Source organism: Streptomyces sp. NRRL S-1813, from assembly GCF_000719605.1.
Lineage (GTDB): Bacteria > Actinomycetota > Actinomycetes > Streptomycetales > Streptomycetaceae > Streptomyces > Streptomyces decoyicus.
Genome location: NZ_JOHB01000001.1, coordinates 680737 through 738156, shown reverse-complemented (window position 1 = coordinate 738156; position 57420 = coordinate 680737). Strand labels below are relative to the sequence as shown.

Below are 57420 nucleotides of genomic sequence, written 5' to 3'. Positions count from 1 at the left end.
TGGTGCTGACCACCTTCGACCTGGACGAATATGTCTTCGGGGCGCTACGGGCGGGGGCGGCCGGCTTTCTCCTCAAGGACAGCGACGCGGCCGCGCTGCTGACCGCGGTGCGCACCGTGGCGGCCGGCGAGGGGCTGATCGCTCCGGCGGTGACCCGGCGGCTGATCGCGGAGTTCGCGAGCCCCCGCACGCCGGTGCGGCGTTCTGCCCGGGAGGGCGAGGCGCCGGATCCGGCGGTCCTGGACGCGCTGACGCCACGCGAGCGGGAGGTACTGGGGTGTCTGGGGCGGGGGCTGTCGAACGCCGATATCGCGCTCCGCCTGGCCATGGCGGAGGCCACCGTGAAAACACACGTCAGCAGGCTGCTGGCGAAGCTGGACCTGCGCAGCCGGGTGCAAGCGGCCGTGCTGGCACAGGAGTTGGGGGTGGACGGGCCTTAGGGGCAGGGGCGAGGGCGGAGGCCGTAGTCCCTGTACCGCCCGCAGGACGTGGACGGCCCGTAGGGCGTCGTCGAACACGTCCCGTAGGGGGTGGACAGCCCCCCTGCGGGGCCAGAACGCAACAAGCTCGGGGGTTGTTCCCCCGGGCCGCGCGATCAGGCCACGTTCACCCGCTGTCCGGGCGGAGCCGCCTCCAGCCAGGCGAGGAAGCCGGTGAGCGCGTCCTCGCTCATCGCCAGTTCCAGGTGGGTGCCACGGTGCCGGCAGGCCAGCACGATGGAGTCGGAGAGCAGCGCCAGCTCCTCCTCGCCCTGAGGGGTGCGGCGCTCCAGGACCTCGATGGCGGAGCGCTCCAGGAGACGGCGTGGCCGGGGCGCGTACGAGAACACCCGGAACCATTCGATCCGGTCGCCGTTGTAGCGCGCCACACCGTAGATCCAGCCCTTGCCGCCGGTCTCGTTCTCCGGCACGTTCCAGCGCAGGCTGCAATCGAAGGTGCCACCGGACCGCTGGATGAGCCGCCGCCTCAGTCCGAAGACGAACAGCCCCAGCAGCACCAGTACCACGACCGCGCCGCTCACAAGCAGAGCGAGGACCATCTCGACCGACCTCCTCGCCTCGGTGGGGGTGCCCCCGCGTCGTTCCGGCGTGGGGGAGGGAAACGCACCTGCATTGCCTCAGCCGCGGGCCGCTCCGGACAACTCCGGGCAGCCCGCGGCTGAGGATCGATCTCGTCGGTGACGGGGCTCAGTGAACGCCCGTCACCGCACGCAGCCGGACATCGGCGCGACGCTCGGCGGCCGCGTCAGCGTCCGACTTCGCTCGCTCCAGGGCCCGCTCCGCGCGCTGGACATCGATCTCGTCCGACAGTTCGGCCACCTCTGCGAGCAGAGACAGCTTGTTGTCGGCGAAAGAGATGAAGCCGCCGTGCACTGCGGCGACGACGGTGCCGTCCCCGCTCTCGCCGGTCGTACGAATCGTCACCGGGCCCGACTGCAGCACGCCGAGCAGCGGCTGGTGTCCGGGCATGACTCCGATGTCGCCCGACGAGGTGCGCGCGACGACCAGGCTGGCCTCGCCGGACCAGACCTGACGGTCCGCGGCGACCAACTCGACGTGCAGCTCAGCCACGATGGCTCCTCGGGTCTCCACCTGCCTGGCTCGGCAGATGTTGGGTCAAATACTAGTGGTCGTACGGACCGGGGGCGGCCAGGGCCGCCCCCGGAACCGGTACCGGGGTCAGGAGACGCCCAGCTCCTTGGCATTGGCCTTCAGGTCCTCGATGCCACCGCACATGAAGAACGCCTGCTCGGGGAAGTGGTCGTAGTCGCCGTCCGCGATCGCGTTGAACGCGGTGATCGACTCGTCGAGCGGGACGTCCGAGCCGTCGACACCGGTGAACTGCTTCGCCACGTGGGTGTTCTGCGACAGGAACCGCTCGATACGACGGGCGCGGTGGACGGTGAGCTTGTCCTCCTCGCCGAGCTCGTCGATACCCAGAATCGCGATGATGTCCTGGAGGTCCTTGTACTTCTGCAGGATCGTCTTGACGCGCGAGGCGCAGTCGTAGTGCTCCTGCGTGATGTAGCGGGGGTCCAGGATCCGGGACGTCGAGTCCAGCGGGTCGACCGCCGGGTAGATGCCCTTCTCCGAGATCGGACGCGACAGAACGGTCGTCGCGTCCAGGTGGGCGAAGGTGGTGGCCGGCGCCGGGTCGGTCAGGTCGTCCGCGGGGACGTAGATCGCCTGCATCGAGGTGATCGAGTGACCACGGGTCGAGGTGATGCGCTCCTGGAGGAGACCCATCTCGTCGGCCAGGTTCGGCTGGTAACCCACCGCGGAGGGCATACGGCCGAGCAGGGTCGACACCTCGGAACCCGCCTGGGTGTACCGGAAGATGTTGTCGATGAAGAAGAGGACGTCCTGCTTCTGCACATCGCGGAAGTACTCCGCCATGGTCAGACCGGCCAGGGCGACGCGCAGACGGGTGCCCGGGGGCTCGTCCATCTGACCGAAGACCAGTGCGGTCTTGTCGATGACGCCGGACTCCGTCATTTCCTCGATGAGGTCGTTGCCCTCACGGGTGCGCTCGCCGACACCGGCGAACACCGACACACCGTCGTGGTTGTTGGCCACGCGGTAGATCATTTCCTGGATCAGAACGGTCTTGCCGACACCGGCACCACCGAACAGACCGATCTTGCCGCCCTTGACGTACGGGGTCAGCAGGTCGATGACCTTGACGCCGGTCTCGAACATCTCGGTCTTGGACTCGAGCTGGTCGAAGGTCGGGGCCTTGCGGTGGATGGGCCAGCGCTCGGTGACCTCGACCGTGGACGGGTCCACGTTCAGGATCTCGCCGAGGGTGTTGAACACCTTGCCCTTGGTGACGTCACCGACGGGGACGGTGATCCCGGCGCCGGTGTCGGTCACCGCGGCCTGGCGGACCAGACCGTCGGTGGGCTGCATGGAGATCGCACGGACCAGGCCGTCGCCCAGGTGCTGGGCGACCTCGAGGGTCAGCTTCTTGAGCTTGCCCTGCTCGGCCGGGTCGGCGACCTCGACGGTCAGCGCGTTGTAGATCTCCGGCATGGCGTCGACGGGGAACTCCACGTCGACGACCGGGCCGATGACCCGGGCGACGCGGCCCGTTGCCGTGGCCGTTTCAACAGTGGTGGTCATAGTGGTCAGTCACTCCCCGCGGTCGCGTCGGCCAGAGCACTGGCACCACCGACGATCTCGCTGATTTCCTGGGTGATTTCGGCCTGTCGGGCCGCGTTGGCAAGCCGCGAGAGCGACTTGATGAGGTCTTCCGCATTGTCGGTCGCCGACTTCATCGCACGACGCGTGGCGGCGTGCTTGGAGGCGGCGGCCTGCAGAAGCGCGTTGTAGATCCGCGACTCGACATACCGCGGAAGCAGGGCGTCGAGGACGTCCTCGGCCGACGGCTCGAACTCGAAGAGCGGAAGGATCTCGCCCTTGGACGACTCCTCCGACTCCTCCGCCTTGCCGAGGCTGAGCGGCAGCAGCCGGTCGTCGATCGCCGTCTGCGTCATCATCGAGATGAACTCGGTGGTGACGATGTGGAGTTCGTCCACCCCGCCCTCGGCCGTGTCCCGCTGGACGGCCTCGATCAGCGGTGCGGAGATCGCCTTGGCGTCCGCGTACGTCGGGCTGTCGGTGAAACCGGTCCACGACTCCACGACCTTGCGCTCGCGGAAGCTGTAGTACGACACACCCTTGCGCCCGACGATGTAGGCGTCGACCTCCTTGCCCTCGGCCTTGAGCCGCTCGGTGAGCTGCTCCGCGGCCTTGATGACATTGGAGGAGTAGCCGCCGGCCAGACCGCGGTCGCTCGTGATGAGCAGCAGCGCGGCCCGGGTGGGCTGCTCCACCTCGGTCGTCAGCGGGTGCGGGGTGTTCGAGCCCGTGGCAACCGCTGTCACCGCGCGGGTCAGTTCACTCGCGTACGGCGTCGACGCCGCCACCTGGCGCTGCGCCTTGACGACGCGCGAGGCGGCGATCATCTCCATCGCCTTGGTGATCTTCTTGGTCGCGGTGACGGAGCGGATGCGACGCTTGTAGACCCGGAGCTTGGCTCCCATGGATCAGGTCCCTTCCGTCGTCACTTGCTGGTGCCGGCCGGGGCGTCCTCGCCGAGCAGCTTGCCGTCCGAGGTCTCGAACTGCCGCTTGAAGCCGTCGACGGCCTCGGCGATCGCGCCGATGGTGTCGTCGGACATCTTGGCGCCCTCGCGGATGCTGGTCAGCAGGTCCTTCTTCTCCCGGTGCAGGTGGTCCAGGAGCTCCCGCTCGAAGCGGCGGACGTCCTCGACCGGGACGTCATCCATCTTGCCGTTGGTGCCGGCCCAGATGGAGATGACCTGGTCCTCGGTGGCGTACGGGGCGTACTGACCCTGCTTGAGCAGCTCGGTCATGCGCTTACCGCGCTCCAGCTGCGCCTTGGAGGCCGCGTCCAGGTCGGAACCGAAGGCGGCGAACGCCTCCAGCTCGCGGTACTGGGCGAGGTCCACACGCAGTCGGCCGGAGACCTGCCGCATGGCCTTGTGCTGGGCGGAGCCACCGACACGGGAGACGGAGATACCGACGTTCAGCGCCGGGCGCTGGCCCGCGTTGAACAGGTCGGACTCCAGGAAGCACTGGCCGTCGGTGATGGAGATGACGTTGGTCGGAATGAACGCCGACACGTCGTTCGCCTTGGTCTCGACGATCGGCAGACCGGTCATCGAGCCGGCACCCATCTCGTCGGAGAGCTTGGCGCAGCGCTCCAGCAGACGCGAGTGCAGGTAGAAGACGTCGCCCGGGTAGGCCTCACGGCCCGGCGGACGGCGCAGCAGCAGGGACACGGCGCGGTAGGCGTCGGCCTGCTTCGAGAGGTCGTCGAAGATGATCAGGACGTGCTTGCCCTGGTACATCCAGTGCTGGCCGATGGCCGAGCCGGTGTAGGGCGCCAGGTACTTGAAGCCCGCCGGGTCGGACGCCGGGGCGGCGACGATGGTGGTGTACTCCAGGGCGCCGGCCTCCTCCAGCGCGCCGCGCACGGACGCGATGGTGGAGCCCTTCTGGCCGATGGCGACGTAGATGCAGCGGACCTGCTTCTTCGGGTCGCCGGTGCGCCAGTTGTCGCGCTGGTTGATGATCGTGTCGACGGCCAGGGCGGTCTTGCCGGTCTGGCGGTCACCAATGATCAGCTGACGCTGGCCACGGCCGATCGGCACCATGGAGTCGACGGCCTTGTAGCCGGTCTCCATGGGCTCGTGGACCGACTTACGGACCATGACGCCCGGAGCCTGAAGCTCCAGGGCGCGGCGGTCCTCGGACTCGATCTCGCCGAGGCCGTCGATCGGGTTGCCCAGCGGGTCGACGACGCGGCCGAGGTAGCCCTCGCCCACGGCGACCGAGAGCACCTCACCGGTGCGCTGCACCGGCTGGCCCTCCTCGATGCCGCTGAACTCGCCGAGGACGACCGCACCGATCTCGCGCTCTTCCAGGTTCAGCGCAAGACCGAGGGTGCCGTCCTCGAACTTCAGCAGTTCGTTCGCCATCGCCGAGGGAAGGCCCTCGACATGCGCGATGCCGTCTCCGGCATCGCTGACCGTGCCGACCTCCTCGCGCGAGGCCGCGTCCGGCTTGTACGCCTGGACGAAGTTCTCCAGCGCGTCCCGGATCTCCTCCGGCCGGATCGTGAGCTCCGCCATCTGGGTTCCCTGCTCTCCTTGTTGGGCCCGAAGTTACTTGCGGGTGTCTGGGGGGCTGTCCCCCAGGGGGTTTCCGCTTACGGCCCAACTCGGGCCGCCGTCGTGCTTGTGCTGGTCCCCGGGGCCTCTTCCGGACCGCAGCCGGACCTCTCGGTCCGGCCGGCTGGTCCGGCGCCTGACCGCCGGTTGTGCAGCTCTTGAGTTGGTGGCTGGGTCAGCCGGCCATCCGCCGGGCCGCCTCGTCGAGGCGCTCCGCGATGGTCCCGTTGATGACCTCGTCGCCGATCCGGACCTGCACTCCGCCGAGGACCTCGGGGTCCACGTCGAGGTTCAGGTGGATCTGCCGTCCGTACAGCTGCGCCAGGGAAGCGCCCAGGCGCTGCCGCTGCCCTTCGCTGAGGGGCACCGAGGAGGTGACCACCGCGACCATCCGGTCCCGGCGGCTCGCCGCCAGCTTGGAGAGGGCATCGAGCCCCGCCTCCAGGCTACGACCCCGCGGCTGTACGACAAGGCGGATCACGACGCGCTCGGTGACCGGGTTCGCCCGGCCGCCCAGCAGCGTGTGCAACAGCTCCGTCTTCGCCGCGACCGTCGCGTTCCGGTCGGTCAGCGCACGCCGCAGCTCGCCGTTGGAGCTGACGATCCGGCCGAACCGGAACAGCTCGTCCTCGACGTCGTCGAGCTGGCCGGCCCGCTGCGCGGCGACGAGGTCGGCGCTGTAGGCCAGCTCCTCGAGCGCGTCCGTGAGGTCGCGCGAGCGCGACCAGCGGGACCGGACCATGCCGCGCACCAGGTCGACGGCCGGGCCGCCGACCTGGCTGCCCAGCAGCCGCCCGGCCAGTTCGGCCCGCGCCTCGCCGGGCTGCGCCGGGTCGGTCAGAACCCGACGCAGCGACACCTCGCGGTCGAGCAGAGCGGTGACGGCAGCCAGCTCCTCGGCGAGCTTCGCCGCGTCGACGGAGGTGTCGTCCGTCAGCGCGTCGAAACGCTCGCGTGTGGAGGCGAGTGCCTCGCGGCTCGCTCCGTTCATCGGCCGGCCTCAGCCTTCGTCGAGCCCGCGGCCGCCTTGCCCTCGACCTCGTCGAGGAAGCGGTCGATGGTCCGGCTCTGCCGGGCGTGCTCCTCGAGGGACTCGCCGACGATCTTGCCGGCCAGGTCGACGGCGAGCGTGCCGACGTCCCGGCGCAGCGCCTGAGCGGCCTGCTTACGGTCCGCCTCGATCTGGGCGTGACCGGCAGCGATGATCTCCTCGCGCTGCCGCTGACCCTCGGCGCGCATCTCAGCAATGAGAGTCGCGCCCTGCTCCTGCGCCTCCTGGCGCAGTCGCGCGGCCTCGTGGCGGGCGTCGGCCAGCTGCGCGCGGTAGTCCGCGAGCACCTGCTGGGCCTCGGCCTGAGTCGCCTCGGCGTCCTCCATCCGGCCTTCGATCAGCTTCCGACGCTCGTCCAGAACCTTGTTGATGTTCGGGAGGAGCTTCTTGGCCAGGAAACCGAAAACGATGAAGAAAGCGATCAGGCCGATGACCAGCTCTGGAATCGGCGGGATCAGGGGGTTCTCAGGAACCTCCGCCGCCATGTTGAAGCCCAGGGCGTTCACATCAATGCCTTCCGTCTGTCGGTGATTGCAGCAGTCCGTCAGGCCTTGAAGAGGAAGCCCATGACGATGCCGATCAGGGCGAGCGCCTCACAGAAGGCGAAGCCCATGATCTGGTTGGTGCGGATCAGGCCGGCAGCCTCGGGCTGACGGGCGAGGGCCTGGGTGCCGTTACCGAAGATGATGCCGACGCCGACGCCGGGGCCGATCGCGGCGAGGCCGTAACCGATCGAGCCGAGGTTGCCGGTGACGCCGGCGGCGAGGTTGACAGTCTCGAGAGCAGCGGACATGCCGTTACTTCCTTCTCTTTCACGGACCGGTGGGGGTTGGCCACCGGGCGTCTATAGGGGCTGGGGAAACAGGGGCTCAGTGGTGCTCGGCGAGCGCGCCCTGGAGGTAGTTCGCGGTCAGGAGCACGAAGACGTACGCCTGCACGGCCTGGATGAACAGCTCGAACGCGGTCAGCAGGATGGTCATGATGAACGAGGCGCCGGCGTAGACCACGCCGAATCCGTTCAGCAGGTACCAGGTGGCGATCGTGAACATCAGCAGCAGGAGGTGACCGGCGAACATGTTCGCGAAGAGCCGGACCGCGTGGGTGAAGGGCCGGATGATCAGGTTCGAGAGGAGCTCGATGACGATCAGCATCGGCAGGACCGCGCCGAGCGACTTGTCGTAGCCGCTGAAGTTCTTCAGCGCGCCGACGAAGCCGTGCCTCTTGAAGGTCAGGGTGACCCACGTGATGTAGACGATCGCGGCGAGACCGGCGGGGAACGCGATGATCGAGGTCACCGGGAACTGGGCGATCGGCACGATCGACCACAGATTCATGATCCAGACGAAGAAGAACAGCGAGACCATGAAGGGGACGTACTTCTCGCCCTCCTTCTTGCCGAGCGCGTCGTAGACAATCCCGCGGCGCACGAAGTCATAACCCGCTTCGCCGATCATCTGCAGCTTGCCCGGGACCACCTTGGCCTTGCCGAACGCCGCCCAGAAGAACCACACGACCACGACGGTGCTGAGCAGCGCCAGCAGCATGACCTTGTTGAACTCGAAGCCGTTGATGGTGAACAGCGGCTGGAAGACGAACGAATGAAGCCCGGGAGCAGGGAAGCCGCACCCGGAAAAGATGTGGCAGTCGGTCTCGAAGGCGAGCATCGTTTCAGCACTCACCGCGAGCTCCTTCAGCGTGGCGCATGGGTACGGCAACCTCGTTGTGTCGGCGCGGCGTTGAGCCACGGAGCGGCACTGGACTGGTCTTACGGATTAGGGGGCGGCTGGCGGGCACTGGGCCCGGCCACATCACAGGCATCGGCCGCGAGAACCGCCCGTTCCATCGAGTGGAACCGGGGAGTTCAGCCGCCTGCGCCAACTGTGCCGCAGTTGGCACCGGACGATAGCAGGCCCGCAAGAGGGCATTTATCCCGGCCCTACGTGTCACGTCGGCGACCCCGCCGTCTCCGCCTTCTTCGTCTCGGCGGAGTCGGGGTCCACGTACAGAATCTTCGCCTTCATATGACCGCGGGTCTGTGCCGCGATCCATACGAGGGTGGCGCCGAGCAAGGTGAACGCAAATGCCTTGGTGTCGAAAAACGTTGTGTCCTTGAACGCGATCAGGAAGACCGCCACGAAGAGGATCTGCACCGTGTACAGCAGCAGTCCCATCATCTGGAACAGCTGCGGGTGGTTCTTCGCGGTCTTCTGCAGGACCACCAGACCTGCACCCATGACGAGCAGCACCAGCACGGTGCCGACGACAGCGCCGATCGCTCCTGTCGCGCCGGCGACCACAGCGCTCACGGCAACGGCGATGGCGCCGATGGCGAGCGTGGGCACAATGGCGTGCAGAAGTAGTCGGGCGTCATTCGACTGCATGGCGGCGCTCCGGCAAAAGGTGGGGGTTATGTCGTCAGGGACGAGCGTAGACCCGGCCTGAGGCGGAACCTGAGGCAGAAGAAGCGTCGCACTACGCTCCCTCGGCTCTGTCGCCGGGTTTCGTGAACGGTATCACAAACTATTTGATGAGGTCTTTACCTGGTTCGTGTGGACCCTGTCACACCTGAGCGTGAACGTGCGCGTTGGTGCACTGACGGCCAGCTTTTTGTCTGGTATGGGGTCAACCGACCCGATTCGTGTCCCGCGTTCGGGCGATCGAGACGGCGGATCAGCGGTGACTGCCCGCCCTCCGGTGTTCCACGAAGCGTGAGCGGTCGCCGATCGCGGTGGCCCCGTTGATGCCCGCCGGGACCGGTTCGCGCTCCTCCTCCGGCTCGGCAGGGCTCTCGCCGTCCGTCTCCGCGGCCGGTGCCGTCGCATGGGCGACCCGGCGGTAGCGCGGCGGCACCATCCACTCCGCCCAGCGCGGCGTGCGCGGCGTGAAGCGCGGCATCAGGAGCAGCACCAGCCCCACCGCGCTCAGCAGCACGATGCCCAGCACGATCCACATGCTGGCGTTGTTCACCGAGTACGCGACCGCGCCGAACGCGATCAGGGCCGACCAGAAGTACATGATCAGCACGGCCCGGCTGTGCGAGTGCCCGATCTCCAGCAGCCGGTGGTGCAGATGCCCGCGGTCGGCCGCGAACGGCGACTGGCCCTGCCACGTACGCCGCACGATCGCCAGGACCAGGTCGGCGACCGGCACCGCGATGACCGTCAGCGGCAGCAGCAGCGGGATGTAGACGGGCACCATCGCGTGGGTCGCCTCACGCAGACCGCCCGCCTTCACGTTGAGCAGGTCCGGGTCCACCTGGCCGGTCACCGAGACCGCGCCCGCGGCCATCACCAGACCGATCAGCATCGAGCCCGAGTCGCCCATGAAGATCCGCGCCGGGTGCATGTTGTGCGGCAGGAAGCCCAGGCACATGCCCATCAGAACGACCGAGAACAGCGTGGCCGGCGCGGCCGCTTCGATGCCGTAGCCGAACCACATCCGGTACGCGTACATGAAGAACGCCGCGGCGGCGATGCACACCATGCCGGAGGCGAGGCCGTCCAGGCCGTCGACGAAGTTCACCGCGTTGATGGTGATCACGACGAGGGCGACGGTCAGCAGGGTGCCCTGCATGGGGGTCAGCGAGACCGTGCCGACGCCGGGGATCGGGATCCAGAGGATCGTCAGGCCCTGAAGGACCATCACGCCCGCGGCGATCATCTGGCCGCCGAGCTTGACCAGCGCGTCCACGCCCCACTTGTCGTCCAGGACGCCGAGGATCCAGATCAGGGCGGCACCGGACAGCAGCGCCCTGGGCTCGTTGGAGTTCTCGAAGACGCTCTTGAGGTTGGTCAGATGCGAGGCGACCAGCAGACCGGCGCACAGCCCGCCGAACATCGCGATACCGCCGAGCCGTGGCGTCGGCTCGCGGTGCACATCACGCGCGCGGATCTCCGGCATCGCACCGGCCGCGATGGCGAACTTCCGCACCGGGCCGGTCAGCAGGTAGGTCACCGCGGCCGTGACGCACAGCGTCAGCAGGTATTCACGCACGGGCTGCCCCATTGGTATAGCTGGCCATCACAGCCCCACACCCTATGCGTGTCTGCCCCCTGGCCGTGAATACAGGAGTAGACGCCTCGTGTCAGCGGGTGGTTCCCGCCATCATCCGTGATCGGGATAAGGCGGAAAGCCGCGGACCAAAGCGACGGCCCGGGAGCGGGTCGTGCTGTCCTCCTCCAGCGCCGCCACGATCAGCTCGGCGACCGCCTTCATCTCGGCCTCGCCCATCCCCTGCGTCGTCACCGCGGCGGTGCCCAGCCGGACGCCGGTCCGGCGGGCCGCGAGGTCGTCGGGGGTCTCGGCGCACGGCAGTGCGCAGGTGTCCAGCACGATCCCGGCGGCGGCCAGCCGGCCCCGCGCAGTGCGTGCGTCCAGGCCGAGCGGGGCGGTATCTGCGGTGATCAGATGGGTGTCGGTGCCGCCGGTGGTGATCGTCAGTCCGTGTCCGGCCAGTGCCCCGGCGAGCGTGCGGGCATTGGCGACGACCTGGTGCGCGTACGCGCCGAAGGCGGGCGTGGCGGCCTCCCCGAAGGCGACGGCCTTGGCCGCGACGGCGTTCATCTGGGCACCGCCCTGGGTGAAGGGGAACACCGCCCGGTCGATGCGCTCGGCCAGCTTCGCGCCGCACAGGATCAGCCCGCCGCGCGGCCCGCGCAGCACCTTGTGTGTGGTTCCGCACACCACATGGGCGTACGGGACGGGGCTGGGCGCCGCTCCCCCGGCGATCAGGCCGAGCGGGTGCGCGACATCCGCGATCAGATAGGCGCCGGTCTCGTCGGCGATGTCGCGGAAGGCGGCGTAGTCGATGTGCCGGGGATAGGAGATCGAGCCACAGACGATGGCCTTGGGCCGGCGAGCGCGGGCCAGCTCGCGGATCGCGTCGTAGTCCAGCAGCCCGGTCTGCTCGTCGACCCCGTAGCCGACGAAGTCGAACCAGCGGCCGGAGAAGTTGGCGGGCGATCCGTGGGTGAGGTGTCCGCCATGCGGGAGGGACATGGCCAGGACGGTGTCACCGGGGCGCAGCAGGGCGGCGTAGGCGGCCAGAACGGCCGAAGACCCGGAGTGTGCCTGGACGTTGGCGTGTTCGGCGCCGAACAGGGCCTTGGCGCGTTCCACCGCGATCCGCTCGGCGAGGTCGACGATCTCGCAGCCGCCGTGGTGCCGGGCGCCCGGATAGCCCTCGGCGTATTTGTTGCCCAGCAGGGAGCCGAGGGCGGCGAGGACGGCCGGTGAGGTGAAGTTCTCCGCGGCGATCAGCTGGAGCCCGTCGCTCTGCCGGGTGCTCTCACCGAACAGCACGCCGGCGATCTCGGGGTCCTGGCGCAGCAGGGCGTCGAAGTCCGGGGCACCGGCCGGCCGGGTGACGGCGTCACGGGCGGCGGCCCGTGCGGGGTCCGCCGCGCTCTCAGCGGGCCCGGCCGGCCCGGCGCCCGGCGCGGGCTCTGCGGCCCGGGAAGGGGCGGCCGGGGTCTCGTTACGGGGTGACGCGGTGGTGGCAGGCATCGCTTGCTCCGGGCCTCGTACGGGGACGTAGTCCCAATGTAGGCGCGGCGGGGCGATCGGGCGCGGTGTGCGGGCCGACAGGGTCCACACCCCCGTACAGAGGCCCTCAGGGGGCCTGCCTCCCCCGGTCTCCGGGAGACAGGCCTCAGGCTCGCGCCGGGACCCCCGTGAGGGCGGTGACGACCGGGTCGAGCGCCTGGTTGATCTCGTCGCCGATGGAGCGGAAGAAGGTGATGGGGGCCCCGTAGGGGTCGTAGACCTCGTCGGACTCCGGGTTGGGCGCCAGCAGCCAGCCGCGCAGCGCGGCGGCGGCGCCGACCAGCGCGCGGGCGCGCTCGACCAGCCCGCCGTCCGGCCGGTCCGGGTCGGGCTCGGGCAGCGTGGCGGGGTCTATGGCCCGCACCAGCCGGTTGAACTCCTTGAGCGTGAACGTGCGCAGCCCCGCGGAGTGGCCCATCGAGATGACCTGGGCGCGGTGGTCACGGGTGGCGGTGAGCACCAGGTCGGCGCGGATGACGTGCTCGTCGAGCAGCTCACGGCCGAGGAAGCCGGCCGGGTCGGCGCCGTAGTCGGTGAGCACCGTCGCGGCGTGGGTCTCCATCGGGGCGCCCTCATGGCCCCAGGTGCCGGCGCTCTCCACGAGCAGCCCGCCGCTGCGGGCCTCGCCCAGGCGCAGTTCCAGGGCATGGCGGTGCAGCCGCTCGGTGATCGGCGAGCGGCAGACGTTGCCGGTGCTGACGTGGAGAATCCGAAAAGGGGGTGAGGGGGGTACAGGGGGGTGGGTGCCTGGTCCCGCTATGCCACGCCCCAGGGGCGCCATCAATTGGCCACCTCGAGCTCGGGTACCACCTTGCGCAGCTCCTCCGCGGTGATCGCGCCTTCGCGCAGCAGCACCGGGGTCCTGCCGGTGACATCGACGATCGAGGAGGGCACGGCGGCGGGCGTGGGGCCGCCGTCGAGGTAGACGGAGACAGAGTCGCCCAGCATTTCCTGTGCGGCGTCGCAGTCCTGCGGGGACGGGTGGCCGGTGAGGTTGGCGCTGGAGACCGCCATCGGGCCGAAGTCGGTGAGCAGCTCGATCGCGACGGGGTGCAGCGGCATCCGCACCGCGACCGTGCCACGGGTCTCGCCCAGGTCCCAGGTCAGCGACGGCTGGTGCTTGGCGACGAGGGTGAGCGCACCGGGCCAGAAGGCGTCGACCAGCTCCCAGGCCTGCTCGGAGAAGTCGGTGACCAGGCCGTGCAGGGTGTTGGGGGACCCGACGAGGACCGGGGAGGGCATACCGCGGCCGCGGCCCTTGGCCTCCAGCAGGTCGCCGACCGCCTCGGCGCTGAAGGCGTCCGCGCCGATGCCGTAGACGGTGTCGGTCGGCAGCACGACCAGCTCACCGCGGCGGACGGCCGAGGCGGCCTCGCGCAGACCGGTGGTGCGGTCGGTCGCGTCGCTGCAGTCGTATCGCCGTGCCATTACGGGACCTCCTCGTGCGAAACGAATACTTCGGATGCATCGGCTGCATCAGGCGCCGAAGCGGGACGCGTCATGGCGTCGCCCGGCGCGCGGTGGCGAAACGGGGCCTGTTGTTGAGGTCCGGGTGGTCGGCCGCATCGGCCCAGCCCCGCTCCTCGGTGAAGATCCACGGCACCTGCCCGCCCTGGGTGTCGGCATGCTCGATGACGACCACACCGCCGGGGCGCAGCAGGCGGTGTGCGGTCCGCTCGATGCCCCGGATCGTGTCCAGGCCGTCCTGACCCGAGAACAGCGCGAGCTCGGGGTCGTGGTCGCGGGCCTCGGGTGCGACGTACTCCCACTCGGTCAGCGGGATGTACGGCGGGTTGGAGACGACCAGGTCGACCTGCCCGTCCAGTTCGGGAAGCGCGGTCAGCGCGTCGCCGTGATGGAGAACGACACGGGACCCCTCGACGTTCTTGCGGGCGTAGTCAAGGGCTTCTTCGGACAGCTCCACGGCGTGCACCCGCGAGCGGGGCACCTCCTGCGCCAGGGCGAGGGCGATGGCCCCCGAGCCGGTGCACAGGTCGACGATCAGCGGCTCGACGACGTCCATGGCCCGTACGGCGTCTATCGCCCAGCCGACCACCGACTCGGTCTCCGGGCGGGGCACGAACACCCCTGGCCCGACGGCGAGTTCGAGGTAGCGGAAGAACGCCCGGCCGGTGATGTGCTGGAGCGGCTCGCGCGCCTCGCGGCGGGCGACGGCCTCCCAGTAGCGGGCGTCGAAGTCCGCGTCCTTGACGTGGTGCAGCTCACCCCGTTTGACGCCGTGCACGAACGAGGCGAGTTCCTCGGCGTCGAAGCGCGGCGAGGGCACACCGGCGTCGGCCAGCCGCTGGGTGGCCTGGGCCACCTCGGCGAGCAGAAGGTTCACGGGGCCTTCCTCCTAGTGCGCTGCGTCTTCATTGGTGCGGGTCCGCCGTCGGTCGGCCGGGGTCCGGGGGCTGTCCCCGGGAAGTGCGGTCCCGGTCCGGTACGTACCGGACCGTGCGGGCTTACTGGGCGGCGGCGAGCTTGGCGGCCGAGTCGGCATCGACACACGCCTGGATGACCGGGTCGAGTTCGCCGTCGAGCACCTGGTCCAAGTTGTACGCCTTGAAGCCGACCCGGTGGTCCGAGATGCGGTTTTCCGGGAAGTTGTACGTACGGATGCGCTCGGAGCGGTCAACCGTGCGAACCTGGCTGCGCCGGGCGTCCGACGCCTCCCGCTCGGCCTCTTCCTGCGCGGCGGCCAGCAGCCGGGAGCGCAGGATGCGCATTGCCTGCTCCTTGTTCTGGAGCTGGCTCTTCTCGTTCTGGCAGGAGACGACGATGCCGGTGGGCAGGTGCGTGATGCGCACCGCGGAGTCGGTGGTGTTGACGGACTGGCCGCCGGGCCCGGAGGAGCGGTAGACGTCGATCCGCAGGTCGTTGGGGCCGATCTCGACCTCGACCTCCTCGGCCTCGGGCGTGACCAGCACGCCGGCCGCGGAGGTGTGGATCCGGCCCTGCGATTCGGTGGCGGGCACGCGCTGTACGCGGTGCACTCCGCCTTCGTACTTCAGCCGCGCCCAGACGCCCTGTCCCGGCTCGGTGGCACCGTTCCCGCCCTTGGTCTTCACGGCGACCTGGACGTCCTTGTAGCCGCCGAGGTCGGACTCGTTGGCCTCCAGGATCTCGGTCTTCCAGCCGGCCCGCTCGGCATAGCGCAGATACATCCGCAGCAGGTCGCCGGCGAACAGCGCGGACTCCTCGCCGCCCTCGCCGGCCTTGACCTCGAGGATGACGTCCTTGTCGTCGCTGGGGTCCCGCGGGACGAGCAGCAGCCGCAGCTTTTCGGTCAGTTCCTCGCGCCGGGCGTCGAACACCTTGACCTCGTCGGCGAAGTCCGGGTCGTCCGCGGCGAATTCGCGCGCGGTCTCCATGTCCTCGCCGGTCTGCTTCCAGTCGCGGTACGTCGCGATGATCGGGGTCAGTTCGGCGTAGCGCTTGTTGAGCCGCATGGCCTCGCGCTGGTCGGCGTGGACCGCGGGGTCGGCCAGCCGCTTCTCGAGATCGGCGTGCTCGCCGATCAGTTCCTCGACCGCCTCGAACATCGTGGGGTTCCTCTACTGGCTGCTGTGGTGACCCGGGTACCGGGGCGCTGGCACATCTGCGGCTGCGCCGCGGGGCCCCGGCCCCGAACGGGAGCCAAGGGCCCGGACGACAAAACGCCGGTCCGGTCACCCCTGGGCAGGGGCAACCGGAGACCGGCGCCTTGCGGGTCGCTACTTCTTGGCGGCGGCAGCGCCCTTGCCGAAGCGGGCCTCGAAGCGGGCCACGCGGCCGCCCGTGTCCATGATCTTCTGCTTGCCGGTGTAGAACGGGTGGCACTCGGAGCAGACGTCGGCGCGGATGTTTCCGCCGGCGACCGTGCTACGGGTGGTGAAGGACGCGCCACAGGTGCAGCTGACCTGGGTCTCGACGTACTCCGGGTGGATGTCGCGCTTCAAGGGATTCTCCTAGGTTCGGGAGTGCACCGGGTCGTGTCGCGGATTGCGTCACGTGAACCGGGGCCGACGGTCCAGTCTGCCAGGACTAGGCGTATCTCCCAAAACCGGGGTGGGGCCGCAACTATTCCCGGCCGGTTCCGGGGCCGCCGGACCCCGGAACCCTGCCGTCCGGCTACTTCACGTATTTGTCCGTGCCGCCCTGGTCACCGGCCGAGCCCTTGATCGCGGACTTGGGGATCTCCTTGTCCTGGCGCAGCGCGTCCCAGACCTGCTCGCTCTTCTTCTCCAGCGGCACCACACGGTCCGGGTTGGCCGGGTCGTACGTCACCGGCAGCGTCACCATGTCGATGTTCTCCGATCCGATGCCGCCCAGGCTCTTGGCCAGGCCGGCCAGCTCGCTGACCGAGTTGAGGTCGGTGTCGGTGGTGATGGCCTTGGTGGCCGTATCGGCGATGTCGTAGAGCTTGGTGGGGTTGGTGAGCACCCCGACGTTCTTGACCTGGTTCATCAGGGCCTTGATGAACGCCTGCTGCAACTGGATGCGGCCCAGGTCGCTGCCGTCGCCGCCGGGCACGCCGTGCCGGGTCCGTACGAGGCCGAGCGACTGCTCGCCGTTGAGGTTGTGCTTGCCGGGCTGGAGATGCAGATGGCTGTGGTCGTCGTCGATCGCCTTGCTGGTGGTGATGTCCACCCCGCCCAGTGCGTCGATGAGCTTCTTGAAGCCGGTGAAGTCGACCTCGAGGAAGTGGTCCATACGGACATCGCTGATCGACTCGACGGTCTTGACCGCGCAGGCAGGCCCGCCGACCTCGAACGCCGTGTTGAACATCGCCCGCTGCGCTCCGGGGACGTCCTTGCCGTCCTTGGTGCAGTCGGGGCGCTTGATCATGGTGTCCCGGGGGACGCTGACCACGCTGGCCTTCTTATGGCCCTTGTACACGTGCACGATCATCGCCGTATCGGACCGCGCAGCGCCCTCGTCCTTGCCGTACTCCCCGTTCTTGCCGGCGCGGGAGTCGGACCCCATCACGAGGATGTTCATCGAGCCGTCGTCGACGTTCTTCGGCCGGTCGTGCCCCAGGGCGGCGTTGATGTCGACGCCCTTCAGATTGCCGTTGAGCTTGAAGTAGACGTAGCCGAGTCCGGCCCCACCCAGCAGTACGACGCTGGTCAGCGTGCACAGGGTGATGGTCAGCGCTCGGCGGCGTCGGGTCGGGCCCTTGCGCCGGCGGCCCGTGGCACGTATGCCGCGGGCACGGCTTTCGGCCGTCTTCGCGGTCCCGTTGCTGTCCGCCATCTGCTCCTCAGTCCTCGTTCGCTCGGCTGCCCCTCGCCGCCGCCGTGCCGTGCTGTGCGCCGCCACGGCCCGTTGCTCCTTGTCAGACGGGAGGCCGACGGGAAGGGTTGCACAGCGAGTCATGAGCGATTTCTTAGAAATCTGCGGCGGCCCGGCCCACCGGCTCGGGACCTTGGTCCTCCCCACCTGGGCTTTCGGCCCTTTTCCCGGCATGGCTGGAACCATGCGGGTTGCACTGATCTGTGCGGAACGTCTCAAGCGCGCCGTGTGTACCGCCCGCGGAGCGCGGGCCGGCTCACACGACGCCGTCCGCGGGCCCCGCCCGTACCGGGCAGCGCAGCGCAGAGCCCCCCTCGCCTACAGCGGCGAGGGGGGCTCTGCGGTACGGCGCCAGGACGCGCCCGACGGGCGTCAGTCGTTGCCGTTGCCCGCGGTCGGCGTCGTCTTCTGGATCTGGAGCAGGAACTCCGCGTTGGACTTCGTCTGCTTCATCTTGTCCAGCAGCAGCTCGATGGCCTGCTGCTGGTCCAGGGCGTGCAGCACCCGGCGCAGCTTCCAGACGACCGCGAGCTCGTCGCTGCCCATCAGGATCTCTTCCTTACGGGTGCTGGACGCGTCCACGTCCACCGCCGGGAAGATGCGCTTGTCCGAGAGCTTGCGGTCGAGCTTGAGCTCCAGGTTGCCGGTGCCCTTGAACTCCTCGAAGATCACCTCGTCCATCCGCGAGCCGGTCTCGACCAGCGCGGTGGCCAGGATGGTCAGCGAGCCGCCGTCCTCGATGTTGCGCGCCGCACCGAAGAAGCGCTTCGGCGGGTAGAGCGCGGTCGAGTCGACACCACCGGACAGGATGCGGCCGGAGGCCGGGGCGGCGAGGTTGTACGCACGTCCCAGACGGGTGATCGAGTCCAGCAGGACGACCACGTCGTGACCCAGCTCGACGAGGCGCTTGGCACGCTCGATGGCCAGCTCGGCGACGGTGGTGTGGTCCTCGGCCGGGCGGTCGAAGGTCGAGGAGATGACCTCGCCCTTGACCGACCGCTGCATGTCGGTGACCTCTTCCGGACGCTCGTCGACCAGGACGACCATCAGGTGGCACTCGGGGTTGTTGCGGGTGATCGAGTTGGCGACCGCCTGCATGATCATGGTCTTACCGGTCTTCGGCGGGGCCACGATCAGGCCACGCTGGCCCTTGCCGATCGGCGTGACCAGGTCGATGATCCGGGTCGTCAGGCCGCCCGACTCACCCTCCAGGCGCAGTCGCTCCTGCGGGTAAAGGGGCGTCAGCTTCCCGAACTCCGGCCGTCCGCGGCCCTGTTCGGGCGCCACGCTGTTGACGGTGTCGAGCCGGACCAGCGCGTTGAACTTCTCGCGGCGCTCGCCGTCCTTGGGCTGGCGGACCGCGCCGGTGACGTGGTCGCCCTTGCGCAGACCGTTCTTACGGACCTGGGCGAGCGAGACGTACACGTCGTTCGGGCCGGGCAGGTAGCCGGAGGTCCGGATGAACGCGTAGTTGTCGAGGATGTCGAGGATGCCCGCGACCGGGATCAGGACGTCGTCCTCGGACACCTGCGGCTCGTTGCCGAAGTCCTCACGGCCCCCGCGACGGCCCCGGCGGTCGCGGTAGCGGCCGCGACGGCCCCGGCGGCCGCCCTCGAAGTCGTCGTCGTCATCGGTACGGCGGTCGCGCTGACGCTGGCCGCCCTGGCCGCCCTGACCACCCTGGCCGCCGCCGTCGCCGGCGTCACCCTTGCGGCGGTCACCACGGTCACCACGGTCACCGCGGTCGCCACGGTCACCGCGGTCGCCACGGTCACGCTGGCGCTGGCCGCGCTCACCGCGGTCGCCCTTCTGCCCGCGGTCCTGGCGGTCGCCGCGGTCCTGGCGCTCGCCGCCCTTGCTGGGCCGGCCCTCGCCGGTCTCCTGCGGGGAGGTCGCGGTGTCGGTCTTGGCATCCGCCTTGACCTCGGTCTTCGCCTCGACCCTGGTCTCGGTCTTGACGTCGCCCGAGGCGCCCTCGGGGCTGCCCGCGGCGGCGGTGGCGCGGCGCCGGCGGCGCTCACCGGCCGGCTGCTCGTCGCTGACCGGCTGGCCGGGGATGTCGATCTGCTGCTGGGCCCCGGACTTGTCCGCGGACTTGTCCGCGGCCTTGTCGCCCTTGTCGGACTTGGCGGCCTTGCCGGCGGCCTGCTCCGCGCTGTCGTCGCCGGTACGGGCCTTGGAGGTCGTACGGCGCTTGGGCTTGGTCTCGGTGTCGGCGGCCGCGTCGGCCTTGGCGGCGGCGCCCGAGCTGCCGGCCTGCTTCTCCTTGATGACCTCGATCAGCTGGCTCTTGCGCATCCGCGCGGTGCCCTTGATACCGAGGCCGGAGGCGACCTGCTGAAGCTCTGCCAGGACCATGCCGTCAAGGCCGGTGCCGGAACGGCGGCGCCGCGTGCTAGCAGGCGCGGCGGGAGCGTCCGTGGCGGGCGCGGTGGCACTGCCATCGGTGCGCGCGCCCATCAGATCGGTGGTGTCGCTCACGAAGGGTCCTTCCCTGGAGCGGGCGTCGGCCTGTCTGGCTCGGCGACCGGTTGTGCTGTCCGGCTTGGGTCCTTGGTCTCATGGACCGGGCCGGGGCGGTGGTCCCGCCGGAAGTGGCGGTGAGAATCAGTTCATGGCTCCGGCGTGAAGAGATGCAGACTGGCCATGTCGTCACGCCGATTCCGGAGCGTGCTCACTTCTGCTCAGGCCATTGCTCCAAGCAGTTTGGGAGGCTCCCGGAAGAAAGTGGTCCCTATGGGGGACACGAAGCACCGCGCCACTCAGGCGTCGAGTACTGACTTGAGGTTAACACTACCGGGTCCAACAAACATTCCCCCTCTCAAAGACCGGCAATCGTCGATCACCCGCGTGATCACCCGGCGAGCGGCAGTACGCAGGTGCCTGCCGCGTCGAGGGTCAGCCGGTTGGCCGCCCACCCCTCTCCCGCCAGTGCTGCGACCTTCTCGGCCGCCGCGTCCTCGACCAGCGCGAGCACCGTCGGGCCCGCACCGGACACAACTGCGGGGACGCCGTCCGCACGCAGTCGGTTCACCAGGGCCACGCTCTCCGGCATCGCGGGGGCGCGGTATTCCTGGTGGAGTCGGTCCTCGGTCGCGGCGAGCAGCAGCTCGGGGCGCCTGGTCAGGGCCTCGACGAGCAGTGCGGCGCGGCCGGCGTTGGCCGCGGCGTCCACATGCGGGACGGTACGCGGCAGCAGTCCACGGGCGGTCTCGGTCAGCACCGGCTTTCCGGGCACGAAGACCACCGGAACGATGGAATCCGCGGGATCCATCCGGATCGCGCGGGCGGTTCCGGTGTCCATCCAGGCGAGGGTGAATCCGCCCAGCAGACACGCAGCGACGTTGTCGGGGTGGCCCTCGATCTCGGTGGCCAGCTCCAGCAGCGCGGTGTCGTCGAGCTTTTGCTCACCGCCTATCGTCACCGCGCGGGCGGCGACGATGCCGGCGCAGATGGCGGCGGAGGAAGACCCCAGGCCGCGGCCGTGCGGAATGCGGTTGGCGCAGACGATTTCCAGGCCGCGCGGCTGTCCGCCGAGCAGCTCGAAGGCGGTGCGCATCGACCGCACGAGCAGATGACTCTCGTCGCGCGGCAGGGAGTCGGCACCCTCACCTGCGATGTCGATGTGCAGTCCGGAGTCGGCGACACGCACCACGACATCGTCGTACAGGCCCAGGGAAAGACCCAGGGCATCGAAGCCGGGACCGAGATTGGCGCTGGTAGCGGGGGTGCGCACCCGGACGGCGGCGGCGCGGAACGCGGGACCGGCCATCGCTCGATGACTCTCCTTGATTGATGCTGCGGTACTGCCCCGGAGCGCCGCGGCACCGAGATGCCCGGCCGGCTCATGGGGTCTGTTCTGACCTGCCCTGCGCGCCACTGCGTTATGCCGTGGGGAGGGGAGTTGGTGCCAGCCTATCGAAGGAAGGTTCTGTCGCGACACAGGGCGCACAGGAGGCGCACGATGCGTGTCGCGCGCCTTCCTGTGCCCCGCCGCTGCCTTCCCTCCGGCTTTGCACCCTTTGCACCCTTTGCTCTGCAAGGGGTGACGGGACATTCACCGTCCCGTCACCGGGCGCCGTACCGGCAGGTCCGCCCGTACGGCTGCGCCCCGCGCGGGGCGCCGGCGGTCCTAGACGAGGCCGAGGCGCTCGGCCGCGGCGTCCGCGTCGATCGGGACCGTGACCGGCTGCGGCGCCCCGGCCACCGCCCAGTCCGGGTCCTTGAGGCCGTTGCCCGTCACCGTGCAGACGATGCGCTGGCCGGGGTCGACCTTGCCCTCCTCGGCGGCCTTGAGCAGACCGGCGACGGACGCGGCCGAGGCGGGCTCCACGAAGACCCCCTCCTGCGCGGCCAACAGGCGGTAGGCGGCGAGGATTTGACGGTCGGTCACGGAGTCGATGGCGCCGCCGGACTCGTCCCGCGCCTGCTCCGCGTACGACCACGAGGCGGGGTTGCCGATGCGGATGGCGGTGGCGATGGTGTGCGGGTCCTTGACGACCTCGCCGCGCACGATCGGCGCACTGCCGGAGGCCTGGAAGCCCCACATGCGCGGAGTGTGCGAGGCGAGCCCGTCGGCCGCGTACTCCTTGTAGCCCCGCCAGTACGCCGTGATGTTGCCGGCGTTGCCGACGGGCAGTACATGGATGTCGGGCGCATCGCCGAGCATGTCGACGATTTCGAAGGCGGCGGTCTTCTGGCCCTCGATGCGCACCGGGTTGACGGAGTTCACAAGTGCGACCGGGTAGTTGTCGGACAGGCTCCGGGCCAGCGTCAGACAGTCGTCGAAATTTCCCTCGACCTGGAGGATCTTCGCGCCGTGGACCAGTGCCTGGCCCATCTTGCCCAGCGCGATCTTGCCCTGCGGGACGAGCACGGCGCAGACCATGCCGGCGCGGACCGCGTAGGCGGCGGCCGAGGCGGAGGTGTTGCCGGTGGAGGCGCAGATGACCGCCTTGGCGCCCTCCTCCTTGGCGCGGGTGATCGCCATCGTCATGCCACGGTCCTTGAAGGAGCCGGTGGGGTTGGCACCCTCGACCTTGAGGTGCACCTCGCAGCCGGTGCGCTCGGAGAGCACCTGGGCCGGTACGAGAGGCGTGCCGCCCTCGCGGAGGGTGACGACCTCGGTCGTGTCGCTGACCGGGAGCCGGTCGCGGTATTCCTCGATGATTCCGCGCCACTGGCTGCTCGCCGTGGTCACAGTGGAATTGGCAGACATGGGTTCCTTTACTCCCCTTCGACCCGCATGATGCTGGCGACACCACGGACGGTGTCGAGCTCGCGCAGAGCCCCGACGGTCGACGACAGGGCCGCGTCCGCCGCTCGGTGGGTGACGATGACGAGGGATGCCTCGCCGTCCTTGCCCGACTGACGGACCGTATCGATCGATACGCCGTGCTCCGCGAAGATCGTGGCGACCTGGGCGAGAACACCGGGCTTGTCGGCCACGTCGAGGCTGATGTGGTACCGCGTGACGACCGCGCCCATGGGGCTGACGGGCAGCCGCGTGTAGGCGGACTCACCCGGTCCGGTGGCGCCGGCGAGCTTGTTGCGGCAGACCGCGACGAGGTCGCCGAGCACCGCGGAGGCGGTCGGCGCGCCACCCGCGCCCGGCCCGTAGAACATCAGCTGACCGGCCGCCTCGGCCTCGACGAAGACCGCGTTGTACGCCTCACGGACGGAGGCGAGCGGATGCGTCAGCGGAATCATCGCGGGGTGCACCCGCGCGGTCACGGACGCACCGTCCGCGGCCCGCTCGCAGATGGCCAGCAGCTTGACCGTGCACCCCATCCGCTTGGCGGAGGCGATATCGGCCGCGGTGACCTCCGTGAGGCCCTCGCGGTGCACATCGTCGATGGTCACGCGGGTGTGAAAGGCGATACCGGCCAGGATCGCGGCCTTGGCGGCGGCATCGAAGCCCTCGACGTCGGCGGTCGGGTCGGCCTCGGCGTAGCCGAGCGCGGTGGCCTCGTCCAGCGCCTCGCTGTAGCCGGCCCCGGTCGAGTCCATCTTGTCGAGGATGAAGTTGGTGGTGCCGTTGACGATGCCGAGCACCCGGTTGACCTTGTCGCCGGCCAGGGACTCGCGCAGCGGCCGTACCAGCGGGATCGCGCCCGCGACGGCGGCCTCGTAATACAGGTCCGCACCATTGGCCTCGGCCGCCGCGTGCAGCGCCGCGCCGTCCGCCGCGACCAGCGCCTTGTTGGCGGACACCACGCTCGCGCCGTGCTCGAAAGCGGTGGTGATGAGCGTGCGGGCCGGCTCGATACCGCCGATGACCTCGATCACGACATCAATATCGCCGCGTTTGACGAGCGCGGTCGCATCGGTGGTGACCAGGTGGGCCGGGACGCCCTCGCGCACCTTGTCGGGGCGGCGGACGGCGATCCCGGCGAGTTCCACGGGCGCACCGATGCGGGCGGCGAGGTCGTCGGCGTGCGTCGTCATGATGCGCGTCACCTCTGAGCCGACAACACCACAGCCCAGGAGCGCCACCTTCAGCGGACGCGTACGCATCATTCGACCTCTGCTTCTCATCGATCAGCGAATTCCAGCTTGCTCATGCACAAGTCTCACGCACCGGACGGCGGTTTCCGTCCATCGTCCAGATGCCGAGACATTTATTTCATCCGGGAGCGGAACCCGGCGATCCGGCCCTACCCGACATCCAACCGCAGGAGATCTTCCTCCGTCTCCCGTCGGACGATCACCCTGGCCGCACCGTCCTTCACCGCCACCACCGGCGGCCGCAGCGAGTGGTTGTAGTTGCTCGCCATGGAACGGCAGTACGCACCGGTGGCCGGCACCGCGAGCAGGTCCCCGGGCGCCACATCGGCCGGCAGGAAGGCATCGCGGACGACGATGTCCCCGCTCTCGCAGTGCTTGCCGACCACGCGCGAGAGCATCGGCGCGGCCTGGGAGGTGCGCGACACCAGCGCCACGCTGTACTCCGCGTCGTAGAGCGCCGTGCGGATGTTGTCCGACATCCCGCCGTCCACGGACACATACGTCCGCAGGCCTTCCAGCTCCTTGACCGTGCCGACCTCGTACAGCGTGAAGGCCGTGGGCCCCACGATCGCCCGTCCCGGCTCGACCGACAGCCGCGGCACACCCAGCCCCGCCGCCGCGCACTCCTTGCTCACGATGTCGCCCAGCGCCGCCGCAATCTCGTGCGGCTCCCGCGGATCGTCATCAGAGGTGTACGCGATGCCGAGCCCGCCGCCCAGGTCGATCTCGGGCAGCTCGATCCCGTGCTCGTCACGCACTTCGGTCAGCAGCTGCACCACGCGGCGCGCGGACACCTCGAATCCCGCCATATCGAAAATCTGCGAGCCGATATGGCTGTGAATGCCGATGAGTTCCAGCCCGTCCAGCTTCAGCGCACGACGCACGGCCTCCGCCGCCTGGCCGTCCGCCAGCGCAATGCCGAACTTCTGGTCCTCGTGTGCGGTCGCAATGAACTCATGCGTATGCGCCTCGACACCGACCGTGACCCGGATCTGCACGCGCTGCCGCTTGCCCAGCCGCTCCGCGATATGCGCGACCCGCACGATTTCCTGGAACGAGTCGAGCACGATCCGTCCGACCCCCGCCTCCACGGCGCGGGTGATTTCCTCGGTGCTCTTGTTGTTGCCGTGCAGGGCGATCCGCTCGGCCGGCATTCCCGCCGCCAGCGCCGTGGCCAGCTCGCCCCCGGAGCAGACGTCGAGATTCAGCCCCTCTTCGTTCAGCCACCGCACGATGGCCCGGGACAGGAATGCCTTCCCGGCGTAGAACACATCGGCCCCCGGACCGAAGGCGTCCTTCCAGGCCCGGCAGCGGGCCCGGAAGTCGTCCTCGTCCAGGAAGTACGCCGGTGTGCCGAACTCCTCGGCGAGCGCGGCGACGTCCAGCCCGCCGACGGTGACCACACCGTCGGCATTGCGCGAGACCGTACGGGACCAGACCCGCGGGTCGAGGGTGTTGAGATCGGCGGGCGGCCCGGCGTAGTGCCCCTCGGGCAGTACGTCAGCGTGCCGGGGCCCGGCGGGATGCGCGGAGCGACTCATGACTGTGGAGTTCCCCTCAAAATCGTTCAGAGGTGTTCGGGAGCGGAGATGCCGAGCAGACGCAGGCCGTTGGCGAGCACCGTCCCGCCGGCCTCGGCAAGGGCCAGCCGGGCGCGATGCACGGCCAAGGGTTTCTGCTCCCCGACGGGCAACGGCGGAAAGAGGTCATGCCACCGGAAGAACGCGTCCGCCGTCGCCTCCAGATGGCGCACCACCCGGTCCGGCGCCCGCAGCCGCGCGGCGACTTCGATGACGGAGGGGAAAGTGGCGAGAAGGGTCTCCAGAGCATGGAGGCTCTGGAGGGAGGGGGCGGGGGGCGTGGGGTGCTGCGGCGGGGGCTGAGCGTCGGGGGCGGACCGATCCCCGGGCGAAGACGAGGAGCCGCCACCCGTCAGCGGATGCCCCACCTCCCCCGGCTCGCTCACAAACCCCAGCTCACCCGCGTTCCGCACCAGCGCCCGCACCCGCGCGTACGCGTACTGCACCCGGAACCGCGGATTGCTCTCCCGCTGCACGGGCCGCTCGGGCACCCGCACCGGATCATGCGCGGCCGGCCGCAACAGGACCCAGCGTGCCTCGTCGGCACCGAGGCGGGCGATGAGTGTGGCGAGGTCGTACGGAACGGGCGCGAGCGCCGGCTGGCATCCGCCCCGGCGCCCACCGGGCCCGGCCGCCGCGTCGATCCGCGCCAGCACCTCGTCGATCACGGCCTCACGGGCGCCGCCCGCCGCGGAACCGTCCACCGGGCCGAAGGCATCAGGGTCTTGCCCCGCCCTCGACCCGCCGTAGCCGTCCCCCTGCGCCAGCACATCCCGTACGAGCGCGATCAGCGCCCCGTCCCCCAGGGTGAAGTTCAAAAAACCCGGCCCGGCGATCTCGACGCGGGCGATCCCGGCGCTCCCGACCAGCCGCTTCCGCAGAATCTCGGCGACCTCCCGGGCCGGCCGCCCTGCCGGCCCCGCGAGTTGCAGCGCGACATTGGAGGCGTAGTCCCCACACCCGGGCCGCGGCGGCGGCTGCACCACGATCCGCGCCGGCACAGGCACGGAGAGCTCCTGCTCCTCCACTGCACCACGCACGGAGCGCAGGACGGTGCGGGAGAGCTCAGCGGGGGTCACAGGACAAGCGTATGGGAGACCAGGGGCATCCACGCGACCCGGTTTCGCCCTGTGGACACTCCGCCCGGGGATCCGGGGTGGGCCCGGGACTCACCTGAGCACGGCATCGGGGCACCGGGCTTCCGGCGTGCCCGCTCACAGCACCGGGGCTCGCCTACTCCCCACCCGCATCCACCATGCCGACCCCACCGGACGTCGCGACCCCACCGGACGGAGCGCCACGCTCCGCCGCGCCCCCGCTCCCGTCGCTCTCCCCGTCCTCTTCCTCGGCCCCACCCGCGGCCCCACGCTGCCGCTGGCGCGCCTCGCGCACCAGCATCCCCACGGTCCGCACCAGCTCCGTCGGCTCGAACGGCTTCGCAAGAAAGGCGTCCACACCCACCGACTCGCCGTTGTCCACCTCACCCTGCGTGCAGGCGCTGATGATGGCGATCGGGATATCCCACGTCCGCGGATCGGACCGCAACCGCGCCGCGGTGTGCAGACCGTTGAGCCGTGGCATCACCACATCGAGGGTCACGACATCAGGTCTCACGTGGTGCACCACGTCCAGACATTCGGCACCATCAGCCGCGGTCACGACCTCGAAGCCCTCCAGCTCGAGATTGACCCTGATCAACTGCCGGATCACCTTGTTGTCGTCGACAACGAGGATCCGACCGGACAAGCCAGGCACACCTTGAGACTAGGACCCCGCCTGTGACTGCGTCCCGGTTTTCCCCACTTCCGCCCCCGTGTGAGGGACCTTTCCTCGACCCCCACCGCCACGCCCCTCACATGCGCTAGAGACCCGGCCACTCCCGCCGCGCCCCCTCCCCCACCTCCCACGAAACCTGTTCATGAACACCCCATCAGAGCTGGTAGGGTTCTACCCGTCGCCACGAGAACACAGGCGGCAACGCCCCCGTAGCTCAGGGGATAGAGCAACGGCCTCCGGAGCCGTGTGCGCAGGTTCGAATCCTGCCGGGGGCACTTCGCAGGAAGTGCCTGAAAGACCCTCTGCACAGTGAAAACTGGGAGAGGGTCTTTTCGCTTTCGTCCTCTGCTTCTGGTGTTCGCACTCCTCCAAGCGCCAAAGGGTCGGCATCGCGTCACTCTCCACCGAGAATCCGCCGGTTTCTGTGCCGCAGACATCGGGCGCCGGACAAGGCAGCTCCACGTGAGCACGTTCGTACCGTCGCCATAGCGCCCGCTCCAGGGGGCCGTACAGCCGCCGCAGCTGTCGTGGCTGCAACCCAGGACCCCGCACGAACCTCATGGGCCGAGGCCCACGTGCGCCCCTATATACGGGAGGCCGGGCAGGCAGGGCGTGAACACCTCACAAGCCGCCCCCAACCTGATTCATCGTGCGTAAGGTGGGCTCCCTGAAAAATGGCAACGGGCAATGGGGGAAGAGGCAGCGTGGACGACCGGCTTCGCAACTTTGCGAAGGGATCACCGAACTTCGGGGCCCTCTACCACCACCAGCCACTGCTCTCGTTGTACGGCGCCTCGGCCGAAGCCACCGTATTCACCAATCCCAATTCGTCGCTGGTCCAGGCCGGGCAGTTCGGCGAAGTCCTGGCGGAGGAGCTGATCGCCCGGATCGGGATGCGGGTCGAGGGGGATCGCCAGATCGACCGGCTGACCGCGCTGACTCGCGCCGGCGTCCTGGTTCCCGAGATCCGCAGCGACTTCGACCAGCTGCGCCACGACCGGAACAAGGCTGCCCACAGCCACCTCTTCGACACCGCGCGGGCCCTGGCCGCCGTACGTACCTGCTACAAGCTGGGCCTCTGGTTCCATGACGCCATCGAGGGCCGGCGGACGGTCGCCGAGTTCGTGCCGCCCACAGACCCCGGCGACTCTGCTCAGGTCACGGACCCGGCCGAGCTGGCCGAGCTGCGCGAAGCCCTCGACGGACACCGCCAGGCGCTCACCCAGGCCCGCACCCGGCTCGCGGAGTCCAGCAGCGCTCTGGAAGCCGAGCGCAAGGCGCGCTCCGAGGCCGAGCACTTGATCGCCAGCGTGAACACCAACACGAGCGAACTGCAAGCGCAGGTCGAGCAGTTGGCTGCTCAGATCGAGGACCTGCGCGGCGCCCAGAAGGCGAAGTACGACGTCGCCCGCAAACAGCCCCGGCACGTGGACGCGGGCAGCCGCGACGCCATCATCCACCGTGCCCAGCGTCCTGCTGCCCTCAACGAGGTCCAGGCCCGCGACGCCATCGACGCGATGCTGCACGCATCCGGCTGGGTGGTCCAGGACCGCGACCAGCTCAACCCGGAGGCCGGGCAGGGAGTCGCCGTCCGCGAGTTCACCCTGGCCACCGGCCGCGCCGACTACGTCCTGTACGTCGACGGCCGGATCGTCGGCGTGATCGAGGCCAAGCGCGAGGGCGACCACCTCTCCAGCGCCGTCGAGCAGAACGACCGGTACGCGGCCGGCGTGCTGAAGGAGAACCGTCTCGCCGTCTGGCGCGAGGCCGAGCCGTTCGCCTTCCGTTACGCCACGACCGGTACCGAGACCTACTTCGTCAACCGGCTCGACCCTGATGCCCGCTCCCGCGAGGTCTTCACATTCCACCGCCCCGAGACGGTCGCCGGATGGGTGCAGCGCGCCGACGAGACCCCTCGCACCCCCACCTTCCGGGCGGCCCTGCGCACACTTCCCGTGCTGGAGCCGAACGGGCTGCGCCTGGCCCAGATCGACGCGATTTCCGGCCTTGAGGAATCTTTGGGAGAGGACCGCGCAAGGGCGTTGATCCAGATGGCGACGGGCGCCGGCAAGACGTACACGGCGGTGGCGCAGACGTACCGGCTGCTCAAGTACGCCAAGGCCCGCCGTGTCCTGTTCCTCGTCGACCGCAACAACCTGGGCAAGCAGGCGCACGACGAGTTCCGGAAGTTCACCACCCCCGACGACGGCCGCAAGCTCTCCGACATCTACAACGTCGACCGACTCGGTGCCTCGGGCCTCCAGGACACTTCGTCCGTCGTGATCTGCACGATCCAGAAGATGTACTCGCTGCTACGGGGCGAGACGCTGACCGACGACGAGCAGGCCGACGCGGCGGCGGACAACGCGGCGTACGAGGACACGTACGAGACCGATCTGCCCATCGACGTGGCCTACAACCCGGCCGTGCCGATCGAGTCGTTCGACCTGATCATCGTGGACGAGTGCCACCGTTCGATCTACGGCCTGTGGCGGGGCGTACTGGAGTACTTCGACGCCCATCTGGTCGGCCTGACCGCCACCCCCAAGCCGCAGACGCTCGGCTTCTTCGGCCGCAACCTGGTCTCCGAGTACACCTATCCGCAGGCCGTCGCGGACGGTGTGAACGTCGACTTCGATGTCGTACGCATGCGCTCCGACCTGCGCGAGAACGGCGTCGCGACGATCGAGTCCGGGACGACGATCAGGGTCAGGGACCGCAAGACGCGACGGCAGCGCTACCAGGAGCTGGACGACGACTTCACGTACACGACCGCGCAGATCGGCCGGTCGGTGGTCACGGTGGATGAGATCCGGGCGGTGCTGACCGCTTACCGGGACAACTGGCAGCGCTGGTTCCCCGACCGCCGCGAGCTCCCGAAGACCCTGATTTTCGCGGTCGGCGAAGATCACGCTGAGGATGTCCTCGCCCAGGTCAAGGAGGTCTTCGGCCGCGGGGACGACTTCGCGAAGAAGATCACGTACAAGAGCCGGCAGGCCGGGGAGGACCCGGACGAGCTGATCCGCGCGCTGCGGACCTCTCCCCGGCTCCGGGTCGCGGTCACGGTCGACATGATCGCGACCGGTACGGACGTGAAGGCCCTGGAGTGCGTCATATTCCTGCGCGAGGTGCGCAGTGCGGTGCTCTTCGAGCAGATGAAGGGGCGCGGCGCCCGGACCATCGACGCGACCGAGCTCCAGGAGGTCACGCCGGAGGCGGGCGCGTCGGTGCGCAAGGACCGCTTCGTGCTCGTGGATGCGGTGGGTGTGACGGACTCACCACTGGTCGACGCGCGGCCGCTGGTGCCGGCGGGCGAGCGGCAGGTGTCACTGGCGAAGCTGCTGGACAAGGCCGGTACGAAGTCGATCAGTACCGGTGAGGCCGAGATCCTGGCCGGGCGGCTCGCGCGGCTCAACCAGCAGCTGACGGAGGACGAGCGCGAGCAGCTGACCGAGGCTGCGGGCGGACGCACCCTGTCCGAGATTGCGGGCGGCATCGTCAAAGCCGTCGACCCGGACCGGCAGGAGCGGGCCCTTGAGGAGGGTGGGCGGGCGGCGGCCCGGAAGCTGGTGGAGGACGCGATCGCGCCGCTGACCACCAGTGATGCCCTCCGTAGCCGCATCATCGAGATCCGGCGGGACAAGGACTACGTCATCGACGAGACCACGGCTGTGTCGATCACTGATGTGGACGAGGTCCCGAGGGAGGTGCGGGCCCAGGAGGAGGTCGGCAAGTGGAGCCGGCTCCTGAAGGAGGAGCGTGACCGCATCGCGGCGGTGTCGCTGGCGCTGAGCAGCCCTCGGGCGATGTCTCCTGCGGAGGCGTACGCGTCGCTGCGGGAACTGGCCACGGAGATCCACCGCCCCCAGTACGCGTGGACGCCGCAGGCACTGTGGACGTATTACGAGGACCTGGGCGCGGCGGTGCACCGGACGGACCGGGAGGCGGGCGTCCCGGACCTGATCTCGCTGATCCGGTACGAGTTGGGTGTGGATGAGGAACTTCGCCCCTACCGCGATACTGTCGAGGAGCGTTTCGCGGCGTGGCTGCTGAAGCAGCGGCAGGCCGGAGCGGACTTCTCGGAGGAGCAGCTGTGGTGGCTGCGGGCCATACGGGATGTCGTGGCGAGTGATGTCGGGATCAGCACACAGGAATTCAACGCCGAGCCCTTCAAGGGGCGGGGTGGCGGGCGCGGGTTCCAGCATGCGTTTCCGGGGCGGGATGTTCGGTCTTTGTTGGGTGAGTTGAATCGGGAATTGGCTTGAGTGACACAGAAACTCCGCCGGGATGGAGCCGGACTCAGCTCCGCGACATCTTGCTGAAGATTGAAGCCGGAAAGTCCTTCACTTGCGAACCTCGCCCTGCCGCCCCCAATGAGTGGGGAATCATCAAAGTCAGCGCCATGACCTGGGGTCAGTTCGACGAGGCCGAGAACAAAGCTCTGCCTGCCGAGCGCGTAGCTAATCCCGCGTACGAGATCCGTCCGGGCGACATCCTTGTCAGTCGCGCCAATACACGGGCATATGTTGGAGCGCCAGTTCTCGTCGGCCAGTGCCGCCCACGGCTTCTACTCTCAGACAAGAGCCTCCGTCTCGTACCCAGCGATCAAGTAGATAAGAAATGGCTGGTCTATCTCCTGGGGTCTCCAGAGGTGAGGCAATTCATCTCTGCAAAGGCAACGGGGACCAAGGACGCCATGCGTAACATTTCGCAGCAGGCTCTGCTGGACATCCCTATCGTGCTTCCCCCTCTCGCGGAGCAGCACCGCATCGTCGAGGCCCTCGAAGACCACCTCTCCCGCCTCGAGGCGGCTAGATCTGGGCTGGAGATGACTCAGGCGAAGTCCAAGCGGCTCAGCTCTCTCCTCTACGGCCGCGCGGTTGCCGGCGCTTTCAGTCGCACCGTACAGGCTCACGAATGCGTTCGGGCTGACTCCGTCAGAAAGGCCAGCAGTTCGAGGGCCACTCGCCGATGGAAAACATCAGCTACGTCGATGATCCCGGGGTATACGCCACCCGACAACTGGACACTGGTGAGCCTGGGAGACCTCTCGTACGCCTCCGGGTACGGCACATCGACCAAGTGCGATTATGAAGGCCCCGGACACCCGGTCCTGCGCATCCCGAACGTCCAAGGCGGATCAATCGACCTCTCGGACATGAAGAATGCCATAGACCCCAGCCTCGAACTGAGCCAATACTTCCTTGAGCCCGGAGATCTACTGTTTGTGCGCACCAACGGCAGCCGAACCCTCATCGGAAGAGTTGGTGTTGTGGAAGAATTTCTGCCGTACGCCTTTGCGTCTTACCTGATCAGATTTCGACTCACTCCCAAAATCGTGGAGCCACGCTGGGTGCAGCTGGTGTTGCAAAGCCCCTTGTGGCGACAAGCGATCGAACGTTATGCGGCGTCTTCTGCTGGACAATACAACCTCAGCGTTGACACACTCTCTAAACTTCCGATGCCGATTCCCCCATTGGAAGTTCAGCGCGACACGCTTGAGGCCGTGGATGCCGCCGTGGCCGGAGCGATGCGTCTGTCCGACGCCGCTGAGCTTGCTCGGACGCGCGCTGATCATCTACGTACCGCATTGTTGCACCGGGCATTTACCGGCCGCCTCGTCCCCCAAGACCCCACCGACGAACCGGCCCCCGTCCTCCTCGACCGCATCCGCACTGAGCGCGAGGCACAGGGCAGCAAGGGCAAGCCCAAGCGCGCCCCACGCCCCCGCAAGGCGGCCGCAGCTGACGCACCACCGCCCCCACCCCCCGCCGCCTCAATCCCTTCCCCCAACAACGCCGTTCAGCAGGAGCTTCCGCTGTGACCCCCGCAATCCCCGCTCAGGCGCACGCGCAGACCAACACCCTGGTCGCCAAGCTCTGGAACTACTGCAACGTCCTCCGGGACAACGGCCTGTCCACCATCGAGTACGTCGAGCAGCTCTCGTACCTGCTCTTCCTGAAGATGGCCGACGAGATCGCGTCCGACCCCTTTACTGAGGAGGAGGCCAAGACCGTCGTACCGGCCGAGTACGACTGGAAAAACCTCGCCTCCAAGAAGGGCCTGGAACTCGAAGCGCACTACCGCGACACCCTCACCGCGCTCGCCAAGAACCCCGGCACCACCCTCGGTACGATCTTCGCCAAGTCCCAGAACCGCATCACCGAGCCCGCGCTCCTCGAAAAGCTGGTCGTCGATCTGATCGGCAAGGAGGACTGGACGATCCAAGGGACGGACCTCAAGGGCGACGCCTACGAGGGCCTGCTCGCCAAGGGCGCCGAGGACACCAAGACCGGTGCCGGCCAGTACTTCACGCCCCGCGCGCTCATCGACGCCATGGTGGACGTGATGCAGCCGCGGCCCGAGGACACCATCACCGACCCCGCCTGCGGCACCGGCGGCTTCCTCATCTCCGCACACAGCTACATCCGCAAGCACCACATGCAGAATCTGTCGCGCGACCAGCGCCTCGCCCTCGGGTCCGGCAAGATCTGGGGCAACGAGCTGGTCACGGGCACGGCTCGGCTCGCCGCCATGAACATGCTGCTTCATGGGATCGGTGACGCCGACGGGCCATCCCTCATCACTGAAGGTGACGCCCTCGCCGAGCAGCCGGGGCGGCACGCCTCTCTCGTGCTAGCCAACCCGCCCTTCGGCAAGAAGTCCGCGATCACCGTCATCGGCACGGATGGAAAAGCCGAGAAGGAAGACATCTCCTACGAGCGGGGCGACTTCCGCGCCACCACCACTAACAAGCAGCTCAACTTCCTCCAGCACATCATGTCGTTGATGGAGATGAACGGGCGTGCCGCCGTCGTCCTCCCGGACAACGTGCTCTTCGAGGGCGGGGCCGGTGAGAAGGTGCGCCGGCGGCTGCTCGAAGACTTCGATCTGCACACGATCCTGCGGCTGCCCACCGGCATCTTCTACGCGGGCGGCGTCAAGGCGAACGTCCTGTTCTTCGAGAAGAAGCCGCCCCGGTCCGGTGGTGCGCACAACACCTCGAAGCTCTGGGTCTACGACTTCCGTACGGCCAAGCACTTCACGCTCAAGCAGCATCCGCTGCGCCGTGCGGATCTGGAGGATTTCGTCCAGGCGTATCTGCCAGGCCAGTCGATCAGCGAGCGCGTGGAGACCGAACGATTCAAGTCGTTCGACTATGACGAGCTCATCGCCCGCGACAAGGTGAATCTCGATATCACCTGGATGAAGGACCCGGCGCTCGACGACGCCGACAGCCTGCTTCCGCCCGAGGTGATCGCACAGGAGATCGTCGAGGATCTCCAGGCCGCACTCAGCGAGTTCGCCGCCATCGCGGAGGCGCTCGGTGGCGAGGTCGCGGCTGACACCGACGCGATCCAGCCAACTGGAACGGATTGATCCGCAACCGGGTTGCTCCTCCCCCGCTCCCACCGGAATCCTGACTCCCGAGGCCCAGCGAGACGGGGGAAGTTCCATGCAAGCCGCACATCCGCAGACGCGCGAGTTCCGGGCGTTCCTGACCAACCTTGAGTATGCCCGGAAGATGATCGTCGCGGGTCAGAGCCTGGCGGCTTTCCAGTCCCCGGTCATCGACATCGGCGACTTCTACCGCGCCGCGTGGGTGCAAGCCGTCAGCGCCATCGACCACTGGTTCCACGAGGAGCTGTACCGGCGAGTGGCGGAGCTGGCCTCCGAGGACGGCGCCGGAATGCCGCTTCAGCTGACGAAGTTCGAACTGCCTTTGGCGATGGTCGAGGAGGTCCGGCGCGGTAAGGCCACGCTCGCCGACGCCGTGTCGGACCACGTGAAGGCGAAGTGGGGCAACGCGGCGCTGCAGAACCCCCGGAAGATCAGCGAGGCGCTCAAGCTGGTCACGGAGCAGGACATCTGGGGCAAGGCCGCCGTGCAGCTCAACGAGTGGAATCACGGCCGTACCTCGATGAACGCGCAGGCCCTGAAGCAGAAATACAACTCGATCACCGACCGCCGCAACCGGATCGCCCACGACGCGGACCTCTTGGACGGGGACCTCAAGCGTCGGCGTCCGATCACGGACGCCGACGTTACTGACGCGATCGACTGGATCGAGCGGATCGCGCTGGCCATTGCCAAGGTGCTGGGCTGAGGCTTCTTCATCTCCGGACAAGCCGTGGGCGCCATCGTTACGTTGTCGATGGCGCTCCCCGCAGAAGGGACACACCCGTCACCCCTGGGCTGCGAAGTCCACGAAGGCGGCCCACTGCGCCCGCTGGAAGGCCAGTTGTGCCTTGGCCGGCTCCTTGGAATCACGTATATGGACCATCGCGCTGCTGTCGATAGCAACCTCGACGCATGCACCTCCCTCGTTGCCGCTGTAGCTGCTCTTGAACCAGGCGAGTCGCGCGGGTTCTCCAGTGCTCATCGTTCTGCCTGCATCCTCTCGATCAGGGCCAGAGACTCTCGTGGAGTGAGCGCCTGGGCCCTGATGCTGCCGTAGCGTGCGGCCAGGATACGGACCTCCTCGGTATCCGTGGCCAGGCGAGTGATGTTCTGGACCTCCACGTACCCGACCTGCGGTTTTCCCTTGGGTGTGAGCAGAATGAACGGGCCGCCCATCCCAGCGTGCTCGGTTCGGTCCATCGGCATCACTTGAAGCTCGACGTTGCGCAGTTGGCCAAGCTGGAGCAATTGCTCCAGCTGCTCCTTGTGAACCTTCCGTCCGCCGATCGGCCGCCGTAACACGGACTCTTCGATGACAGCAGTCACCATGGGCGGAGGCCAGCGAGTCAGGATCTCCTGCCGGGCCAGCCGCGAGACCACCCTTTGCTCAATCGTCTCCTCGTCGAGCAGCGGCTTGCGCATCTCGTACAAGGCCCGGGTCCGCTGCTCGGTCTGGAACAAGCCGGGGATGTCGTGGCTGCTGTAGTCATTGACCTCCACCGCATCCCCCTCCAGCCTTGCGTAGTCCCTGAACCAAGCCGGATGCCGAACCCGCGCCTTCGCCTTCGCCCGCGCCACATCCTCCTTGGCCGCCTTCAACAGGCCGTCGGCGCCCAGCAGTTCGTCGGCCGCGTCCAGGAACTCAGGCTGCGGCGTACGGCGGCCACGCTCCAGTGACGAGATCAAGTCCTCGCCGTAGCCAAGCCGGTCGCCGACGTCCTTCTGGGTCAAGCCGGCCCGCTCCCGCAGCAGCTTGAGCTGCTTGCCGAGCGCGCGGTACAGATCCGCCGCGCCGTCCGCGTCCTCGGGCGGGTCGGGCCGCCGCCCGGCCTCGTTCCGTTGCACCCCGTCCGTCACCACGACCACCGCCTCGCGCATTACGCCCGTCCGGTTACTCCCGCCACCCAGGACAGACAACCATCCGTACTGGTACACACACTCTCCGTACCGACCGCTTCCCTGGTCAGGGTAGGGCCCTCCGGCCACGCTCTGTCACATGAAGTCAGAAACTACCGAGCGGCAACCACTCATCCCCTCGGCACACTTCCGGCAGCAGCTCAGTGCCACCCGGCGCGGGGCCCGGCTCGCGCGGTTGCTCGCCGTGCAGCAGCTGGCCGACTGGGGGTGGGCGCGGGACGGTGAGGCCGTGCAGACCGCTGCCCTGCTCGTCGCCGAGCTGGCTGCCAATGCCGTTGTCCACGGGCGGGTAGCCGGCCGGGATTTCCTGTTGACCCTGGCGGTCAGCCCGACGACCACCACCCTCCCGACCGCGCCCGCCGCACTCCGTATCGCGGTCTCCGACTGCCGTGGCGAGCGCCTTCCCGCGCCGGCGCCCGGGTCTCAGTCGACGGACGAGTACGGACGCGGTCTGCTAATCATCGAGACCCTCGCCACCCGTTGGGGCACCGAACCACGGCCGCCGTCCGGGAAGACGGTGTGGGCCGAGATTGCCCTCGGGGGCGGACCGATGGGTTGACTCGTGCTCCGGTCCCTCGCCCACTCGCCGGCACGCGCCGGGCTCACAGGCCGTGCTCGTCGAGCATCCGCATCAGGTTGCGCTTGCGTTTCTGGTCGGCGCGCAGATCTGCGAGGTAGCGCGTGAACTCGGGCTCCGTGTCCAGGGCTCGATGGCAGGCGCGAACCGAGAGCAGGAGTTCTGTCATGCGTTCGTAGGCGGGATCGCCGGTCTGCTGCTTCAGCGGGGTGAGGGCGCGGAGATAGACGGGCAGGGCCTCGGCGGGATGTTGCTCGCGTACGGCGTCGGCCAGACGCACCCATTGAGCGGGGGCGGTCGGAACGCTCGGTGCCGTCTTCCAGGCGGCTTCGGCGTCGCCGTCGTCGAGCAGTGCCTCGATCAGGACCGGGGCGGTGTGGGGGCGCTGACCGGTGTGTTCCTCAAGGGCGGTGCAGTGCAGGAGATCCAAGGCGCGGGGGCGTTCGGCGGGCCAGCAGTCGGCTGCCCGGCAGGCGGTGCGCAGGCTGCGGTACGTGGCGAGCGTGCCGTGGTGGCGGAAGTCGTCGCGGCGTACGCGTACCAGGTCGGTGAGGCGGCCCGCCTCCTCGTAGCGGTGTGCCAGGAATTCGATGAGGCGCCGGTCGCGTGGCGGGGCCGTTTCGGTCTCGGACAGGCCGCGTTCGGCCCACGCCACGGCTTCGTCGCGGCGGCCCGCCCGGTCCAGTTCGAGGGCGATGGCCAGGTGCGTGGAGCCGTTCGGCTCAAGGTCGGTGGAGAGGGCGGTCACCAGCTCGTCCACTCTGCCGTCGGCCTTGAGCACGGACTCCAGTACGTAGCGCTCGGTCCAGCCCGAGGGATGGCTGCGGTGGGCTTCGTATGTCAGACGCCTCAGCTCCGCCCAGCCGGGCTCGCCGAGAATGTCCCGGTATTCGGCGGGGTCGAGTTCCGGCAGATGGCTCCAGTCGCCGAGGAGGTGGGCGGCGAGCCACTCGGCGGTACGGACCGGATCGGGGCGGAGGCGGCGGCAGGCCTCCAGGTGTGCCTGCGCCATTTCCTCGGCGGCGTGGGAGAGGTCACCGTCCGAGTCGTCGATCCGCTCGGCGGCCTCTCCGATCGCATTGATGGCGGTTTCGGCCAGCATGACCGCCTCGGCGTCCGGCTCGGTCGTAGCGAGGGCACGGATGGCGAGGGCCGCCTCGGTGAGCTGTGCCGCATACCCGGCGGCGTCCCGTCGGTCGACGACGCCGTACTGCTCGAAGGGGCGGGTGTCGAGGAGGCGGAGAATCTGGGCGCGTACGGCGGAGGTGTCGGAGCCGGCCGCGGCGGCGCGCAGTTCCAGGCGGCGGTGGAGGTCCGGGTCCGTGGCCAGTTGTTCCCTCAGCAGGTCGCGCAGTTGGTCACGGTCGAGTGAGTCCAGCCAGTCGTCCAGGGTCTGCGCCCGCCGGGCCGTCTCGGCGCTCAGCTGCTGGAGGTCGTCCCGCTGGGCGAGCGCAGTGAGACCGACGGCCACGCAGTGCTTGCAGAAGTGTCCGTCCTGGCCGTAGGGGCAATCGCAGGAACCGGTGAGGCGGGGACCGGCCAGGAGCAGGAGGACGTGGTAAGGCTCGGTGCCGTACACGGTGGCGGTGATCCGGTCGTCGGTGGCGGAGAGTTCCGCCACGTCGGAAAGGTAGTCCTGGCCGCGGGCGAAGGAGCGTGCTCCGGCCAGGCGGGTGAGGTCCTCTTCGGTGAAGGAAGACACCCTAGGGGCGTGGTGCGCGGGTCGAGTACTCACGGTGATTCCTGAATTCCTGGATTTCCGGCGTGCAAGCAGGGCGTCCCGGCCCACTTCAGGTGCGGGCGGCGTCCCCGTCCGGTGCCCGGTTTGGCCTCGCGAGGACCACCACATGGAGGAACCACTCCAGCACCGCGGAGATCTCGTCCCCGTGGTCAGCGAAGACCTCCACCGGGAAGGACGGGCGCAGGTCGAGCTTCGCCTCGGCCAGGTCGATGCCGTCGATGTCGTTCAGCCGGGCCATCAGCTCGCGGCGCAGCGGCTCATCGTCGAACGGCGGGCGGCGCTTCAGATGCTGGAAGACCACCTCGACGGTGCCGGTCACCGGGTAGATCGCGATCGGCCACAGGGCCGGTGCCCCGGGTGCATTGCCCACGGTGATCAGTGGGGAGCAGCTTGTCTCGCTCGCCCTGCCGTACGCGCGGTGCCCGCCCTGCCGTTCCCAGAACCGAAGGGCGGTCATTACCCCGTCGACGGTCTCCGGGGTCTGGTTGTCCCGCAGCAACGTCTCGAACCGTGTCGCTGACTGCTGCTCGTCGTCCGCCCGGGCCGTCGGTGGTGCCTCTTCCGAGCCGTCCTTTCCCACCAGAGCCGCCAGGTCTGCGGTGGTCAGGCGGTGGGTGCGATCGGCCCGGCGCTTGCCGTCGAAGGGCACGCCCTCCGCCTCCAGCAACGCCTGCGGGGCGCCCGTGTGCTGGTCGTCGACCCATTGGAAGCCCTCGGCGATACGCCCGTCGGCCGTCATGACGCGGTAGGCACAGTGCAGACCGGGCTTGGACGCCACATGACCGGCGACCGAGATGGCGTGGGTGCCGATGAGAGCGGCCAGATCGCCGTACGACGTCCAGGTCCCGCTCGGCATGGCGAGCAGGGCGGCACGCAGCTCGCGCCAGCCCTGCCATTCGTCGTCCGCGTGGACCAGGCCTTCGAGGGGCCCGGGCCACAGCTGCACGGCCTTCTCGGCCAGTTCATCGGCCCGGGTGAGGATCTCCGCCCGGCCCCACCGTTCCTGCGCCGCAATCTGCTGGTTCATGCGCAGGGCGCTGGAGTCGAGGATCTGCTGCTTGCGGCGGAAGGGGTGATTCGAGAGCCTGGCGTTGTCCGCGGAGAGCGTGAGATTGCCCAGCGTGTGCACCAGCAGTCCGTGGAGCTCGTCCGGGCTCTGGCCGTCCTCGGCCTCCTCGGCGAGCAGGTCGAACCACTGCTGCGCCGGTCGCTGTGGCAGGACATGCTCCACCGTGAGCTGCGCCTTGCCGTAGTCCACGGGCTCGCTGGGGCGGTAGCTCTCTTCCAGACGGCGCAGCACCTGGAACCGCTGATTGCTCCGGCCCGCCTTGTAAAAGGGCCGGGTGCGGATCGCTTCACGCATGGCGTCGTCCCCCGGCCAGACCCGGGCCCCTGTCTTGTTCTTGGACAGGAAGCGGCGTACGGCCTCTCCCGGGGAGCCGCCCTTCTCCAGTTCCTTGGGGAGTTCCATGAAGACCCGGTTGCTGCCGGTGGTCGACAACCCTGTGATCAGGCGCCGGACCATGTAGCTCTCCGCGTACGCCAGGGCGTCGGCCGCCTCGTGCGCCGTGATCCGTCCGCTGTCGAGGAGGTCGAGGAGTCCGAGTGCCAGTGGGTAGTGGGTCTGGCCGCCCCAGCGGGACAACCTCTCCAGTGCCTCCCGCAGCTCCGCGTCCGTCTCACGTGACGGTTCGAGGATGCGCATGAGCCGCTCCGCCCGCTGTGCCAGCTGGACGATCTCGGCCTGGAGCACGTCCTCATCAGCGCTTAGCGGCTCCAGGCGCTTCTTCTGGTCACGGTAGATCTCGCTCTGCTTGGCCCTGCTGTTTCCGGCAACGACAAGGTCGAGCCAGACCAACAACTCCAGGTTCTCCGGGCCGAGGAGCTCCTGCATGGGCAGCCAGAGATTCCGGTAGACCGATTCGCCACGCGTCGGCAGGCACATGAAAAGGTAGTTACGCAGCAGATCGCTCTGGCTGAGCCCCACACCGGTGTTGTTGATCGACTCGAAAATCCGGTAGACGTTGTCGCCTTCTGCCGCGGTGATCTCGACGATCGACAGCAGCCCGCCGAGCACCGTCTCCACGGCGTCCGTCCAGGCCTCACCTCCGCTCACCTCTCCTTCGGCCAGGGCTCCGAGGAAGAAGCGGTAGGCGGCGCCCACGTTGCCGGGGCCGCCGGCCTTCGGGGAGGATTCGACGCAGGCGGTGAACGCGTCCCGGTCCGCCTGGGTAGGCAGCAGCCGGTAACGGTCGTCGCCGTCCCCGTACCTGTTGACCAGCAGGAGGTCGTGGATGCGCGCGGCCTTCTTGTCAGCTCCACGCTGCCGGTGCCGGTCGCGCAGCGCGGTGAAGGCGAGCATGAGCGTGGTGAGCCGCTGTTGGCCGTCCACCACGAGCCAGCGCTGTATACCGCCCGCGGTGATCCGGCCCGGCGCAAGAACCACCGATCCCACGAAATGCGCGGCCGGAGGGCTGCGGTCCAGCTGCTCCTCGACCAGTTCCAGCACGTCGTCCCACAGTTGCTTCAGCTCTTCGCGCTGCCAGCTGTATGTGCGCTGATACAGCGGAACCTGGAACTGCTTCTCACCCTGGACAAGTTTGCTGAATGTGGTCTCTTGCGCGTGCACGCGCGTCCCCTCCCGACGTGGTCCCGCTGACCGCCATGATCTCGTACCTGCGTGCTGCGGTCAGGGAAACCTGAGATGCCGGTCGCTGGACCCACGGCCGGGGGCGAATCCGCACGGCAGTCTCACGACATGGAAGGCGCTGCATACGCCTTGTCGTGCGGCCCATGAAAACCACCGCGTACCGCATGCTTCAGCAGTTCTCCTACCAGCGACACCAAAGACCGGACATCCGGCCCATCGGCCAAATGCCCGGTCAGAGGGGGCGTGGAGCAGGGGTTGTGGTCAGTTGTCCAGCCGGACCGGCAGGGATTCGATTCCGTAGACGATCGAGAGTTTGCGGAATTCCAGGTCCTCCGGCTTGGCGGCGAGGCGCATGTTCGGGAAGCGGCGTGCCAGGGCGGGGTAGGCGGCGCGGAGTTCCATGCGGGCGAGTTCCGCGCCTACGCAGCGGTGGATTCCGTAGCCGAAAGCGAGGTGGGAGGGGACGTTGCGGGTGGGGTCGAACTGTTCCATTTCCGGGCCCAGTTTGCCGTCCCGGTCCGCACCGCTCAGTGAGCACAGCACCACATCTCCGGAGGCGATCTGGACGCCGCCGATCTCCAGGTCCTCGCGGGCGAAGCGCGGGAAGGCGACCTGCACGACGGTCAAGTAGCGGAGGAGTTCGTCGACATAGCCGTCGACGGCGTCCTCACCGTCCTGGAGGGCCGCGAAGTGCTTGGGGTCCTGGAGGAGGACCAGGGCGCCGAGGGCCAGCATGCTCGCGGTGGTTTCGAAACCGCCGGTGAGGACGCCGTCGGCGAGGCCCGCCAGTTCTTCGTCGCTGACCGAGTCGCCGTGCTCCTTCACGATCATGCCGAGCAAGCCGTCGCCCGGGTTTTCGCGCTGCCTCTTGACGATGTCCCGGAAATAGGAAAGCGATTCGGATATGGCGCCGAAGGAGGCGTTTGCACCGCTGAAAAGGTCGAAGCGGGCGGCGCTGAGTCGTTCGAAGTCGGCGCGGTCCTCGTAGGGGACGCCGAGGAGTTCGCAGATGACGAGGGACGGGATGGGGAGGGCGAAGGAGTGGACGATGTCGACCGGGTCGCCGTCTTTGCCCGCCTTTTCCATGGCGTCGAGGCGTTCCTCGACGATCTCGTGGATGCGGGGGGTGAGCCGCCCGAGACGCCGCATGGTGAATTCGGGGGTCAGCAGCCGACGGAGGCGGGTGTGCACGGGCGGGTCGGAGAACCCGAGTCCACCGGGGTTCTGTTCGGCACCGGCACCGGCCTTGCCGACGAGGTTGGTGAAGTCCGAACTGAAGGCATTGGCCTTCCCCAGCACCGCCTTGACCTCGTCGTAGCCGGTGACCAGCCAGACGTTGGCGGCTATCGGCACGGGGAGCTTGCTGACGGGCTCCCGCTCCCTGACGGCGGCCAGATCACCCACAGGGTTGAGCCCCTCGCGCCGCAACGGCATCAGGACGGACTCGGGCAAGAAAGACATTCGAGACAGGTCGAAGCCTTTCTTCTGTGTTCTCGCCAGATACATGCGGCCGGCCCAGGCGATGATCCGGGAACGGAGAGTCGTCATGACGCTAATACTGCCTTTCGTCGAGGGGGTCGGTCATCCGCGCTCCACGGCCCAAGTCGGCCGGGACGGCACGGAACCTCCACTCGGCGTGCACGGGTGTGATGTACGCCATAGCCCCTCGCTCACGGTGGTCATGGCACAGGTCCATGCCATCGACCGATGTCTTCGGTCGTCCGCATCAGCGTGACGAGCTCGGCCTCGGCCTTCTTCTTCTATTCGGTCTGGACGAGTTTACAAAGTGCCATTGGGCGCGTTGACAGAACAACCCGGAACGACCCTGAGCGGCCCCTGGGGCGCCCCTGATTTTCCCCTTAGGCATGGCCGCCACCGCGGGCGCCCGTTACCCCGCATCGCCCCGGACCGCCCCGCGACACCCCGCACTTCCCTGTGCGCCGCCCTGCCGTCGCGGAAGGTGCGGACGTGCGGGTCGACGAGCCCGAGGGAGCGATGGGCGCAGCCGGGCGGACGGGCCGATGGGGCGGCGGGGCGACGGGGCGGCGCGTCAATGCCGCTTTGCGAGGGGTGAGTTGGGGCGGGGTGGTTCCGGTGTCCCGTAGCGGCCTCCCCCGGCCCGGACCGCCGGGCCCCGCCCGCCCACCGTCGTCACGGATTGTGCTGAGTTGCGGACTCTCCGGGGCCTCTCTAGCGTGAGAAGGGAGCGAGACGAGCGGCACGGTGCGGCGCCAGAGAGCGGCGCACGGTTGCGGAAGCCGCACTCGCAGCCGGGGAAGGGTGCGACAGGCACCGCACCGGCGGGGCACAGGCCCCGACCCGTCCGTAGGTGACGCCCGGCACCTCACCCCGCAGGGATTCCCCTGAGACTCACCCCTTCGCAGGAGGAAGCACATGTTTCCGCAGTCGAAGTCCGCCAAATTCGGTTCGTTCGCCCTTTGTGTTCTGTCCGGTGTGCTGGCCGGGGCCGTCACGGCCGGCCCCGCTCTGGCCTCCGACGACGGTGAGGGCGAAACCTTCGCCGCACACGAGGCCCGTGTCGTCGCCGAGGAGGGGCTGGTGCTGCGAGCGGGGCCCAGCACCCAGTACCGCGCGATCGGTTCGGAGGAGTACGGGACGGTGGTGGGGATCGTCTGCCGGGTCAAGGGGGAGAGCATCGAGGGCAACCCGGTCTGGTACAAGCTCGGCGATGCCTCGTACGCCTGGTCCTCGGTGCGCGACATCGTGAACGACGGGGAGGAGCCCCGCTGGTGCTGAGGCGGGCCGTACGAGCCCGCGGAGGCTCGCCACGGGGGCTCGTACGCCGCACCTCGGGTCAGCGCCTCGGGTCAGCGCCTCGGGTCAGCGGGCTCGGGTCAGCGGGCTCGGGTCAGCGCGGCCTCAGGTTCATCGGCCCTCAGGTCATCGGAGCCCTCGGGCCCCCGCGCCAAGCCCCCTCGCGCCTCAGCCCGTCGCGAACTTGGCGACGTACTCGTCGAAGGGCTCGATGCCCACCTCCGCCCGCATGTCGTCCCTGCGCGCGGGGTCTTCACAGGGCCACGGGACAGGAGAACCCTCCTTGATGCCGGCGATCTGTGTGCCATAGACCTGCTTGCGGCCCTCGTTGACCAGCGTCCGGTCCCGCAGGAAGGCCAGCTCGCGCGGAGCGGCCGAGCCTGCCGCCACCGCCTGTTCCATGAGCCGGAGGGCACGCCGCTGCACATCGAGCTGCCGGTCGGCGTGCTGCGCGATCAGCCATGCGCCGCGCGCGGCGTCCTCGCCGACGAGCTCCGCCGTCGGCCGGCCGTACTCGTCCATGATCGGTGAAGCCGGTCGCCGTGCTGGGCGGTGAGGCGGCGCCAGGCCAATTGTTCCGCAGGGTTCTCACTGTTCGCACCGGGGGAGGTCTTCTGGTCCGCCTGAGCCATGCGGATGAGTTCCGCCGCTCATGCCGCCGTGCCGTTGTTGTGCGTCACTCTCGCTCCATGGTCTGCGCCGGTTCGGGTCCCTCACACCAGGGGCTCTTGGCACCACGAAGATCATTCCGATGAACGGTGACAGGCGGGGCCGTGAGCGGCGATACCGGATCTACGCCCGAAAAGAATGCCGGGAGAATGCGGCGCGGCGCGGTGACTCGGCCCGCAGCCGCCGGTGGCGTACTCACAGGTCTTTGCAGGTACGGGATACGCACCCCGACGCCCCGAACGTCGTATCCGACATAACGGAAATACCGGCTGCCGCTTGCTACGTTGCCAGGCATGACGGCAATGGCAAGGGCGACGGCCGCCGCGCGCCCGGCGGACACTCCCCCACCCTTGCCGCCACTGCCCAAGCGACGGGGCGTCGAACTGGCCCTCCTCGTAGGTGCCGTCTTCATCAGCGTCTGCGGGTATGTCGTCGTGGGGCTGGCCCGGTGGCATGCCCTGCCGGGTGGTGCGGTCCGCTACGGCGCCGGGCTCGGCGGGCTGGCGCTGCTCGCGCACCTTGCCGTGCGCTTCCGCGCCCCGTACGCCGATCCGCTGCTGCTGCCCACAGCGGTGCTGCTCAACGGGATCGGGCTGGTGCTGATCTTCCGGCTCGACCAGGACACCCCCGCCGACCACGCCGCACCCACTCAGCTGATGTGGTCGACCGTCGGCGTCGCGCTGTTCACCGCGGTGGTGGTGCTGCTGCGCGACCACCGCATGCTCCAGCGGTACGCCTATGTCTGTGCGGCCCTCGCGCTGGTGCTGATGGCTGCGCCGATTCTCTTTCCCGCCATCAACGGGGCGAAGATCTGGATCCGTTTCGCCGGCTTCTCCCTTCAGCCGGGCGAGTTCGCCAAGGTTCTGATCACCGTCTTCTTCGCGGGCTACCTTGCCGCGAACCGCGCCGCGCTGGCGCACACCGGGCGCCGGATGTGGCGGCTACGGCTGCCGACCGGCCGGGTGCTCGGGCCGATCGTCGCGATCTGGCTGATCAGCGTCGCCGTGCTGGTGCTCGAACGGGATCTGGGCACCTCGCTGCTCTTCTTCGGGATCTTCGTCGTCCTGTTGTACGTGGCCACCGGGCGGACCGGCTGGCTCGCGATCGGGCTGGTCCTGGCGGGCATCGGAGCGGCTGCCGTCGGCACCCTGGAGCCGCATGTGCACAGCCGGGTCGAGGACTGGCAGCATCCGTTCGCCGGCATCGCGGCGGGCAAGGGGCCCGGTCAGCTCGCCCAGTCGCTCTTCGCGTTCGCCGCCGGCGGGATGTTCGGCACCGGCCTCGGCCAGGGCCACTCGTATCTGATCGGCTTCGCCATGAAGTCCGACTTCATCCTGGCGACCTACGGCGAGGAGCTGGGGCTGGCCGGGCTGACCGCGCTGTTTCTGCTGTACGCACTGCTGGTGGCCTGTGGCTATCGTGCCGCGGTCGCGTTGCGGGACCCGTTCGGCAGTCTGCTGGCCGTGGGCCTCGCGGCGCTGCCCGCCCTCCAGGTCTTTGTGATCGCGGGCGGGGTGATGGGGCTGATTCCGCTGACGGGGATGGCGATGCCGTTTCTCGCGCAGGGCGGTTCCTCCGTCGTCACGAACTGGATCATCGTCGCGCTGCTGCTGCGGATCAGCAACCGGGCGCGGATGCCACGGCCGGAGGGCAGCAGTACGGCGGGGAACGGTACGGCGGGAAGCGGTACGGCGGGGAGTGCCGGTCCGGGCCACCGGGCACACGGCACCGGAGGCAGTCCGGCGCGCGCGGCCGGGGGCGGTGCCGCCGGCGACGGCAGGAGCAGTGCGGCGGATCTTCCCGCACACGGCACCGGGCTCGGGGCAGGCAGCTGGGTGGTCGGCTTCATGAAGCCGGCCCCGCCCCAGGCCCCCGATACGCAGGGCCGGCCACGGGCGCAGAACGCGCCGGCCCCGGCGCAGACCCGCCCCCCGGGGGCCCCACCGCCGGCCCCCGCCGATGACGCCCCCGCCCCGGAGGCCGGCCGTTGATCCGCTGCATTCGGCTGACCGCCGCCTTCTCCTTCCTTCTCCTGCTGGCGCTGCTGGTCAACGCCGCCCGGGTGCAGGTCTTCGAGGCGGAGGGCTACGGCGCCAGTCCGGCCAACCGCCGGGGGCCGATCGTCCGTTACGCGCAGCCGCGCGGTGCCGTGCTCGTGGCGGGCCAACCGGTCACCGGCTCCCGGGACAGCGGGGGACGGCTGCGCTACGAGCGCACGTACACCGAGGGGCCGCTGTACGCGCCGGTCACCGGCTACTCCTCGCAGACCTACGGGACCTCCCTGCTGGAGAGCGCCGAGGACGGCATCCTCTCCGGCGCCGACGACCGGCTCGCCACCTTCCCCTGGTGGGACCGGCTGACCCGCGCCCACCGGCGGGGCGGCAGCGTCCACACCACCATCAACCCCCGGATGCAGCACGCCGCGTTCGACGGGCTGGGGGACAAGAAGGGCGCGGTGGCCGCGATCGAGCCGCGTACGGGGCGGGTCCTGGCGCTGGTCAGTACACCCTCGTACGACCCGGGTGAGCTGTCCGGCAACGGCGCCGCGGTCGGCGAGGCCTGGCACCGGCTGAACGGCGCCGAGCGGCAGCCGATGCTCAACCGGGCCCTGCGGCAGACCTATCCGCCCGGCTCCACCTTCAAGGTGGTCACCGCGGCGGCCGCGCTGGAGAGCGGCAAGGTCACGGATATCGAGGCCCCCACGGACTCCCCCGACCCCTACCTCCTGCCCGGCACCGACACCCTGCTCGGCAATGCCGCGAAGGGCTGCGAGGACGCGCCGCTCAAGGACGCCTTCCGGGCCTCGTGCAACACCGTCTTCGCGCGGCTGGGGGCCGAGACCGGGCTCGACGGCATGGCCGATACGGCCCGGAGGTTCGGCTTCAACGACCGTCGGCTGCGCATCCCCTCGCCCGTCGCGCCGAGCAACTTCGATACCCGGATGGACGTCTCACAGGTCGCACTGTCCGCCATCGGGCAGTACGACACCGCCGCCACGCCGCTCCAGATGGCGATGGTCGCGGCGGTGGTCGCCAACGAGGGCCGGCTGACCGCGCCGTCGCTCGTGGACAAGGAGACCGATGCCCGGGGTGTCATGGTCGCGGGCGGCCCGCACCGCCCCACGCGCGAGGTGACCGGTCCGGGTACGGCCCAGCGGCTCCAGGAGATGATGGTCGACGTCGTCGAGCACGGCAGCGGGCGGCCCGCCGCGATCAAGGGCGTCACGGTCGGCGGCAAGACGGGCACCGCGCAGCACGGGGTGCACAACGAGGGCACGCCGTATGCCTGGTTCATCTCCTGGGCCAGGGCGAAGGACAGCTATGAGCCGGCCGTGGCGGTGGCCGTGGTGGTCGAGGACGCGGCGGCCGACCGTGCGGACATCAGCGGTGGGGGGAGTGCGGCGCCGATCGCGCGGGCGGTGATGGCGGCGGCGCTGGGCTGAGCTCTTGGCCTTGTGTCCGGGCGTGGGGTCACAATGGCCGTATGGCTGATGCGATCCCGTCCATGGAACCTGCTCCGCCCCCGTTGTTGTCCCTGGCCGAGGTGGAGGCGCTGGCCCGGCGCGCACACTCGGGGCAGACGGACAAGGCGGGCCGCCCGTATGCCGAGCATCTGGCCGCGGTCGCGTCGGGGGTACGCGAGCGCGGCGGCAGCGACGAGCAGATTGCCGCGGCCTGGCTGCACGACGCGGTCGAGGACGGGGCGCTGAGCCGGGAGTGGCTGGCGGGTGCGGCGCTGAGCGAGGCGGCCAAGGCGATGATCCTTGCGGTCACCAAGCGGGCGGATGAACCGGTCGAGGAGTACACGGCGCGCATTCTGGCCACGCCCGGGGCGCTGCTGGTCAAGGAGTCCGATCTCGCGCACAACGCCGATCCGGAGCGGCTGGCCGTACTGGATGTGCCGACGCGGGAGCGGCTGACGGCGAAGTACGCGCGGGTGCGGGCGCTGTTGGGGCTGTCCACGCCGTAACGGCCGCCGGGCCCCGGTCCGTCGGCGCCCCGCCCCCAGGGTCCGCACATCGGACACCTCCGCAGAAAGGTGTCGTACACAGCTACTCTGCGGCGATGAGCCCTACGCAGCCTTCGCCGCCCTGGGAGCCCCCGCCGTCCGCGCCCTCTCCCGCGCGGACCGCACCGCAGCCGGCCCCCGAAGCATCCGGCGTGATCGCCGCCCTGGAGGGCATCGGCATCCGCCGGTACACCACCGGCCAGGTCATCCTCGACGCCGTCGACTGGAGCGTACGGTCCGGTGAGCACTGGGCGCTGCTGGGTGCGAACGGCGCCGGCAAGACCACCGTCCTGCGTCTCATCGGGGCGCTGATGTTCCCCACCGTCGGCACCGTCGAGGTGCTCGGCCACCGGCTGGGGTCGGTGGACGTCCGCGAACTGCGCGCCGTCATCGGTCTGGTCTCCGGCGCGCAGAAGGTGCCGCAGGACGCGACGGGCCACACGGTCGTCCTGACCGGCGCGACCGGCACCGTGCAGCCGCTGTGGCGCAAGTACGACGAGGCGGCCCGTGAGCGGGCCCATGAGCTGCTCGCCGAGCTGGACTGCAAGGAGCTGGCGGAGCGGCCGTTCGGGGTGTGTTCGGGCGGCCAGCGGGCCAGGGTCCTGATCGCCCGCGCGCTGATGGCCGACCCCCGGCTGCTGCTCCTCGACGAGCCGTTCAACGCGCTCGATCTGCCCTCCCGGGAGGACCTGATCGATGCGCTGCACCGGCTTGCCCTGGACCGCCCGGAGTTGGCGACCGTGACGGTCACCCACCATCTGGAGGAGCTGTCCCCGTCCATCGGCCACGCCCTGCTGCTGCGCGACGGCCGGGTGCAGGCGCGCGGACCCGTGGACGAGGTGCTCACCGGAGAGCGGATGACCGCCTGTTTCGGCCGCCCCATCGAGGTGTCCCGGCACGAGGGACGGTGGCTGGCCCGGTCCGGCAGGCGGTAGCTCCCGGGGGCCGGTCCGGCAGGCAGTGGCTCCCGGGGGCCGGTCCGGCAGGCGGTGGCTCCCAGAACCCGGCTTGCTTCTCGGGGCGTCCGCCGCAGAGGTCGCGGCGGGCGCACGCTACGCCTCCCCGACCGCGTCCCGCACTCCGTTCAGGAACCGCCGGACGGCCGCCTGTTCCCCGGCCTCGAAGGTGGCGAGCAGGGCGAGCGTGCGGTCGATCAGCGGGCCGAAGAACGACTGGCCCAGGGCGACCGCACGCGCGTCGACCTCCAGCAGGACACGGCGCCGGTCGCGGGTGTCGCGGACCCGCCGGATCAGGCCGAGCCGCTCCAGACGGTCGATGAGTGCCGTGGTGCCGGCGGAGTTCAGGCCCAGCCGCTCACCGAGCCGGCCGGGGGTCGACTCGTCGCCGGCGCGGGCCGCGTCCAGCAGGCTGATCAGGGCCCGGAGGTCGGTGGGATGCAGGCCGTTGCGGCCCGCGAACTGCGCTCCCGCGACGTCGAGTCGCAAGGTCACCTCACGCAGCAGATGGACCAGGTCCATCCCCTCCGGTTCGCCCGGTTCCTGCCGATCCGCCATGCGTCGTCGCCTCTCTCCGGGACTCTCTGTCCGGGCTCATGCAGTTCTTTCCCGGACACCCGCATTATTACCTCGCCCAGCGAGATACTTGCCGAACGAGCGAGATACCGCGCCTCGCTCACCGCCTGTTCCCGTTCCGGAGGTGCACCATGACAGCAGACTTCTCTCCGCACGCTCCCGGGCCCGGCCCCACCGCCGCCTTTCGTGACGCCTATGAGCAGGCCATGGCGCTGTGGCCGGTTCCGGTGGAACGGCTCGATCTGGCATCGGAGTTCGGCAGCACCCGGGTCACCGTCTGCGGTCCTGCCGGCGCCCCGCCGCTGGTACTGCTGCACGGCGGAGGCACGACCTCGGCCATCTGGTACGCCCATGTTGCCGCGCTCGCCCGTACGCACCGGGTCCATGCCGTGGACCAGATCGGCGCGCCGGGGCTCAGCGTGCACGCCGGGCGTCCGCTGCGGCGGCCGGAGGATCTGTTCGCCTGGCTCGACGGTGTGCTCGGGGGGCTCGGCCTGGAGTCGGCCGCCCTGCTCGGGCACTCGTACGGCGGCTGGCTCGCGCTGAGTTACGCGGTGCATGCCGCCGGTGGAAGCGCCCGCTCCTCCGGACGGCCCCGGGTGCGGGTGGAGCGGCTGGTGCTGCTCGATCCGACCCAGTGTTTCGGCGGGTACCGGCCGTCGTACCTGCTGCGCGCGCTGCCGCTGTTCGTACGGCCCGGCGAGCGGAGCACCCGGCGGTTCCTGGCGTGGGAGACGCGGGGTACGCCGCCCGCACCGGAACTGGTGCGGCTGATGGGCCTGGGCGCCGCCGAGTTCCGCGCCGCGAAAGTGATCACGGGGCCGCGCCCGGACGCCACGGGGACGGCGGGAGCGGCGGTGCCGGCCCTGGTGCTGCTGGCGGAGCACAGCCGGGCGCACGACCTGCGGCGGGTCGCCGCGCGGGCCGCGCGGACGCCGGGCGTACGGACCGGGACCGTGCCGGGCGTCGGCCACCACTCCATGCCGTACAGCCACACCGACGAGCTCGGCCGCCAGGTGCTCGGCTTCCTGTGTCCATGACCGGGGCCCTCCATGCGGCGGCGCCCGGCGGCCCGGTGGTCCGCCCCGGCGCTCAGTCCCCGTCGGCGCCCTCCGCGACGGCGGCCGCGACCTCTGCCGTACGGGCCTCCTCCTCGGCCGCGAAGCGCTCCGCGTCGAGCTGTTCGGCGAGCTCCTCGTCCTGGGCCATCAGCAGATCGAGGTTGGAGTCGCCCATCTCGAAGACACCCATGTCCACATAGGCGCGCTGGAGGCGTTCGCCCCACAGGCCGATGTCCTTCACACAGGGCACGATCCGGCTGAAGAGCAGCTTGCGGAAGAGGTGCAGGAATTCGGAGTTCTCGGTGAATTCGGCGGCTTCGTCATGCGGTATGCCGAAGTTCTCCAGGACTTCCAGGCCGCGCAGCCGGTCGCGCATCAAATAGCAGCCCTCGATGACGAACTCCTCGCGTTCGCGCAGTTCGGCATCGGTGAGCTGCTTGTAGTAGTCGCGCAGGGCCATGCGGCCGAAGGCGACATGGCGTGCCTCGTCCTGCATGACGTACGCGAGGATCTGCTTCGGCAGCGGCTTGGTGGTGGTGTCGCGGATCATGCCGAAGGCCGCCAGCGCCAGGCCCTCGATCAGCACCTGCATGCCGAGGTACGGCATGTCCCAGCGGGAATCCTCCAGGGTGTCGGAGAGCAGCGCCTGGAGATTGTCGTTGACCGGGTAGAGCATCCCGATCTTCTCCTGGAGGAAGCGGCTGTATATCTCGGCGTGCCGCGCCTCGTCCATGGTCTGGGTGGCGGAGTAGAACTTCGCGTCGAGGTCGGGGACCGATTCGACGATCCGTGCCGCACAGACCATGGCGCCCTGTTCACCGTGCAGAAACTGGCTGAACTGCCAGGAGGTGTAGTGCCGGCGCAGTTCGCCGCGATCCTTCTCGGTCATTTTGTCCCAGTACTTGGTGCCGTACAGGGACATGGACTCGTCGGGGGTGCCGAGCGGGTCGTGGGGGTCGACCTCCTGGCCCCAGTCGATCCGCAGGGTGGCGTCCCACTGCTTGTCCTTGCCCTTCTGGTAGAGGGCCAGCAGCCGGTCGCGTCCGTCGTCGTAGTCCCAGCTGAAGCGTGCCGCACCGGACGCGGGCACCTTCCACACGCGGTCGCCTGGGTCCTGCACATAGAGATCTCGGATCGACACGGACGCCTCCTCGGCTCGCCAAACGCCTTGTCATGGGCGGTCGTTGGCAGGCTCACACGCTTCTTACCGACGGGTCAATAAGTCGCGCACAGGGGATTGACGTCCTTGCTGACACGCAGTCTCATAAGAGATGACCGCGGGCAGGCCCTGACCACTAGCGAGGTAGCCACAGCCATGACGAGCGCGCCCACCGCAATGACCGTGACGGACACCGAAGTCCTGCGGGACGCCCTCGGTCTGCTCAAGGACCGGGAACAGGTCGCCGAGCGGTTGCTCGACTCCTCCGCCAAGCACTCCTTCGACCCCGACGCCGAACTCGACTGGGACGCGCCCCTCGAAGAGGGCAAGTGGTTCTGGCCGCCGGAGCTGGTCTCGCTCTACGACACCCCGCTGTGGAGGAAGATGTCGACGGAGCAGCAGCAGGACCTCTCCCGCCACGAGGCCGCCTCGCTCGCCTCGCTGGGCATCTGGTTCGAGATCATCCTGATGCAGCTGCTCGTACGGCACATCTACGACAAGCCGGTGACCAGCGCGCACGTCCGCTACGCCCTCACCGAGATAGCCGACGAGTGCCGGCACTCCAAGATGTTCGCGCGCATGATCCAGAAGGGCGGCGCACCGGCCTACCCGGTCTCCCGGCTCAACCACAGCCTCGCCCGCGTCCTCAAGACCATCTCCACCACTCCGGGTTCGTTCGCCTGCACCCTGCTCGGCGAGGAGATCCTCGACTGGATGCAGCGGCTGACGTTCCCGGACGAGCGGGTGCAGACCCTCGTGCGCGGGGTGACCCGTATCCACGTCGTCGAGGAGGCCCGGCATGTGCGCTACGCCCGCGAGGAGCTGCGCCGCCAGATGGTCACCGCGCCGCGCTGGGAGCAGGAGCTGACCCGTATCAGCTCCGGCGAAGCGGCCCGGGTCTTCTCCGTCGCCTTCGTCAATCCGGACGTCTACGCCAATGTGGGCCTGGACAGGCGCGAGGCCGTCGCCCAGGTCAAGGCCAGCGGCCACCGCCGCGAGGTGATGCAGTCCGGCGCCCGGAAGCTGACCGATTTCCTGGACGAGATCGGCGTACTGCGCGGGATGGGCCGCAGGTTGTGGCGCAGCTCGGGACTGCTGGCCTGAAGCCCCCGGCATGAACCCCCTACGCCCCGAGCACCTGTGCGAGGCGGAACCCGGGGCGGTTACGCTGCTGTTCATGAACGGCAGCGGCACCGCCCCAGCAGTACCCCGACCCGCCTACCGCAGGCTGAGCGTCGAGCAGCGCCGCAGCCAACTCCTCACCGCCGCGCTGAACCTGTTCGCCCAGCGCGCGCCCGAGGATGTCTCCCTGGACGATGTCGCCCTCGCCGCCGGGGTCTCGCGGCCGCTGGTCTACCGCTACTTCCCCGGCGGCAAGCAGCAGTTGTACGAGGCCGCGCTGCGCAGCGCGGCCGACATCCTGGAGCGCTGCTTCGCCGAGCCGGAGACCGGACCGCTCACCCGGCGGCTGTCGCGCGCGCTGGACCGCTATCTGGCCTTCGTCGACGAGCACGACGCGGGGTTCAGCGCGCTGCTCCAGGGCGGCAGCGTCGTGGAGACCACCCGTACGTCCGCGATCGTGGACGAGGTGCGGCGCGCCGCGGCCGACCAGATCCTGCGGCATCTGGGCGAGCCGGAGCCGGGCCTGCGGCTGCGGATGACCGTCCGCATGTGGATCACCGCCGTCGAGGCCGCCTCACTGATCTGGCTCGACGAGGACAAGCAGCCGGCCCTCGACGAGCTGCGGGACTGGCTGGTCGACCACTTCGTCGCGCTGCTGACCGCCACCGCGGCCACGGACCCGCAGACCGCGCGGGTGACCCGGGCGGCGCTGAAGCTGGAGACCGCCGACGGCCCGGCCGGCGAGCTGGCCCGCCGCATCCTGCCCGTCGTGAGCGACGCCGCGCATCTGCTGTGACCGGCCGCCCGGCCGTGGTGGTGTGACACTGAGGGCGTGAGAAGCGAGAACACCCTCTTCGTCGGCGGCCCGCTGGACGGCCGGGTACTGCCCGTACTGGTCGGCATGACCGGCCAGCCGCCCAAGACGTACGAGGTCCCGGTACCGCACGACGACGACCGGCCGCCGACGGTGCATGTCTACCGGCGCGTCCCCGGACGGGTGGGACGCCTGGGCCTGCCGAGCGGCTGGAAGTACGAATACGACCCCGAGGGGAAGACACCGGGCGCCGGTCTCAAGTGGCCCTGGCGAAAGCCCCGCTGACCACCGGAGAGCCGCAGAGACTCACCGGCCGCCACCACATCACCCCATCCCCCACCAGGGACAGCCGCGGCAACCACGTGAGGGGGCGGGCCCCCGCCACCACAACGAAGCCCGCGCCGCGGCGGCAGCCCGCAAAAGCACCCCTCCCCGCCGCAGGCGGGGAGGGGTGCCGCACCCACAAACGTGGGAGGGAAAGCCCCCGTCGCAAGCGGTTTTCAGCCCGTCAGCGACGCCAGATACGCGTTCGTCTTCTCCGGGTCGTAAAAGAAGTTCTCGAAGTCGGACGGGTCGTTGAAGCCGTTGGCGAAGCGGTCGGCGACGGGCTGGAGCTGGCCGGCCGCGCCGATGAGGTTCAGGATGTGCTCCGGCGGCGGCGCCAGCATCGCATTCGTCCACTTGGTGACGTGCTGGGCGGTGTTCCAGTAGCGGTCGAAGGCGGTCTGCATCCAGTCCGCGTCGAAGGGCTGGTCACCGCGCTCGACGATGGAGGCCAGGTAGGAGGCGGCGCACTTGGAAGCCGAGTTGGAGCCCTGGCCGGTGATCGGGTCGTTGGCGACCACGACATCGGCGACGCCGAGGACCAGACCGCCGGAGGGCAGCCGGCCGATGGGGTTGCGCACGGTGGGGGCGTAGCGGCCGGCCAGCGTGCCGTTGGCGTCGGTCAGTTCGACCTTGGTGGAGCGCGCGTACTCCCAGGGCAGGAACTTCTCCATCAGCTCCAGCGTCAGGGCGAGGTGCTCGTTGGGGTCCTTGACGCCCTGGAAGACGTCCAGCGGACCGCCTGGGATGCCCTCCCAGAAGAGGATGTCGGCGCGGCCGGAGTTGGTGAGGGTCGGCATGACGAACAGCTCGCCGACACCGGGCACCAGGTTGCAGCGCACCGCATCGAACTCGGGGTGCTCGGGGCGCGGGCCCATGCCGTGCACGTAGGAGACGGCGAGCGCGCGCTGCGGAGCGTCGTACGGGGAACGGGAGGCGTCCCGGCCGAACATCGACACCAGCTCGCCCTTGCCGGCCGAGACCAGCGTCAGGTCGTAGCGGCTCGCGAAGAAGTCCAGGTCGGAGACGGCAACGCCGTGGATGACGAGCTGGCCGCCGCGCTGCGCGAAGGTCTCCATCCAGCCGGCCATCTTCACCCGCTGGTCGACGGACTGGGCGTAGCCGTCCAGCTTGCCGACCCAGTCGATGGCGCGCTGCGATCCCTCGGGCGCCTCGTGGCTGCCGGGCGCGGCGACCGAGACGCCGAGGCCCTCGATGCGCGGGGCCTGGTTCTCCCAGAAGTTGATCTGGAGGTCGCGCTCGTGCTGGAGCGCGGTGTCGAACATGCACTGCGTCGACATGACCCGGCCGGCGCGGATCTCGTCGGCGGTGCGGTTGGACATGAGGGTGACCTCATAGCCCTGGGTCTGGAGGCCGAGGGCGAGCTGGAGACCGGACTGGCCGGCTCCCACGATGAGTATTTTCCGCATGGCGGCACTCTTCTCTGCTACTGCTACTGCTGGTGTTCGGGGTGAAGTGGGGGGTGCGGGGCAGCCCCTGTGAGGGGGTGAGGGGGCGGCCCCTGGGGGCCGGGACCCCCCAACAGGGGCCGGTTACTCGGGCGTGGTCTCCAGGGCGTGGCCGACCAGCGCGAGCAGCGACTCGATCACCGTGACCCGCTTCCGCGCGTCCATGATCACTACGGGCACGTGCGGCGGCACGGTCAGCGCGTCGCGGACGTGCTCGACGGCGAAGGCCTCGGTCCCCTCGAAGTGGTTGACCGCGACGACATACGGCAGCCCGCAGCTCTCGAAGTAGTCCAGTGCCGGGAAACAGTCCTCCAGACGCCGGGTGTCGGCCATCACGATCGCGCCGATCGCACCGCGCACCAGGTCGTCCCACATGAACCAGAAGCGCTGCTGTCCGGGCGTGCCGAACAGGTACAGCACCAGTTCCTGGTCGAGGGTGATCCGCCCGAAGTCCATCGCGACCGTGGTCGTGGTCTTCTCCGGGGTGGCGGTCAGATCGTCCGTGTCCGCGCTGGCCTGTGTCATCACCGCCTCGGTCTGGAGCGGGGTGATCTCCGAGACCGATCCGACGAACGTGGTCTTGCCGACGCCGAAGCCGCCCGCCACCACGATCTTGGTGGCGATCGGCGCCCGCGAACGGTCGGTCTGCCAGCTCTGTAGCCCCGCGTCGGTGGCCGTGGCCACCGGGTCGGACGGGCTCACGGAACCAGGGGGCGCCGTCGGCCCGGCCGATATCGTGTCAGAGCCTGTGAAGTCCACTCAGCACCCT

At 69.2% G+C, this 57420-nt stretch carries 50 protein-coding genes, 1 tRNA gene and 1 pseudogene (2 of these 52 cut by a window edge); 16 read left to right on the top strand and 36 right to left on the bottom strand.

The features are described from left to right. On the top strand, positions 1 to 440 hold the 3' portion of the coding sequence (locus tag IF67_RS0103405) for a response regulator (protein WP_030981914.1). 253 nt of this gene lie to the left of the window's left edge; 440 of the gene's 693 nt are visible here — the last part of the coding sequence; its start codon lies off the left edge, out of view; it ends in the stop codon at positions 438 to 440. Positions 441 to 595: 155 nt separating this feature from the next. Here IF67_RS0103405 and IF67_RS0103400 read toward each other — a convergent pair whose 3' ends face one another. The 25 genes from IF67_RS0103400 to IF67_RS0103280 form a co-directional block, all read right to left on the bottom strand. Further along, positions 596 to 1039, bottom strand: a complete 444-nt coding sequence (locus IF67_RS0103400) for a DUF2550 domain-containing protein (protein ID WP_030981913.1) — start codon at positions 1037 to 1039, stop codon at positions 596 to 598. A 148-nt stretch (positions 1040 to 1187) separates the two neighbouring features. Beyond that, complete coding sequence (locus IF67_RS0103395) at positions 1188 to 1571, bottom strand: F0F1 ATP synthase subunit epsilon (RefSeq protein ID WP_030981912.1); 384 nt, start codon at positions 1569 to 1571, stop codon at positions 1188 to 1190. 108 nt (positions 1572 to 1679) lie between these two features. After that, positions 1680 to 3122 carry a F0F1 ATP synthase subunit beta gene (gene atpD, locus IF67_RS0103390; protein WP_030981911.1) on the bottom strand — a complete coding sequence of 481 codons (1443 nt, stop codon included), beginning with the start codon at positions 3120 to 3122 and terminating at the stop codon, positions 1680 to 1682. A 5-nt stretch (positions 3123 to 3127) separates the two neighbouring features. Then, positions 3128 to 4045 (bottom strand): F0F1 ATP synthase subunit gamma, encoded by a 918-nt coding sequence (locus IF67_RS0103385; RefSeq protein WP_030981910.1) that lies wholly within the window; start codon positions 4043 to 4045, stop codon positions 3128 to 3130. Between the two features lie 20 nt (positions 4046 to 4065). Next, positions 4066 to 5658, bottom strand: a complete 1593-nt coding sequence (gene atpA / locus IF67_RS0103380) for a F0F1 ATP synthase subunit alpha (RefSeq protein WP_030981907.1) — start codon at positions 5656 to 5658, stop codon at positions 4066 to 4068. Between the two features lie 214 nt (positions 5659 to 5872). Further along, positions 5873 to 6688 carry a F0F1 ATP synthase subunit delta gene (locus IF67_RS0103375; protein WP_030981905.1) on the bottom strand — a complete coding sequence of 272 codons (816 nt, stop codon included), beginning with the start codon at positions 6686 to 6688 and terminating at the stop codon, positions 5873 to 5875. Beyond that, on the bottom strand, positions 6685 to 7254 hold the full coding sequence (locus IF67_RS0103370) for a F0F1 ATP synthase subunit B (RefSeq protein WP_030081257.1): 570 nt from the start codon (positions 7252 to 7254) through the stop codon (positions 6685 to 6687). The genes IF67_RS0103375 and IF67_RS0103370 overlap by 4 nt, the downstream gene beginning before the upstream one ends. A gap of 38 nt (positions 7255 to 7292) precedes the next feature. Next, positions 7293 to 7541 carry an ATP synthase F0 subunit C gene (gene atpE / locus IF67_RS0103365; RefSeq protein ID WP_018087389.1) on the bottom strand — a complete coding sequence of 83 codons (249 nt, stop codon included), beginning with the start codon at positions 7539 to 7541 and terminating at the stop codon, positions 7293 to 7295. Between the two features lie 76 nt (positions 7542 to 7617). Further along, complete coding sequence (gene atpB / locus IF67_RS0103360; RefSeq protein ID WP_030981903.1) at positions 7618 to 8412, bottom strand: F0F1 ATP synthase subunit A; 795 nt, start codon at positions 8410 to 8412, stop codon at positions 7618 to 7620. Between the two features lie 279 nt (positions 8413 to 8691). Beyond that, positions 8692 to 9129, bottom strand: a complete 438-nt coding sequence (locus IF67_RS0103355; RefSeq protein ID WP_030981901.1) for a hypothetical protein — start codon at positions 9127 to 9129, stop codon at positions 8692 to 8694. Positions 9130 to 9418: 289 nt separating this feature from the next. After that, positions 9419 to 10753, bottom strand: coding sequence for an MraY family glycosyltransferase (locus IF67_RS0103350; RefSeq protein WP_030981898.1), 1335 nt, complete (start codon positions 10751 to 10753; stop codon positions 9419 to 9421). A 99-nt stretch (positions 10754 to 10852) separates the two neighbouring features. Next, positions 10853 to 12253: a serine hydroxymethyltransferase gene (glyA, locus tag IF67_RS0103345; protein WP_030981896.1), complete on the bottom strand. Its 1401-nt coding sequence runs from the start codon at positions 12251 to 12253 to the stop codon at positions 10853 to 10855. Between the two features lie 145 nt (positions 12254 to 12398). After that, positions 12399 to 13076 carry a protein-tyrosine-phosphatase gene (locus tag IF67_RS0103340; protein ID WP_420708591.1) on the bottom strand — a complete coding sequence of 226 codons (678 nt, stop codon included), beginning with the start codon at positions 13074 to 13076 and terminating at the stop codon, positions 12399 to 12401. Beyond that, complete coding sequence (locus tag IF67_RS0103335; protein WP_030981892.1) at positions 13073 to 13720, bottom strand: L-threonylcarbamoyladenylate synthase; 648 nt, start codon at positions 13718 to 13720, stop codon at positions 13073 to 13075. The genes IF67_RS0103340 and IF67_RS0103335 overlap by 4 nt, the downstream gene beginning before the upstream one ends. Before the next feature lie 70 nt (positions 13721 to 13790). Next, positions 13791 to 14636, bottom strand: a complete 846-nt coding sequence (gene prmC / locus IF67_RS0103330; protein ID WP_030081245.1) for a peptide chain release factor N(5)-glutamine methyltransferase — start codon at positions 14634 to 14636, stop codon at positions 13791 to 13793. A 121-nt stretch (positions 14637 to 14757) separates the two neighbouring features. Next, complete coding sequence (gene prfA / locus IF67_RS0103325) at positions 14758 to 15837, bottom strand: peptide chain release factor 1 (RefSeq protein ID WP_030981890.1); 1080 nt, start codon at positions 15835 to 15837, stop codon at positions 14758 to 14760. Between the two features lie 171 nt (positions 15838 to 16008). Beyond that, positions 16009 to 16233 carry a 50S ribosomal protein L31 gene (gene rpmE, locus IF67_RS0103320; RefSeq protein ID WP_030081241.1) on the bottom strand — a complete coding sequence of 75 codons (225 nt, stop codon included), beginning with the start codon at positions 16231 to 16233 and terminating at the stop codon, positions 16009 to 16011. A 172-nt stretch (positions 16234 to 16405) separates the two neighbouring features. Then, on the bottom strand, positions 16406 to 17530 hold the full coding sequence (locus IF67_RS0103315; RefSeq protein ID WP_030981888.1) for an LCP family protein: 1125 nt from the start codon (positions 17528 to 17530) through the stop codon (positions 16406 to 16408). 411 nt (positions 17531 to 17941) lie between these two features. Then, positions 17942 to 20050, bottom strand: a complete 2109-nt coding sequence (gene rho, locus IF67_RS0103310) for a transcription termination factor Rho (protein WP_030981886.1) — start codon at positions 20048 to 20050, stop codon at positions 17942 to 17944. A gap of 373 nt (positions 20051 to 20423) precedes the next feature. After that, positions 20424 to 21341: a homoserine kinase gene (gene thrB / locus IF67_RS0103305; protein WP_030981884.1), complete on the bottom strand. Its 918-nt coding sequence runs from the start codon at positions 21339 to 21341 to the stop codon at positions 20424 to 20426. A gap of 360 nt (positions 21342 to 21701) precedes the next feature. Continuing rightward, positions 21702 to 22787: a threonine synthase gene (gene thrC, locus IF67_RS0103300; protein ID WP_030981881.1), complete on the bottom strand. Its 1086-nt coding sequence runs from the start codon at positions 22785 to 22787 to the stop codon at positions 21702 to 21704. 8 nt (positions 22788 to 22795) lie between these two features. Then, positions 22796 to 24088, bottom strand: coding sequence for a homoserine dehydrogenase (locus IF67_RS0103295; protein ID WP_030081230.1), 1293 nt, complete (start codon positions 24086 to 24088; stop codon positions 22796 to 22798). 137 nt (positions 24089 to 24225) lie between these two features. Then, positions 24226 to 25617, bottom strand: a complete 1392-nt coding sequence (gene lysA, locus IF67_RS0103290; protein WP_030981879.1) for a diaminopimelate decarboxylase — start codon at positions 25615 to 25617, stop codon at positions 24226 to 24228. A gap of 26 nt (positions 25618 to 25643) precedes the next feature. Then, the gene (gene nrtL, locus IF67_RS0103285) at positions 25644 to 26735 is read right to left on the bottom strand and encodes an ArgS-related anticodon-binding protein NrtL (RefSeq protein ID WP_030981877.1); all 1092 of its coding nucleotides are present in this window, start codon (positions 26733 to 26735) and stop codon (positions 25644 to 25646) included. Between the two features lie 154 nt (positions 26736 to 26889). Beyond that, complete coding sequence (locus tag IF67_RS0103280) at positions 26890 to 27411, bottom strand: response regulator (RefSeq protein ID WP_420708590.1); 522 nt, start codon at positions 27409 to 27411, stop codon at positions 26890 to 26892. A 224-nt stretch (positions 27412 to 27635) separates the two neighbouring features. On the opposite strand from IF67_RS0103280, the gene IF67_RS0103275 reads away from it, so the two are divergent. The 5 genes from IF67_RS0103275 (at position 27636) to IF67_RS0103255 (ending at position 35539) form a co-directional block, all read left to right on the top strand. Beyond that, a tRNA-Arg gene (locus IF67_RS0103275) sits at positions 27636 to 27707 on the top strand. 429 nt (positions 27708 to 28136) lie between these two features. Further along, positions 28137 to 31697 (top strand): DEAD/DEAH box helicase family protein, encoded by a 3561-nt coding sequence (locus IF67_RS0103270; protein WP_037838631.1) that lies wholly within the window; start codon positions 28137 to 28139, stop codon positions 31695 to 31697. Between the two features lie 137 nt (positions 31698 to 31834). Continuing rightward, positions 31835 to 33256, top strand: coding sequence for a restriction endonuclease subunit S (locus IF67_RS41080; RefSeq protein ID WP_078889239.1), 1422 nt, complete (start codon positions 31835 to 31837; stop codon positions 33254 to 33256). After that, a complete protein-coding gene (locus IF67_RS0103260) occupies positions 33253 to 34812 on the top strand; it encodes a type I restriction-modification system subunit M (RefSeq protein WP_030981869.1) in 1560 nt (519 codons plus the stop codon). Before IF67_RS41080 ends, IF67_RS0103260 begins: the two co-directional genes overlap by 4 nt. A gap of 76 nt (positions 34813 to 34888) precedes the next feature. Next, complete coding sequence (locus IF67_RS0103255) at positions 34889 to 35539, top strand: HEPN domain-containing protein (RefSeq protein ID WP_030981867.1); 651 nt, start codon at positions 34889 to 34891, stop codon at positions 35537 to 35539. Between the two features lie 78 nt (positions 35540 to 35617). Here the strand turns inward: IF67_RS0103255 and IF67_RS0103250 are convergent, their stop codons facing one another. Continuing rightward, complete coding sequence (locus tag IF67_RS0103250; protein ID WP_030981864.1) at positions 35618 to 35815, bottom strand: DUF397 domain-containing protein; 198 nt, start codon at positions 35813 to 35815, stop codon at positions 35618 to 35620. Then, the gene (locus IF67_RS0103245; RefSeq protein WP_051817504.1) at positions 35812 to 36711 is read right to left on the bottom strand and encodes a helix-turn-helix domain-containing protein; all 900 of its coding nucleotides are present in this window, start codon (positions 36709 to 36711) and stop codon (positions 35812 to 35814) included. The genes IF67_RS0103250 and IF67_RS0103245 overlap by 4 nt, the downstream gene beginning before the upstream one ends. Positions 36712 to 36829: 118 nt before the next feature. Between IF67_RS0103245 and IF67_RS0103240 the strand changes: the two genes are divergently transcribed. Continuing rightward, positions 36830 to 37309: an ATP-binding protein gene (locus IF67_RS0103240; protein WP_030981860.1), complete on the top strand. Its 480-nt coding sequence runs from the start codon at positions 36830 to 36832 to the stop codon at positions 37307 to 37309. A 43-nt stretch (positions 37310 to 37352) separates the two neighbouring features. On the opposite strand, the gene IF67_RS0103235 is transcribed toward IF67_RS0103240, so the two are convergent. The 3 genes from IF67_RS0103235 to IF67_RS0103225 all read right to left on the bottom strand — a co-directional run bounded on the left by IF67_RS0103235 (position 37353) and on the right by IF67_RS0103225 (position 43266). After that, positions 37353 to 39029 carry an SWIM zinc finger family protein gene (locus IF67_RS0103235; protein ID WP_030981858.1) on the bottom strand — a complete coding sequence of 559 codons (1677 nt, stop codon included), beginning with the start codon at positions 39027 to 39029 and terminating at the stop codon, positions 37353 to 37355. A gap of 88 nt (positions 39030 to 39117) precedes the next feature. Continuing rightward, a complete protein-coding gene (locus IF67_RS0103230; RefSeq protein ID WP_037838629.1) occupies positions 39118 to 41697 on the bottom strand; it encodes a GmrSD restriction endonuclease domain-containing protein in 2580 nt (859 codons plus the stop codon). Positions 41698 to 41979: 282 nt separating this feature from the next. After that, positions 41980 to 43266 carry a cytochrome P450 gene (locus tag IF67_RS0103225; protein WP_030981854.1) on the bottom strand — a complete coding sequence of 429 codons (1287 nt, stop codon included), beginning with the start codon at positions 43264 to 43266 and terminating at the stop codon, positions 41980 to 41982. Between the two features lie 846 nt (positions 43267 to 44112). Between IF67_RS0103225 and IF67_RS0103215 the strand changes: the two genes are divergently transcribed. Beyond that, a complete protein-coding gene (locus IF67_RS0103215) occupies positions 44113 to 44475 on the top strand; it encodes an SH3 domain-containing protein (RefSeq protein ID WP_030981851.1) in 363 nt (120 codons plus the stop codon). Between the two features lie 186 nt (positions 44476 to 44661). On the opposite strand, the pseudogene IF67_RS38740 reads toward IF67_RS0103215, so the two are convergent. Next, positions 44662 to 45125: pseudogene (locus IF67_RS38740) on the bottom strand (DUF6624 domain-containing protein). 339 nt (positions 45126 to 45464) lie between these two features. Between IF67_RS38740 and IF67_RS38735 the strand changes: the two are divergent. From IF67_RS38735 to IF67_RS0103190, 4 genes are all read left to right on the top strand, one after another. Then, positions 45465 to 47153, top strand: coding sequence for an FtsW/RodA/SpoVE family cell cycle protein (locus IF67_RS38735; protein ID WP_420708601.1), 1689 nt, complete (start codon positions 45465 to 45467; stop codon positions 47151 to 47153). Then, entirely contained in the window at positions 47150 to 48604 is a 1455-nt protein-coding gene (locus IF67_RS0103200) for a penicillin-binding transpeptidase domain-containing protein (protein WP_030981846.1), read from the top strand. The genes IF67_RS38735 and IF67_RS0103200 overlap by 4 nt, the downstream gene beginning before the upstream one ends. A gap of 41 nt (positions 48605 to 48645) precedes the next feature. Continuing rightward, positions 48646 to 49131, top strand: a complete 486-nt coding sequence (locus IF67_RS0103195) for an HD domain-containing protein (protein WP_234340955.1) — start codon at positions 48646 to 48648, stop codon at positions 49129 to 49131. A 191-nt stretch (positions 49132 to 49322) separates the two neighbouring features. Then, positions 49323 to 50105, top strand: a complete 783-nt coding sequence (locus IF67_RS0103190) for an ABC transporter ATP-binding protein (RefSeq protein ID WP_030981842.1) — start codon at positions 49323 to 49325, stop codon at positions 50103 to 50105. 117 nt (positions 50106 to 50222) lie between these two features. On the opposite strand, the gene IF67_RS0103185 is transcribed toward IF67_RS0103190, so the two are convergent. Continuing rightward, the gene (locus tag IF67_RS0103185; protein ID WP_030981839.1) at positions 50223 to 50684 is read right to left on the bottom strand and encodes a MarR family winged helix-turn-helix transcriptional regulator; all 462 of its coding nucleotides are present in this window, start codon (positions 50682 to 50684) and stop codon (positions 50223 to 50225) included. 149 nt (positions 50685 to 50833) lie between these two features. Here IF67_RS0103185 and IF67_RS0103180 point away from each other — a divergent pair, with 149 nt between their 5' ends. Continuing rightward, a complete protein-coding gene (locus tag IF67_RS0103180) occupies positions 50834 to 51742 on the top strand; it encodes an alpha/beta fold hydrolase (protein ID WP_030981837.1) in 909 nt (302 codons plus the stop codon). A 52-nt stretch (positions 51743 to 51794) separates the two neighbouring features. Here IF67_RS0103180 and IF67_RS0103175 read toward each other — a convergent pair whose 3' ends face one another. Further along, a complete protein-coding gene (locus IF67_RS0103175) occupies positions 51795 to 52904 on the bottom strand; it encodes a ferritin-like domain-containing protein (RefSeq protein WP_030981835.1) in 1110 nt (369 codons plus the stop codon). A 174-nt stretch (positions 52905 to 53078) separates the two neighbouring features. On the opposite strand from IF67_RS0103175, the gene IF67_RS0103170 reads away from it, so the two are divergent. The 3 genes from IF67_RS0103170 (at position 53079) to IF67_RS0103160 (ending at position 55143) form a co-directional block, all read left to right on the top strand. Beyond that, positions 53079 to 54026, top strand: a complete 948-nt coding sequence (locus IF67_RS0103170; RefSeq protein WP_030981833.1) for an AurF N-oxygenase family protein — start codon at positions 53079 to 53081, stop codon at positions 54024 to 54026. Between the two features lie 73 nt (positions 54027 to 54099). Beyond that, complete coding sequence (locus IF67_RS0103165) at positions 54100 to 54840, top strand: TetR/AcrR family transcriptional regulator (protein WP_051817579.1); 741 nt, start codon at positions 54100 to 54102, stop codon at positions 54838 to 54840. A gap of 36 nt (positions 54841 to 54876) precedes the next feature. Further along, entirely contained in the window at positions 54877 to 55143 is a 267-nt protein-coding gene (locus tag IF67_RS0103160) for a hypothetical protein (protein WP_030981830.1), read from the top strand. A gap of 215 nt (positions 55144 to 55358) precedes the next feature. On the opposite strand, the gene IF67_RS0103155 is transcribed toward IF67_RS0103160, so the two are convergent. From IF67_RS0103155 to IF67_RS0103145, 3 genes are all read right to left on the bottom strand, one after another. Then, positions 55359 to 56612 carry a styrene monooxygenase/indole monooxygenase family protein gene (locus IF67_RS0103155; protein WP_030981828.1) on the bottom strand — a complete coding sequence of 418 codons (1254 nt, stop codon included), beginning with the start codon at positions 56610 to 56612 and terminating at the stop codon, positions 55359 to 55361. A gap of 123 nt (positions 56613 to 56735) precedes the next feature. Then, positions 56736 to 57353: a GTP-binding protein gene (locus IF67_RS0103150; RefSeq protein ID WP_037838625.1), complete on the bottom strand. Its 618-nt coding sequence runs from the start codon at positions 57351 to 57353 to the stop codon at positions 56736 to 56738. A 37-nt stretch (positions 57354 to 57390) separates the two neighbouring features. Beyond that, positions 57391 to 57420 carry the 3' portion of a DUF742 domain-containing protein gene (locus IF67_RS0103145; RefSeq protein WP_030081174.1) on the bottom strand. The gene runs 372 nt beyond the window's last position, so the window shows 30 of its 402 coding nt (coding positions 373-402); its start codon lies off the right edge, out of view — the gene reads right to left on this strand; its stop codon occupies positions 57391 to 57393.

What these genes read in the sequence shown, in the direction of transcription:
- IF67_RS0103400 (WP_030981913.1), bottom strand. Translation starts at nt 1,039, where the DNA reads ATGGTCCTCGCTCTGCTTGTGAGCGGCGCGGTCGTGGTACTGGTGCTG.
- atpD (WP_030981911.1), bottom strand. Translation starts at nt 3,122, where the DNA reads ATGACCACCACTGTTGAAACGGCCACGGCAACGGGCCGCGTCGCCCGG.
- IF67_RS0103385 (WP_030981910.1), bottom strand. Translation starts at nt 4,045, where the DNA reads ATGGGAGCCAAGCTCCGGGTCTACAAGCGTCGCATCCGCTCCGTCACC.
- atpA (WP_030981907.1), bottom strand. Translation starts at nt 5,658, where the DNA reads ATGGCGGAGCTCACGATCCGGCCGGAGGAGATCCGGGACGCGCTGGAG.
- IF67_RS0103375 (WP_030981905.1), bottom strand. Translation starts at nt 6,688, where the DNA reads ATGAACGGAGCGAGCCGCGAGGCACTCGCCTCCACACGCGAGCGTTTC.
- atpE (WP_018087389.1), bottom strand. Translation starts at nt 7,541, where the DNA reads ATGTCCGCTGCTCTCGAGACTGTCAACCTCGCCGCCGGCGTCACCGGC.
- atpB (WP_030981903.1), bottom strand. Translation starts at nt 8,412, where the DNA reads ATGCTCGCCTTCGAGACCGACTGCCACATCTTTTCCGGGTGCGGCTTC.
- IF67_RS0103355 (WP_030981901.1), bottom strand. Translation starts at nt 9,129, where the DNA reads ATGCAGTCGAATGACGCCCGACTACTTCTGCACGCCATTGTGCCCACG.
- IF67_RS0103350 (WP_030981898.1), bottom strand. Translation starts at nt 10,753, where the DNA reads ATGGGGCAGCCCGTGCGTGAATACCTGCTGACGCTGTGCGTCACGGCC.
- glyA (WP_030981896.1), bottom strand. Translation starts at nt 12,253, where the DNA reads ATGCCTGCCACCACCGCGTCACCCCGTAACGAGACCCCGGCCGCCCCT.
- IF67_RS0103335 (WP_030981892.1), bottom strand. Translation starts at nt 13,720, where the DNA reads ATGGCACGGCGATACGACTGCAGCGACGCGACCGACCGCACCACCGGT.
- prfA (WP_030981890.1), bottom strand. Translation starts at nt 15,837, where the DNA reads ATGTTCGAGGCGGTCGAGGAACTGATCGGCGAGCACGCCGATCTCGAG.
- IF67_RS0103315 (WP_030981888.1), bottom strand. Translation starts at nt 17,530, where the DNA reads ATGGCGGACAGCAACGGGACCGCGAAGACGGCCGAAAGCCGTGCCCGC.
- thrB (WP_030981884.1), bottom strand. Translation starts at nt 21,341, where the DNA reads ATGGCCGGTCCCGCGTTCCGCGCCGCCGCCGTCCGGGTGCGCACCCCC.
- thrC (WP_030981881.1), bottom strand. Translation starts at nt 22,787, where the DNA reads ATGTCTGCCAATTCCACTGTGACCACGGCGAGCAGCCAGTGGCGCGGA.
- IF67_RS0103295 (WP_030081230.1), bottom strand. Translation starts at nt 24,088, where the DNA reads ATGATGCGTACGCGTCCGCTGAAGGTGGCGCTCCTGGGCTGTGGTGTT.
- lysA (WP_030981879.1), bottom strand. Translation starts at nt 25,617, where the DNA reads ATGAGTCGCTCCGCGCATCCCGCCGGGCCCCGGCACGCTGACGTACTG.
- IF67_RS41080 (WP_078889239.1), top strand. Translation starts at nt 31,835, where the DNA reads ATGACCTGGGGTCAGTTCGACGAGGCCGAGAACAAAGCTCTGCCTGCC.
- IF67_RS0103255 (WP_030981867.1), top strand. Translation starts at nt 34,889, where the DNA reads ATGCAAGCCGCACATCCGCAGACGCGCGAGTTCCGGGCGTTCCTGACC.
- IF67_RS0103250 (WP_030981864.1), bottom strand. Translation starts at nt 35,815, where the DNA reads ATGAGCACTGGAGAACCCGCGCGACTCGCCTGGTTCAAGAGCAGCTAC.
- IF67_RS0103245 (WP_051817504.1), bottom strand. Translation starts at nt 36,711, where the DNA reads ATGCGCGAGGCGGTGGTCGTGGTGACGGACGGGGTGCAACGGAACGAG.
- IF67_RS0103240 (WP_030981860.1), top strand. Translation starts at nt 36,830, where the DNA reads ATGAAGTCAGAAACTACCGAGCGGCAACCACTCATCCCCTCGGCACAC.
- IF67_RS0103225 (WP_030981854.1), bottom strand. Translation starts at nt 43,266, where the DNA reads ATGACGACTCTCCGTTCCCGGATCATCGCCTGGGCCGGCCGCATGTAT.
- IF67_RS0103215 (WP_030981851.1), top strand. Translation starts at nt 44,113, where the DNA reads ATGTTTCCGCAGTCGAAGTCCGCCAAATTCGGTTCGTTCGCCCTTTGT.
- IF67_RS38735 (WP_420708601.1), top strand. Translation starts at nt 45,465, where the DNA reads ATGGCAAGGGCGACGGCCGCCGCGCGCCCGGCGGACACTCCCCCACCC.
- IF67_RS0103195 (WP_234340955.1), top strand. Translation starts at nt 48,646, where the DNA reads ATGGCTGATGCGATCCCGTCCATGGAACCTGCTCCGCCCCCGTTGTTG.
- IF67_RS0103185 (WP_030981839.1), bottom strand. Translation starts at nt 50,684, where the DNA reads ATGGCGGATCGGCAGGAACCGGGCGAACCGGAGGGGATGGACCTGGTC.
- IF67_RS0103180 (WP_030981837.1), top strand. Translation starts at nt 50,834, where the DNA reads ATGACAGCAGACTTCTCTCCGCACGCTCCCGGGCCCGGCCCCACCGCC.
- IF67_RS0103170 (WP_030981833.1), top strand. Translation starts at nt 53,079, where the DNA reads ATGACGAGCGCGCCCACCGCAATGACCGTGACGGACACCGAAGTCCTG.
- IF67_RS0103165 (WP_051817579.1), top strand. Translation starts at nt 54,100, where the DNA reads ATGAACGGCAGCGGCACCGCCCCAGCAGTACCCCGACCCGCCTACCGC.
- IF67_RS0103155 (WP_030981828.1), bottom strand. Translation starts at nt 56,612, where the DNA reads ATGCGGAAAATACTCATCGTGGGAGCCGGCCAGTCCGGTCTCCAGCTC.